This is a genomic window from Paenibacillus kribbensis (assembly GCF_001705305.1).
Taxonomy (GTDB): domain Bacteria; phylum Bacillota; class Bacilli; order Paenibacillales; family Paenibacillaceae; genus Paenibacillus; species Paenibacillus kribbensis_B.
Genome location: NZ_MCBP01000006.1, coordinates 115343 through 173013 on the forward strand (window position 1 = coordinate 115343; position 57671 = coordinate 173013).

33 protein-coding genes and 1 pseudogene (2 of these 34 running past the window's edge) are annotated in these 57671 nt (G+C 46.2%); 8 read left to right on the forward strand and 26 right to left on the reverse strand.

The window, feature by feature from the left end; all coding sequences use genetic code 11:
• On the reverse strand, positions 1 to 100 hold the beginning of the coding sequence (locus BAZ21_RS13370) for a PTS sugar transporter subunit IIC (protein WP_068501260.1). Its footprint begins 1130 nt before the window's first position; 100 of the gene's 1230 nt are visible here — the first part of the coding sequence; the start codon lies at positions 98 to 100; the stop codon falls past the left edge of the window.
• Between the two features lie 14 nt (positions 101 to 114).
• Entirely contained in the window at positions 115 to 423 is a 309-nt protein-coding gene (locus BAZ21_RS13375; RefSeq protein WP_256021032.1) for a PTS sugar transporter subunit IIB, read from the reverse strand.
• 304 nt (positions 424 to 727) lie between these two features.
• Between BAZ21_RS13375 and BAZ21_RS13380 the strand changes: the two genes are divergently transcribed.
• Positions 728 to 2635, forward strand: a complete 1908-nt coding sequence (locus BAZ21_RS13380) for a BglG family transcription antiterminator (protein ID WP_068501268.1) — start codon at positions 728 to 730, stop codon at positions 2633 to 2635.
• 220 nt (positions 2636 to 2855) lie between these two features.
• On the opposite strand, the gene BAZ21_RS13385 is transcribed toward BAZ21_RS13380, so the two are convergent.
• The gene (locus BAZ21_RS13385) at positions 2856 to 4532 is read right to left on the reverse strand and encodes a pyridoxal phosphate-dependent decarboxylase family protein (RefSeq protein WP_068501271.1); all 1677 of its coding nucleotides are present in this window, start codon (positions 4530 to 4532) and stop codon (positions 2856 to 2858) included.
• 246 nt (positions 4533 to 4778) lie between these two features.
• Here BAZ21_RS13385 and BAZ21_RS27925 point away from each other — a divergent pair.
• Positions 4779 to 4905: pseudogene (locus tag BAZ21_RS27925) on the forward strand (helix-turn-helix domain-containing protein); the annotation flags it as partial.
• A gap of 15 nt (positions 4906 to 4920) precedes the next feature.
• Here the strand turns inward: BAZ21_RS27925 and BAZ21_RS13390 are convergent.
• Positions 4921 to 5430 carry an RNA polymerase sigma factor gene (locus BAZ21_RS13390; RefSeq protein WP_068501654.1) on the reverse strand — a complete coding sequence of 170 codons (510 nt, stop codon included), beginning with the start codon at positions 5428 to 5430 and terminating at the stop codon, positions 4921 to 4923.
• A 166-nt stretch (positions 5431 to 5596) separates the two neighbouring features.
• Between BAZ21_RS13390 and BAZ21_RS13395 the strand changes: the two genes are divergently transcribed.
• Entirely contained in the window at positions 5597 to 6460 is an 864-nt protein-coding gene (locus BAZ21_RS13395) for a TetR/AcrR family transcriptional regulator (RefSeq protein WP_068501274.1), read from the forward strand.
• Between the two features lie 122 nt (positions 6461 to 6582).
• Here BAZ21_RS13395 and BAZ21_RS13400 read toward each other — a convergent pair whose 3' ends face one another.
• From BAZ21_RS13400 to BAZ21_RS13480, 17 genes are all read right to left on the reverse strand, one after another.
• Positions 6583 to 6849 carry a metal-sensitive transcriptional regulator gene (locus BAZ21_RS13400; RefSeq protein WP_013310304.1) on the reverse strand — a complete coding sequence of 89 codons (267 nt, stop codon included), beginning with the start codon at positions 6847 to 6849 and terminating at the stop codon, positions 6583 to 6585.
• Between the two features lie 76 nt (positions 6850 to 6925).
• Positions 6926 to 7441 carry a DsrE/DsrF/DrsH-like family protein gene (locus BAZ21_RS13405; RefSeq protein ID WP_373441558.1) on the reverse strand — a complete coding sequence of 172 codons (516 nt, stop codon included), beginning with the start codon at positions 7439 to 7441 and terminating at the stop codon, positions 6926 to 6928.
• Complete coding sequence (locus tag BAZ21_RS13410) at positions 7438 to 8025, reverse strand: sulfurtransferase TusA family protein (protein ID WP_068501277.1); 588 nt, start codon at positions 8023 to 8025, stop codon at positions 7438 to 7440. Before BAZ21_RS13410 ends, BAZ21_RS13405 begins: the two co-directional genes overlap by 4 nt.
• Positions 8026 to 8205: 180 nt before the next feature.
• Positions 8206 to 8733, reverse strand: a complete 528-nt coding sequence (locus tag BAZ21_RS13415; RefSeq protein WP_068501282.1) for a TetR/AcrR family transcriptional regulator — start codon at positions 8731 to 8733, stop codon at positions 8206 to 8208.
• Positions 8734 to 8878: 145 nt separating this feature from the next.
• On the reverse strand, positions 8879 to 9505 hold the full coding sequence (locus BAZ21_RS13420) for an HXXEE domain-containing protein (protein WP_068501287.1): 627 nt from the start codon (positions 9503 to 9505) through the stop codon (positions 8879 to 8881).
• Between the two features lie 18 nt (positions 9506 to 9523).
• The gene (locus BAZ21_RS13425) at positions 9524 to 10114 is read right to left on the reverse strand and encodes a TetR/AcrR family transcriptional regulator (protein ID WP_068501290.1); all 591 of its coding nucleotides are present in this window, start codon (positions 10112 to 10114) and stop codon (positions 9524 to 9526) included.
• A 228-nt stretch (positions 10115 to 10342) separates the two neighbouring features.
• Complete coding sequence (locus BAZ21_RS13430; protein ID WP_068501293.1) at positions 10343 to 11575, reverse strand: aminopeptidase; 1233 nt, start codon at positions 11573 to 11575, stop codon at positions 10343 to 10345.
• A gap of 45 nt (positions 11576 to 11620) precedes the next feature.
• Positions 11621 to 13210 carry an acyl-CoA synthetase gene (locus BAZ21_RS13435; RefSeq protein ID WP_068501296.1) on the reverse strand — a complete coding sequence of 530 codons (1590 nt, stop codon included), beginning with the start codon at positions 13208 to 13210 and terminating at the stop codon, positions 11621 to 11623.
• A 175-nt stretch (positions 13211 to 13385) separates the two neighbouring features.
• The gene (locus BAZ21_RS13440; protein WP_068501301.1) at positions 13386 to 14489 is read right to left on the reverse strand and encodes a hypothetical protein; all 1104 of its coding nucleotides are present in this window, start codon (positions 14487 to 14489) and stop codon (positions 13386 to 13388) included.
• Positions 14490 to 14661: 172 nt separating this feature from the next.
• Positions 14662 to 15915, reverse strand: a complete 1254-nt coding sequence (locus tag BAZ21_RS13445) for an MFS transporter (protein WP_068501306.1) — start codon at positions 15913 to 15915, stop codon at positions 14662 to 14664.
• Positions 15916 to 15927: 12 nt separating this feature from the next.
• Positions 15928 to 20685, reverse strand: a complete 4758-nt coding sequence (locus tag BAZ21_RS28990; RefSeq protein WP_256021035.1) for a non-ribosomal peptide synthetase — start codon at positions 20683 to 20685, stop codon at positions 15928 to 15930.
• A gap of 64 nt (positions 20686 to 20749) precedes the next feature.
• Complete coding sequence (locus tag BAZ21_RS28995) at positions 20750 to 25408, reverse strand: non-ribosomal peptide synthetase (protein ID WP_068501312.1); 4659 nt, start codon at positions 25406 to 25408, stop codon at positions 20750 to 20752.
• Between the two features lie 24 nt (positions 25409 to 25432).
• The gene (locus BAZ21_RS13460) at positions 25433 to 38107 is read right to left on the reverse strand and encodes a non-ribosomal peptide synthetase (RefSeq protein ID WP_068501316.1); all 12675 of its coding nucleotides are present in this window, start codon (positions 38105 to 38107) and stop codon (positions 25433 to 25435) included.
• Positions 38082 to 39305, reverse strand: coding sequence for an ACP S-malonyltransferase (fabD, locus tag BAZ21_RS13465; RefSeq protein WP_068501319.1), 1224 nt, complete (start codon positions 39303 to 39305; stop codon positions 38082 to 38084). The genes BAZ21_RS13460 and fabD overlap by 26 nt, the downstream gene beginning before the upstream one ends.
• A 659-nt stretch (positions 39306 to 39964) precedes the next feature.
• Complete coding sequence (locus tag BAZ21_RS13470) at positions 39965 to 40513, reverse strand: GNAT family N-acetyltransferase (RefSeq protein WP_068501321.1); 549 nt, start codon at positions 40511 to 40513, stop codon at positions 39965 to 39967.
• 289 nt (positions 40514 to 40802) lie between these two features.
• Positions 40803 to 41306, reverse strand: a complete 504-nt coding sequence (locus tag BAZ21_RS13475; protein WP_039275069.1) for a ferritin — start codon at positions 41304 to 41306, stop codon at positions 40803 to 40805.
• A gap of 245 nt (positions 41307 to 41551) precedes the next feature.
• Complete coding sequence (locus tag BAZ21_RS13480; RefSeq protein WP_068501324.1) at positions 41552 to 44509, reverse strand: glycoside hydrolase family 48 protein; 2958 nt, start codon at positions 44507 to 44509, stop codon at positions 41552 to 41554.
• 324 nt (positions 44510 to 44833) lie between these two features.
• Here BAZ21_RS13480 and BAZ21_RS13485 point away from each other — a divergent pair, with 324 nt between their 5' ends.
• Positions 44834 to 45202, forward strand: a complete 369-nt coding sequence (locus BAZ21_RS13485; RefSeq protein WP_068501326.1) for a DUF423 domain-containing protein — start codon at positions 44834 to 44836, stop codon at positions 45200 to 45202.
• A gap of 79 nt (positions 45203 to 45281) precedes the next feature.
• On the opposite strand, the gene BAZ21_RS13490 is transcribed toward BAZ21_RS13485, so the two are convergent.
• Together BAZ21_RS13490 and BAZ21_RS13495 are read right to left on the reverse strand one after the other, a co-directional pair.
• Entirely contained in the window at positions 45282 to 46136 is an 855-nt protein-coding gene (locus BAZ21_RS13490; protein ID WP_068501329.1) for a sugar phosphate isomerase/epimerase family protein, read from the reverse strand.
• 18 nt (positions 46137 to 46154) lie between these two features.
• Complete coding sequence (locus tag BAZ21_RS13495; RefSeq protein WP_068501331.1) at positions 46155 to 46889, reverse strand: thioesterase II family protein; 735 nt, start codon at positions 46887 to 46889, stop codon at positions 46155 to 46157.
• 221 nt (positions 46890 to 47110) lie between these two features.
• On the opposite strand from BAZ21_RS13495, the gene BAZ21_RS13500 reads away from it, so the two are divergent.
• The 3 genes from BAZ21_RS13500 to BAZ21_RS13510 all read left to right on the forward strand — a co-directional run bounded on the left by BAZ21_RS13500 (position 47111) and on the right by BAZ21_RS13510 (position 51452).
• Positions 47111 to 49558 (forward strand): GH36-type glycosyl hydrolase domain-containing protein, encoded by a 2448-nt coding sequence (locus tag BAZ21_RS13500; protein ID WP_068501661.1) that lies wholly within the window; start codon positions 47111 to 47113, stop codon positions 49556 to 49558.
• 84 nt (positions 49559 to 49642) lie between these two features.
• Positions 49643 to 50764, forward strand: coding sequence for a GGDEF domain-containing protein (locus BAZ21_RS13505; RefSeq protein ID WP_068501333.1), 1122 nt, complete (start codon positions 49643 to 49645; stop codon positions 50762 to 50764).
• Positions 50765 to 50933: 169 nt separating this feature from the next.
• Positions 50934 to 51452, forward strand: coding sequence for an NAD(P)H-dependent oxidoreductase (locus tag BAZ21_RS13510; RefSeq protein ID WP_068501337.1), 519 nt, complete (start codon positions 50934 to 50936; stop codon positions 51450 to 51452).
• Positions 51453 to 51560: 108 nt separating this feature from the next.
• Here BAZ21_RS13510 and ectB read toward each other — a convergent pair whose 3' ends face one another.
• The gene (gene ectB, locus BAZ21_RS13515; RefSeq protein ID WP_068501340.1) at positions 51561 to 52823 is read right to left on the reverse strand and encodes a diaminobutyrate--2-oxoglutarate transaminase; all 1263 of its coding nucleotides are present in this window, start codon (positions 52821 to 52823) and stop codon (positions 51561 to 51563) included.
• 550 nt (positions 52824 to 53373) lie between these two features.
• Here ectB and BAZ21_RS13520 point away from each other — a divergent pair.
• A complete protein-coding gene (locus BAZ21_RS13520; protein WP_068501343.1) occupies positions 53374 to 54066 on the forward strand; it encodes a response regulator transcription factor in 693 nt (230 codons plus the stop codon).
• Between the two features lie 5 nt (positions 54067 to 54071).
• On the opposite strand, the gene BAZ21_RS13525 is transcribed toward BAZ21_RS13520, so the two are convergent.
• Positions 54072 to 56495 carry a response regulator gene (locus tag BAZ21_RS13525; RefSeq protein ID WP_068501345.1) on the reverse strand — a complete coding sequence of 808 codons (2424 nt, stop codon included), beginning with the start codon at positions 56493 to 56495 and terminating at the stop codon, positions 54072 to 54074.
• 145 nt (positions 56496 to 56640) lie between these two features.
• Positions 56641 to 57671: the 3' portion of a methyl-accepting chemotaxis protein gene (locus BAZ21_RS13530; protein WP_068501349.1), read on the reverse strand. It continues 967 nt past the right edge of the window; the window shows 1031 of its 1998 coding nt (coding positions 968-1998); the start codon falls outside the window, past its right edge — the gene reads right to left on this strand; its stop codon occupies positions 56641 to 56643.

The following is a 57671-nucleotide window of genomic DNA, read 5'->3' on the forward strand; positions in this document are numbered from 1 at the left end:
GCATGACAGAATCCTTAAGTGTTATGACCCATACATTGTTATTGACTTTATTCATCTTTGGAGAGAAGTCGTTTTTCAGCCATTCTATTAATTTGTTCATTTTTGTTATCCCCTTTAACTGTTCAACTCACTCAGCAGATCATCTAAAGCGGCTTCCCCGTCTAAAGTGGAATAATAAGAAGGCTTCATTAAGAGAACTTTGACATGGACATCTTTGGTAAGCTCTTCGATTTCATCAACGATATAAGCCAAGTGGGGACCGACCAACAAAGCATCGATATCATGGATATAATTTTCAATTTCCGCTTCCCCTCTGGCTTTGATATCCATATTCAAGTTTCTCTTTTTAGCGGCCTTGCGAATATTGGCAGCCATAAAACCGGAACTTGCTCCGGACCCGCAAACTAACAACACATTTAACATTTCGCTTGAATTTGCCATGGTAATCCTCCTTACTTTTTTCTGTGACTGTACATCGATAGAAGTTTTTCTTTAGATTAAAGAAAGAATAAGTTTTCAGCGAAGCTGAAGCTTTCTTTAATCGCAGGAAAAATTTCCGCTAAACGCAGTCTATCTTCTGTGACTGTACATCGATAGAAGTTTTTCTTATAATTTTGGAATGATAGCGCTATCTTTGTTACAACCAAACTATAATACAAATCTTAAAACAGGCTCAAATAAAAAACTGCACCCCTATGGTGCAACATTTTAAAGCGAGGGATCCTAAATGAAAACGCAGTATATTGATCTAATTCAATATTTAACTGAAAGCAACAATGATTGGATTTCATCGAAAAGCCTGGCGGACAAATGCGACGTGTCCAAACGCACCATCAAATCTTATATAAGTGAGATCAATGCTATTCACCACGGGTTAATCCTATCGTCGAATAAAGGTTATAAGGTCAATACCGATCAAGTAAACAGGTTTCTAACCAGTGAACAAAAAGCAATCCCGCAAACCCAATCCGAAAGAATGGCTTATCTTCTGAAAAAACTGGTGCAAACCAATGAGCCCATTTATATTTACGATTTAAGCGACGCTCTGTTTATCAGCGAGTCAACGCTTAGACTTGATCTGAAGCTGATCAAAGAAAAGCTTGCCAAAAATAACTTGGAATTGCAGTTGAGCAAGGATCATATTGGGTTGCAAGGAAGAGAAAAAGATAAGCGCAAGCTAATGAGTAGTATTTTGTACGAAGAGGCCAACGGAAGTTTTATTGATATCGATAAAATCAAAGGATTTTATAAAGAGCTAAATATCGATTACATTCGGGAAGTCGTCGTTGAAACCTTTTCTGCCCATCATTTTTTTACCAATGATTATTATTTAACCAATGTGATCATCCACATCACCATTGCATTAGACAGAATGAAACATGATTTTCAGTTTTTAAATAAGACCGTGAATTATAACGTCGACAACACCGCATATTTAATCGCCAAAGAAATCGCCTTTAAATTAGAATCGTATTTTCATGTAACCTATCCGGAAGAAGAAATCACCGATTTGGCGATCTTAATTTCGTGTAATGCGACCAATGTTAACTTTACGCAAATTGAAGTAAGCGACCTGGAAAATATCGCAGGGAAAGACTGTATTGATCTGGTCAGTGAAATAGCCATTGACTTGGATAAATATTACTATATCAGTATTGCCGATTCTGAGTTTATTACGCGTTTTACACTGCATGTAAAAAACCTTTTGATGAGATTAAAAAATCATCATTCAACGAAAAATCCATTAACACATACGATAAAAAGAGAATGCCCGCTCATTTATGATTGCGCTGTTCATGCTTCACATGTGATTAAAGAAAAAACCGGTTATATCATTAGCGATGATGAAATTGCTTATTTAGCTTTTCACCTGGGGTATGCCATTGAATTGCAACGGCAATCGAACGTAAAAATTTCGTGTACGGTACTGTTTCCGCTTTACTACAATATGAATGTGCAAATCATCAATAAATTACAGCAGTATTTTGGCGATGATATTTCGATTCATTCGATTGTAACCGATGAGAGCGATTTGAATTATGTAACAAGTGATTTTATTATTTCTTCTGCCCAATTGCATAAGATTCCGGAAGTACCCTATGTCGTGATTACCCCATTTTTTATAGAAAGTGATCGGGAAAAAGTATCGAACAAAATATTTGAATTAAAAGAGCAAAAAAAGAAAAATCAATTTAAGAACCATTTAAAATCTTTTTTAGACGAAAGACATTTTTACAACTCCACAGCATTGTCCGAGAAAGAAGATATTTTACGTTTTATCTGTCAAATTATGAATCGGGATGGTTATACGGACGAAGATTTTTTGGGCAAAATTATGGAACGGGAAACCATGTCCTCTACTGCTTTCGGACACGTTGCCATCCCTCATGCGATAAAAATGGAATCTCACAAAACAGGCATGTTCATTTATTTAAATCCGAATGGGATCAAATGGGATTCTTCGGTCGTGAAAATTGTATTGTTACTCACCGTCAGCGGAGAGGATCGAAAAATATTCCGCGACATATTCGATGCATTGGCCACCATATTAACAGACGATAAAAATGTTAATCTATTGTCTTCTGCTCATAACTTCGACGATTTTATAAATAAATTAATCACTTGCTGGGAATAAAACTATCTATTTGCCGCTGTGATGCTTTATTCGTAATGGAGTTATTTGCTTTTCATTCTAACAATGTAAATATATGTCTATTCATATTAAAAGGAATCTTATGCCCAACATGATTTTTGAGGAGATATGTCCGATCAGCAATCGTTCCATCTTTTTCTTCATTACAAGATTCATCTCCTGGATTGTTATTTCACTGATCGTAAGTTCATTGCTAGTAAGTTCATGAATAATGAGCTTGTTTATTCATTGATACACGAAACTGCTCACATACTTGGGTTATGCATTCCTTCAAATAATGCACGATCTCCGGTACATGCTCCGGTTGGGTATGAGGCGAAATGACAAAAAATTTACTGACATAGAGCGGAATTTGCTGGCCTTCAACGGTCTTGACCAGCAGATGTTTCTTTGTATCCCCGAAGAACATCCGATCGCGATGTTTGCCCAATTTCTCAAACAGCCGTTCATTCAATTGATTGTTCCGCTCGATATCCTCCCAAGAACTGCTTCCGCTTATTTCTTCGGCAAACCGCGGGCCATCTGGTGGATAAATGCGGATCAGTGTTGATATTCCCGGATTGTCCGGGTTGGCAATATCGGCCTCCGGAATTTCCGCAACAAGCCGTTCACGAAATTGCAAATTCACCTCCAGAAATTGGGCGAGAAGACGCTGGTAGCCCTCTACCCCAAAGGCCAACAGCGAACTGTACATGCTGATGGAGCTGGCCATGCGAGAACACTCCAACGTATAGCCGGTGTGATACTCCCCGTAGCCGCGATGTCCGACATAAGGGGTTTCGTCCGCATCAAGCTCTAGAAGGCCAAGATCCGCTGCATTTTTGAGCAGAAACAGGCTTGAGACATAAGGTGATTGTCCAAGTTTTTGAAAATCGAAGCACATGGAGTCAGCCAGAGAAAGATGTCTCATCTTCTCCTGAATAGAAGTCAGCATCCCGATGACGCCCGGGCTGAATTGGTGCGTGTTCTTTTCCAGGTCGTAATCGTTGAAGACGGCAAAAAAGCCGCCTAGAGCCGAATCTGCATGGATATGCGGGCACGGCAGCCCGAATCGCTCCGAAAATTCCTCCGCAACGGTACGGATTTGGAGGATATCGTCAATACCCATGGCATCTGTTGTCCCTGTTGTTGCCACTATATACACAGGCACACCTCCGCCTACAGCGACCGCCGCTATTTTACATCTCAAATCAGCCACATCCATAGAACTGTCGGATAAAGCTTTTACTTTGATGAGGTGATCACTGCCGATCCCGGACGCTTCCATCGACTTGAACAGGCTGTAATGAGCCAATTCCGAGCAAAAGGCATACAAGTTGTCCGGAACCCCGTGCTTTAGCGCATTCGGGTCATATTTGGCAATGGCAATCCGCAATCCGGAAAATATGGCGCCCTGACCTCCCCAGGTGGTATAGCCCCCACTTGTCCCGGCATCATAGCCTACCAGCTTGGACATCATCGCCATTACTCTGACCTCGGCCTCGGCTCCGGCAGGCCCGTAAACATCCCAAAGATTGTTGCCGTTCACCAGCATCGCGGACAACATGCCCAATATTCCGGGAATGGAGGCCATTGGCAGTATATTCGTAAAAAAGTACTTTGTATGGTAAGGATGTCCGTGCAGCAACTGCAATAGCTCTGCGTTCACCTCCTTCAGAGGAGCACCTTCATAGGGAATCTGACTTTGTGCAACCAATTGACCGTAAAAATCCCCATCCCGCCGTTTCTCTCCTTTGAGATTGACAGCCTCGGGGTTCTTCAACTCATCTACGCCGCTAATCATTTGCTCGATCAATTTCATTATCCGTTTTCGTTGTAACAAATTTCCATCCTCGCTTGGAAACCAATCTCTAACATCCGATTTACTGTGCATTTCCATCTGAATCCTCTCCCCATTGTTCTGATTGTGTAGAATCCTCTTTGAATCTTGGAGTTGAAGAAATCCCTGTTTGCAGAAGTCTCGATAGACGGGCAGCTTGCCCAGAGGATTTTATTGCCTTACATTTCTAAATTATACAATAAAATAATAGAGATGAATAGGTATTTGTTCCATCATATGTAATAATTAATAGGACTAATGTAAGTATTCCCGGCATTACATCGGTCAATTAATAAGTCTACTATAACAAGTGACTCTATTAAAGAAATCGCCGCAGCACTTGGCTTCCAAGATCCCTATTATTTTTCAAGATTGTTCAAAAAAAATAATCGGCTGTTCTCCTACCAACTACCGCAACCAGTTGGAGGGGTAATTGGGCTTTAGCATCCTAGTTATTTTCATTAATCCATTCTGCTAATCGTTCTCGTGCTTTGCGCAGTCGTATTTTAACTTCAGCTTCCTCAATATGAAGTACATAGGCAATTTGTTTGATCGAACAATTTTGAAAATAAAAAAGGTGAATTACGATCCGAAAATCCTTCTCCAGTTGATTGACTGCATCTCGCAAATTCAGTCTTTGAACGCTTGCAACGTGAATAGTTTCTTTGAAATCATTGCGTGATTCTACAATTGCATCCGTTGTTCCCCTGCCGTGCATAAGTTGATTACATTCGTCAATCAAGATACGGATTACTTGTGTTTTGAAATGCTCTGGTTCTCGAAAAGTATTAATGATTGTATAGACTTGAAGGATCGTGTTTTGAAAAGCAATCATAAAATCTTCGTCATGGCTGACAATACACTTTGCCAAACCGTACAGTTCAATCTCCAGTCTCCGGTATAACTGAATAAACGACTCACGATTACCTCGCTGCGCATTGATAAATTCCTGTTCCATGTTATACACGATGATTGTCCTCTTCTTTCTTCATAAGGTGGTTCCTTGAAGTGTATAGAAAAAATGTACTTATGTATATTTTTTTGTACTTAAGTTTATTTATTTTAATGTTATAATAAAGCGATATAAAATGACTGTCAATTTGTTTTATAGGGGAACAAGAAACATGACCAAAAAAGAGCATATCATTGAAGCTGCAAAGTCCTTATTCCGTAACATCGGTTATCATCATACTTCTATCCAGGATATATTGGAGAAGTCGGGTGTCTCGAAAGGCACTTTTTATAATTATTTTTCTTCTAAATCTCAACTGATACTTAGTATTATTCAAAATGTCGACGGAAAAGTAGAAGAGCAGCAAAAACAGTTACTGGCAGAGGGCGATTCTCATAGCAAGGAAATTTTATATTCTCAGTTGGGACTAAAGCACACTATTTATAGCCGTGAAAATATCCTGGAGCTGTACAATATTTCGATGGCCGAGAATGACGAAGCATTAAGGAAATATATGGAAACAAGCCACTATAAAGAGTTAAACTGGTTAGCCAGACGTTTAATTGAGGTTTATGGTGTTGCAATTGAAGCCAGCGCTATGGATTTATCCACTCATTTTATTGGAGGAATCGGATACCAGTTCAGATACTCGAGGCAAATGAATTTTAATACGAATAGTTCTGATATACTGGCTTACAATATACTTCGGTTAGAAAAAAATATAGAAGTAACCAAGCACCATCAACAGGTTCTTTTTCCGTTTAATATTCAAAAGAACGATGAAGATCAAGAGGTAGTTGTAGGGCATATTAGAAAGCTATTAAGTGCTGAAGATACGGATCGGGCTTCTGAAGAACAAGAGTTAGTCGACTTTATTCTGGACGAATGTCAAAACTCGCGTATTAGATGGAGCATTTGCGAAGGGGTGGCCAGACAACTTAACATTCTCTTCTCCTCTTCAAATAAAGATCGGAATTACAATGAGCTTTTTAATATCATTTATAAACAAGCAAGAAAAAATAGATCTATTCCATAGTTGCTTAGCAAACAATTACAGTGCAGAGGCGAAAAAAAAACGAAAGTATGGAATCCATACTTTCGTTATCGTCATATAATGTATTGCTTAAATGCTTTAAAGAACTCTACACTTTTAAATAATTAGCGGCTTTTCACAAGCAGTTGGATCGCTTCTTTAACCAGCTTATCCGTATCTCCTCCAGCCTCTTGCTCTTCCAATATACAACGCTGCAGATTCTCTGCCACAATTTGCGCAATTGCTTTATCTGATGCGTTGCGTACCGCAGATAGCTGGCTGACTACATCCTTGCATGATTTTCCTTCATCCATCAAACGAAGTACCCCACGCACCTGTCCTTCAATCCTTCTCAAGCGTGTTTTCAGTTCATCACTGTAATTGTAATCCATAAGTATGCACTCCTTTTTTTGATTTACCACATACATGTATAGGTATATTATAAACCAAAAAAATATATAGCACACCCTAGATAAATAGATTTACCTTCCCTTGTGAAGCCTCCCCCAAGTAGGCGCCTACTCCGGCATATTCCAAACCGTCGATTAGCTCTGCTTGCTGCAGTCCTAAGAGATCCATTGTCATGGTACAGGCTATGAGTTTGATCCCCTGCTCTCGCGCCAGCTCTATAAGCTGTGGAAGGGATAGCGCATTGTGCTTTTTCATGACATGCTTAATCATCTGTGGACCGAGTCCTGCAAAATTCATTTTGGACAGTGCAAGCTTTTGCGGGCCGCGGGGCATCATCCAGCCAAAGGCTTTTTCAAGAAATCCCTTTTTCGTTCGTACAAGTTCATCCTTACGTAGCATGTTTAGACCCCAAAACGTAAAAAAGATGGTTACTTCATGGTCATATGCTGCTGCCCCATTCGCAATAATGAATGCTGCAATCGCCTTATCCAACTCCCCACTGAATAATACGATCGTTGTTTTGGGTTGGACATACTCCTGATTCATTACAACATTTCCTGCTGCTGTAATCATATGGATTGGCTCCCCTCAGTCTCTCCTCCCCATTCGGATATGCCTAAAAGCACAGATTTGACGTTTTTAGCGCCTTTGCCTGTCAATAACTGGCAAGCTCTTTCACTGCGAGCCCCAGCTTGGCAAATCACTGCGATTTCCTCATCCAGGTTCAGCTCGTCGAGCCTGTTTTCCAGTTCTCCGAGAGGGATGGATTTTGATCCAGGAATATGTTTAAGTGCAAATTCTGAGGGTTCCCGAACATCCATCAGTAATATGTTCTCCTTTCCAGATAATTTCGTCTGCAGCTCTGTGTGGCTCATCGTTAGAGGAACTATTTGTTCTACCTTCACTTCAGCAGGATTCGCTTTGCGCAGATAATGATGCATTACATCCCCATTATGATGTGTGCCTAAATATTGATGCCCGGTGCTCTGAGCCCAGCTCTGAAAATCCGCTAATGAACCCTTGTCAGTCGCTTGAACTTCCATAACCTGGCCTGCATTAAGCTCATTCATAGCCCGTTTTGTTTTTACAATAGGCATGGGACAAGCTAACCCTTTGCAATTGAGAATATAGTCTGCTTGAATGTTATTGGATGACATTGTTTATACCTCCACTTGTTTTTTTGAATGGGTATTGATTCAAATTGTTATATACATATACCCCTATATGTATAAAGATAACGAAGCTTGCTTCCATTGTCAACCTGTTTGGCGCTTTATACTCACAAGCAAAAGAAAAAAGCCGCGCAAAGGCGGCAACTCTTATTGCATAAACAAAAATTAATCGTCTATTTTCATCAGTTCCGGCAGATCCAGAGACATTGAGATATTACAGAGCATCCCTCTGGCAAGAAAGAGCATTGTTCTTTGCGATGCATGTTCAATACCAGCATGTCGAAAAGCATCGTACACGGTCGATTGAATTTCACGGAATCCCTGCTGCATCACGCTCACAACCACATCCTCCCCGATTGTCTGCGCCTGCATTTGTAAAAGTATTTCATTGCGGTATTCCACCATAATGTGCGAATAAGCCGCAATCAACTCCTGCTCTAGCTGTTCAGACGGGGACGAATGAATGACCTGTTGGAAAGATTCTAGAATGCGTGCAAAGGAAACCTTCAGGGCTTCGACAAGCAATGCTTCCTTGGTAGCAAAAAAACGGAAAACATACGGCTGGGAAATGCTGGCCCGTTCTGCCACTTTGGCTGTTGTAGCCCGATAGTAGCCCATCTCCGCAAACACTTCAATAGCAGCGGATATGATTTCATTTTGACGATTTATTGATACTGATGTAGTTTTTGCCATGACATCTTCATCCTTTTATTTATCACAGGTTTTGATAAGTGATTAATCAATTACTGATACCAGTATAAACAGCATGCCATAAAAATGCAACGGATTGTAAAAAGCCGCTTCCCTAATTGTAACGGAAACGACTCCCTTGCAGACACTATTTACGATCATAAGCTCCTAATTGTTGTTTAGAAAAAGAGTAAGGAGAGTCCTTCTTTTTCAACCATATATTCCCTTTAATAATAAAAACATATACAGCAAGGATAAAGTAGATCGTTCCCAATACCCAGTCCATTCCGGTTGACATGTCGCGCTTCACAACATCATGAATATACCAAATTCCGACTGGAACGTGGATGAGGAGCGCTGTGAACAAGCCAGGATTATATAAGGTTTTTGCTTTGATATTGACAACAATGCCGTGCCAGACGACCTGGAAGAATCCCATAAAAACTGGTGCAAGTCCAAGCCAGATTACTTGTGGTAAACATACAGGGAGCAAATAAAATATATAGGCAATCGCCACATTAATAATCATGGCTGAATGGGTGTTTAAAGGATAATGATCCGGTGCTTCACTTTTAAACATAGTGCTATTAAATAAACCGGGGAAATATCCAGGCCAGCGGTACTCCTCAAATTGATGAAACAGTATAGCTACAAAGCTTAGCCAGAGTATCCCCGTTATATCTGAGAGGATAGTCCTGTTCATAAGTAAGCCAATACATACAATCACACCGACTACAGCCCCCGCATCTTGCCAATATCTTCTCAGAAAATGCATAGTAGTCACTCCAGTCATTTATTGTTTATCAAAATATCTTTCAAACAGCAGGTTTAATTGTTCCTCTATTGACGGTACTTTCGCTACTGCTCCGGATTCAAGAATCGGGCTCATCAGCGCAGGCAGAAAAATCGCTCCGAATATTTGCAGCATCATCGCTAACAATTGTTCTGGTCGTTGTTCACCTGTCAGCTCCTTAATCGTACTCTGAACCTTTGGAAATCCCATCATACTTAAAAACCTTCCGTATTCCTGCTGAGATGTAAAGGGGGTGCTGCCCATAGCAATAATTCGCGATAGAAGCTCCGGATATTGGCGAATGACCTGCAAATAATCATACAAAAATTGTTTCAGTCTATCTTGAGGTGGTATCACTGTATTGTCCAAAATAGAAAATGTGTGCTGAAAGCCACTTAATATGACTTCAATAGCTTCACTCAGCAGATTTTCCTTGGAACCAAAATAATAATTAACTAGAGAAATATTAGTGGCCGATAGGTCAGCAATTTTTCTGATGGTAACCGCCTCGAAGCCTTCCTTTTTAATGACTTCCAGCGCAGCCTGTAATATTTTTTCTTTGGTTTGCTGTTTTTTGTCTGCCTGATTCATGCTTCTCCTCCTCTTATTTAGTCCGATGAGAGCGGATGAAAGGAACTGAATTTCTTAATCAAACATTATATAAAACAATAATTAAAACAACGTTTTAAACAATGTTTTAATTAAGTTTAGCACTTTAGATTTCGCTATGCAAGGGACAGTTTGACATTTGGGATATAGAAAAACCCGCAAAACGAATTGGATCGTTTGCGGGTTATTTGAATGGAGATTGAAAAAAAGCTAGATGGCCCAATTTCCTTTGCGAAACACAGCTTCTTTACTTCCGTCTTGCAGCTCGCCATCAATATCCAACTCGGCTGAACCGATCATAAAATCAACATGAGTCAGGCTGACATTGGCACCGTTCTTCAGCAATTCCTCCCGGCTCATTTGTGTTCCTTTTTCCATATTAAAAGGATACGCACTACCCAGAGCCAAGTGACAGGAGGCATTTTCGTCTATACCTGTATTGTAAAAAATACGATTGAGATTGGAAATCGGTGAATCGTGCGGAACCAGTGCAACTTCACCCAAATAGCTTGCCCCTTCATCCGTAGCGAGCAAATGAGTCAGATGCTGCTCTCCAGATTCCGCTGTATACTCGGTGACTTTGCCGTCCTTAAAGGTAAATGTAATACGATCCACCAGCTGCCCGTTCAGATTTAGCGGCATGGTGCTGGTGACATGACCGTTCACACCTGTACGCTTAGGCATCGTGAACACTTCCTCTGTGGGCATATTTGCCACAAAATAATCTCCACGTTCGTTCTCACCACCACCACTGCGCCAAATATGCCCATCGGCTAGTTCAATTTTCAAATCTGTTCCGGGTGCGCGGTAGTGCAGGCTTTTATACTTTTTATGATTCAGCTTGTTTTGCAGCTGTTCGAGATTCTTCAAGTGCTCCTGCCAATTTTGAACAGGATCAGAGCCGTCTACACGGTTCATTTGGAAAATCGTATCCCACATGACACGAATGCGATCCTCTTCTGCCACATCGGCAAACACTTTATCGGCCCAAGCCTTTGTTGGCGCTTTAATCAGACACCAGCTAATTTTATGATTCCGGGTATAATGGGAAAAGCCTTCTCTCACCGTGATTGCCGCCTTCGTCGCACGCGAAACCTTTTGCGGATCAATGCCTTGATACAGATCGGGATTCGGTACCTTAATGGTTAGCGTCGCTCCACCCTCTTCGGCGAGTTTTTCCATCATTTCCGCCTTCCAGGCCGGGTAATAATCAAAGCAGGTATCGTCACCATGTTCAAAACGACTGCGCGTAATGTGATCATCCTCAAACTCAACTTGCACGTATTTGGCGCCTGCTTCATAGGCTTTGCTGACAATCAAGCGCGTAAAATCAATAGTTTCCAGCGGTGCTGTAACCAAAAATACCTGTCCGGGCTGAATATTGACGCCTACTCTCACGACAAGCTCTGCATATTGCTCCAGCAATGTTTCAAATGTACTCATTTTTCCACGCTCCTGTTCCGTTTCATCGAATTTAAATCCTTATCATTACAGTATGGCTTGCTTCTCCAATTCACGCAGCGCCACTCTTCGAATTTTGCCCGAGCTGGTTTTGGGAAGCTCCTGAATAAACTCTATTTTTCGTGGATACTTATAAGGTGCAGTCCATTCTTTAACATGCTGCTGCAGCGCCTTGACCAGCTCAGGTGATCCTTCTATTCCAGCTTTAAGTACAATGTAGGCCTTAACGACATGCCCACGTATTGGGTCAGGACTTGCTACGACAGCACATTCCTGTACGGAGTCATGCTTCATAAGCGCTTCTTCTACTTCAAAAGGGCCAATAGTATAACCGGAGCTGATAATGATATCATCACCGCGTCCTTCAAACCAGAAATATCCATCCTCGTCTTTACGCGCCCGATCTCCTGTCACAAAATAGTCACCCTGGATACTCATTGCTTTTCGTTCCGGATCAAGGTAATACGTATGGAATAATGCCGGAAGATCAGCACGTACTGCAATATCACCGACTTGACCCGGCGGCAGCGGAATGCCATCCTCGTCTATGACCTCAACAAGTCCTGGGGCAATGGATTTACCCATCGAGCCTGTACGCAGAGGTACGTCCTTCAAGTTACCAATAATTAATGTGCTCTCCGTCTGCCCATAACCGTCACGAATCGTAATGTTGAACTGCTCCTGAAACTTGTTAATGACCTCCTGATTGAGAGGTTCTCCTGCGGAAACTGCGCTGCGCAATTGGGACAGATTGTACTGATCCATGCCATCCGTCTTGGCCATAATCCGATATTCCGTAGGCGTGCAGCATAATACCTGAATCCCATACTCCTGCAGGAGCTGTAAATAGCGACCCGGACGAAACGGACCATTGTATATGAATCCGGTCGCTCCATTCCCCAGTACGGATAAAAACGGACTCCAAATCCATTTTTGCCATCCCGGTGCTGCTGTAGCCCATACTACATCTGAAGCTTGGATATCCAGCCATGGGGATGTTATACGCAGATGAGCATACCCCCAGCCATGGCTATGTACGACACCTTTAGGATTCCCTGTAGTACCCGAGGTATAGGCCAGGATCGCCATGTCATCCCGATGTGTCTTCACAGCTTCAAAAGTATCGTCCTGCCCGCTCATCAGTTCATCCAGAACAAGCCAGCCGGGTGCAGATGCCGTGTTGTCACGGGAAACCATGATCCGATAATCCAGGGCAGGCAAATCATCAGTTATTTTGTCCACTTCCCCGGTTACACCGGTCCAGGCAATGATCCCTCGCGCTTGTGAATGGCGAAGACGATACGCAATATCCTTAGCCCGCAGCATCTCCGAAGAAGGAATAACGGCAAGTCCCAGCTTCAAGCACGCCAGATAAATCACATACGCAATAATACGCCGTGGTACTACGACCAGGACTCTGTCTCCTTTGTTAAATCCCAGACTTGTGAGTCCACCGGCCAGTCGATTGGCCTTTTTCAACAGCTCTCCGTAGGTGATCTCCTCGTATTCTCCAGTTTCGCTCAACCACTTGAGTGCTGTTTTATCAGCATCATGGTGTTCCATTTCCGAAGTCATATTGTAATATTCAGGCGCAAGCCATTGCTTCTGATCTGCCAAATTGTATCTTCCCCTTTATACATAAAATGAGAGCCATGATCTTATTGTAGTATAGCACGTCTTAGTACCAGGTTCTAATACCAGAATCATTTTTTGGGTGAAAGATAAAGTCTCTAGAAGCGAACGACAAAAAAAGAGCCTCGTTTCAGACTCTTTTTCTTACCTGCTATAGAGCTTACAACTGGAGCTCCGCTACTGTAGATGCGGCTTCTTGTCCATTCACAAGCAGTACAATACGGTGTGCGCCCGGGTAATGGCGACGGGTCGTCAGGTCTGCAAAATGGTGTGTCCGCACACCTGTAAGACGGGTTCCTCCGGGAACGGTTTTGTCGGAAAGCAGAAATAATTTACGCGAGACTTGTCCTCTCGCCTTTACAAAGTCGATACCGTATTCGATGCGGACTCGCACCGGGTCACCTTGCCGAAGTTGAAGCGCATAGCTCAGCTCACAGCTATCACCGAGCTTTAACACAGCCGGATCGGCAGTAAAAGACGCTTCGGTGACTAAGGGTGATCCGTTCGTTTCTTCGGCATAACCGAACAGTGCCATCACCTCGGGGCTGGACTTACGGATTAAAGTCCGGCAGCCATGACGGACAATCCAGTCCGTATCAGGATGTGTGCCTTTCCACCGCTTAGCCGTTGCTATAACCGTATCGGGGTGGTCCTTGGCGATATCGTTCAGATTGTTGGCTACACTTTTACGTACATACAGTGACGGATCGGCTTTCAACAATTCCAGCACGGCCAATACCGGTGCAGGATCGCGTTTAAACATGGGCAGCGCCTGCCCCCAGGGTAATCTTGGACGACAGCCTTCGCTGGCAAGACGGCGGACGTGCTCGCTGTGGTGTCCTGCCCAGGCTGTCATCTGGCGCATCATCCGTTCCGGTTCACGCAACAGGAAAGATCTCACGGCAAACTCCGCAGATGACTTCTGTGTGAAGCGTTCCAGTGCCTCCATGGAAAGTGTCCAATGCTCCTCCCCCTGTCCATACACCTCCACAAAGTCCGGGAAGAATAAGTACGGAAAACCGCTGCAATGCTCGTCTATAGCAAAAAGGACAGCCAAGGCTTCTTCATAACGACTTGGCAAGAACGTTCCCAATGTTAGTGAAATCCGTCGCATCCGGGCTTTTAGCTCCAGCTCATTCCACGTCTCGTCCATAACTTGAAGGATAAATCCTTGGGTATCAAACGAGCTATAAGCAGTTTGTACTCTTTCACCGAAAAGGCGAAGAAAATCCTCTGTGTATATATTTTTTAAAGGGTCAGCCATCTCGTATCTCCTCTTGTATCCGAATGTAACGATAGATTTATACCTTCGTCTATGATAACCATAAACGGCGCTCCAACACCAGCACCAAAATAATCAGCCTCAACGCGGCGAAGCCAGACATACTAAAAATGCCAGGCCCTGTGATGAGGACCTGACATTTTACATGCGTGGCTTATGAATTGTGGGAAGGGGCTACTGCTCCAATCTCTCCTGATGGAATCTCAAACTGGCGAATATCCTTGACCAGGAACATAACCAATCCGCACAATGCAGTAATCAGTCCGCTGAAAAATAGGACCTCACTCAAAGCAAACCGTAAAGTTAACGCCCCTCCAATCAAGGCCCCTAATGGCAGAGCCGCGCTCGACAAGGTGTTTAGAAAGGCTGTAACACGTCCCAGTAACGGCAGTGGTGTAATAATTTGAATCAAAGACGTTTGCAGTACATTGATGATGCCTGTAAAAACGCCTAATAACAGAGCTGCCAGCAGCTTCATCCACATCTCCGGCACAATGGAAAACACATAGATTGCCAGCCCCATAGCCACCCAGGAAACCGCAATGGTAATGCCGTTCTTTTTCAATACACTGACCAGAAAGGAACCGATAAAAATACCGATAAAATAGGCTACATAGAGCAAGCTGTAATAGATCGGTGAGCCATAGGATACAGCGATGGAAGGCATGGCAATTACCAAGATCGCCATCGAAAAGTTCGTCAGAGCAAAGAACGGAAGCATAATTCTCAGGAAGGTGTGCCGTTTTACAAAAAGATACCCTTCTTTCAACTCCTTCAGATAGTACCCCAGCTTCAGTGAACCCCTCCCGTTAGTGTCTTCCACCGCAGGAGCATCGATTTGCTTGTTGAGCCTGACGTACACAAAGCCTGACAGAAACAGCATCGCGCTGGCTAGAAAAAACGTATTTTTCATCCCCATTGCGATGATGAGCGAGGCTCCGGCCAGATATCCGGCGATATTAATAACCTGATCCGTCGACGAAATCATGGAATTCGCCCGGACAATCAAATCCGGCGAGCCTACCAGTTGCGGCAGCATTTTACTGTTGGCCGGATAAAACAGTGTGGAGAAGCAGGATGCAATAAACACAATAACAAGGATAGCGACCAGATTAACCATTCCATCCTGAATGAGAAACGGGACGGCCAAAATAAGCAAAGCCTGCGTAAACAAGGCGATGCTGGCCAACAAAGGCGGTGAATAACGGTCCACTAAAGGACCCACGAGAAAGCTGAAAATCGACGCCGCAGATACGGCTGTATACGTAAAGCTGGTCATCGCCACCGATTGCGTTGATTGCTGTACAAAATACAGCAGGACGATGGAATAAATGCTGTCCGCGATATTGGCAGAAGTACGGGAAGCAAAGAAACGGATAAAACGACTATCCTTAAACAATTGATTCACATCTTCATCTCCTTACTGCGAAATGGTCAAAGCGTTTAAAAGCCTGTCACTAGCAGTCTGGAAGATTTGATGGATATACTGTCGGTCCTCTTCATACGGAAGGATCAGAGAAATCTCCAGAACTTTGTCGACATGCTGTATCTCGAAAAAAATGGCTTCATTGACGCTCAATTTTTCTCCATCTGCATCCATTTGGTCAAAAAGTGCCGAGTCTTCTCTGCTCTCCCCCAAATAATTGAAAACGACAGGCAATTGTTCAAGCCCCTTTTTCAAGATACGGCTGGAATCGGGATAAGCCTCCTCCATATCTGCGTTGATCATTAGATTAAAAAAATTCAAATGATGGCGTGCAGCCGAGTCCAATTGTGCAAGGATGCCCTTTTCACGAGCTACGATGTCGTCTTCCTGAAGTACAACGGGAATATGATCAATACATTCGCCCACCGTTCCAAAATAGTTCTGATCACCATACTGTCTTCCGTAATTTGTCATCCATAGCGGAACCTCGGAAATATGAAAATAGGTGCTGAAAAATTGGTAAGCCATCTGTAGTGAAAGACTCCACATGTTCGCAGATTGCCCCGGCTCTGGAGTGTGGCTTACATCCAATCTCCAATGATACTTGGTAGATACTGCATGGTTACGATTTTGCGTTAGGGCCTGAATAAGATCGTTATTTTCGCCAAACACCTGAAGCCTGAATTGCTGGTTCATTTGCTGATCACTGATGCCTTGAGGGCCTTGACGGATATGCTCCACATAATCCCGATAATGATTGGCTTCTATTTGCTGTGGTGCCTGCTGGGGATGGTGATATTCGTCAAGAAGCTGTCTCCGCAAAATGCCACCGCTGGTAGCATCAAAAATAATATGTGAGCATGGCAGCAGAAGCAGTTGCTCCCGCAAGTTTAAGCGAATCAGGACAATACGATATTGTAAAGCATGTGTCTGCTCATACGGTTCCTCATAAAGCTGCGGTATCATGTAAGAAAGGAGCCTCTGCTGCATATATACCGGATATCCCGAAAGATCCACCATAGGCAAGCTGATATGCTCTGGTGCTGGTTTAAGCCCCCAGGTCCACGTTTCATCTGACTTCACAATGACACTTCGCAGCAACTCATGACGATGAATTAGTCGTAGAATAGCGGCGGTCAATCGTGGGATGTTCAAATAGCTGTCCAACCGGATAGACATGCCTGACCCGACAGGATGCTGCAAATGATAGAGCTGTACAGGAGCAAGCGGGTATTGTCCAATCGTGTCCGGAGCCAGTATATGGGTACTCCATTCCGTATTTAAGTCAGCAATATTGTCCTCCAATTCTTCTGCCCGATGTTGGATGAAGGCTTCTTGTTCAGGGTTTGTCGGCTCGAAGTCATCTGTCACGGGAATTCCGCAAACCCGATAGGGCTCGTCTATGCCCCATGGAATAATATAATGGGGATGCAGCTCGGGGTGTATGCGGGATTGAATAAATTCTGTAATGTCCTGAACCTGTTCTGCATGGAAAGGCTCTAGTTGCAGGAACAGATAGTCTTGTTGAGCACCAGACACGGTTCGAAGCAAGGCATGAGCACCAAAGGCCTCTCCGATAATCCGCCCGGCCTCCTGAGAGTCGGCTATAAGTTTGCTTGTTTCCTCTGCCCCCTCTTCCCCGCGTTGCAGAAGATCGTACAAGCTACGAATCGTCTGATATTGAAGCAATTGATGTATATCCAACGGGATGTTCAATTCCTGTGCTTGGGATACCAGCTGGATGGCTTTTAAAGAGTGCCCTCCAAGCTCGAAAAAGCTGTCGTCAATACCGACCTTTTCGACTCCAAGCACCGTTTGCCACAGGTTCGCCAGTTGCTGCTCTACTTCATTTCTGGGGGCCGTGTATTCTAGCTGGGAACTACTGATCGATTCCGGCTTAGGAAGCGCTTGCCGATCAATCTTTCCATTCGTGTTCAAAGGAAGCGACGGCAGAAATACATATTGGGCAGGAATCATGTAGTCTGGCAATTGCCCCGCCAAATGGGCTTTCATCTCACTTATAGTCAGAACTGCATCGGTTGCAATGTAAGCACAGAGTGTTTTTTGACCATCATTCGTAGCTCTTACGGCAACATGTACTCCATGAATGGCATCATGTCTCATGAGCCTGGTTTCTATTTCCCCAAGCTCGATTCGATAGCCGCGGATTTTAACCTGTTGGTCGATTCGTCCGAGATACTCCAGATTACCGTCTGGCAGCCATCTGCCCAGATCACCTGTCCGGTACATCCTTTCACCGGGAATGAACGGATTAAGGACAAATTTTTCCCGAGTCAGCTCATCTCTGTTCAGATATCCGCGCGCCAGACCATCGCCACCCACACAAATTTCTCCTTGAGCCCCGATAGGCAGCAATCTGTTTGAAGAATCCAATATATAGGCAGTGGAATTTCCGATTGGCCGCCCGATCGGAATGTTACTATACTCCTTTTCAATCGGAAAACAGCACGAGAATGTGGTATTCTCTGTCGGGCCATAGCCATTAATGATCGTCAAGCCAGGACATTTCTCTCTAACGTGAGCGATGATTGCAGGTGAAAGCACATCTCCCCCTACTAGCAAGTATTTGAGAGGGGAAAATAGTTCAGGCTTTTGCTGAGCAAGTTGATTGAACAATGGTGATGTCAGCCACATCGTCGTAATGTGATTTTGCTCGAGAGCAGTACCCAGCTTCACAGCATTTAAAATGATGGTTTCCGGCACGATATACAAACGTAGACCATTGAGCAAAGCTCCCCAAATTTCAAAGGTACAGGCATCAAATACTAAAGCTCCGGTCATTAGAATGCGGTCGTTCTCAGCGAATTGTACGTAATTTGTATTTTTGACCAGTCGTATGACATTTCGATGCTCAATCATGACTCCCTTAGGACGACCCGTGGAGCCGGAGGTGTACATCACATACGCCAAATGATCTGCTGTTGCTGATCGATTGGAACTGGTGAAGACGTCGGTATCATAAGAGTCGATATCACCTAAATCCAGCACAGTGCCGGAAAATTCGAATCCAGTTGTTTGGCCCCCACTGCCTGATAATGTAAGTAAAATATCGCTGCGGCTATCCTGGAGCATAAATGTAATACGGTCTTGCGGGTAGGAGGGATCTATCGGCAAATAAGCTGCTCCAGCTTTTAAAATACCTAGCACCCCAATAATCATTTCGGGTGATCGTTCGGTCAGGATAGCTACAATGGTATCTGGCTGAACGCCCAGCTTCCGCAGCTTGGAGGCCAACTGATTAGCCTTTATATTTAATTCCCTGTAGGTCAGCTCTCGATTTTCAAATGCAATGGCCACCGCTTCCGGTGTCTTTTCTGCCTGTTCCTCAAAACAGTGATGGATTGTATGCTCAGCAGGGTACAATGTCCGGGTATCATTAAAATCGAACAAGAGCCACTGTCTCTCCTCTGTCGTCAGAAAATCCAGGTCCTTAACGGATATATCCGGGTTAAGAAGGACCTGCTCCATGGCTTGGCTGAGATGGCTGGCGATAAGCTGGATCATGTTTGAGTCATAGGTTAGCTCGTTATAGCTAAATCTGATTTCAAGCTTGCGCCCAGGCACGACAACAATGTTCAGATCGTAGTTGGTTTGCTCGATTTCCTCCACTTCCGAGATGCGAATCGTTTTTGATTCTTCCTCAAGACTCATGAGATCCTCGGAAATCGGATAATTTTCAAATGCGACAATATGACCAATCAGATTTTGCTTTAATGAGGTGTGAGACTGGATATCAGCTAGTGACAGATAGGAATACCGATTGGACTCCATCATGGAATCCTGCACAGACGCCAGTAAATCCGAAAACCGTTGTTCCGGGGTGCTGATGATTCGTACCGGAATCGTATTGATGAACAAACCGACCATATTTTCTATACCAGGTACTTCATCCGGTCTGCCAGATACAACTGAACCCAGAATGACATCGTTACTGTTATTGTATGTTTGTAGTAAAATGCCCCAAAGGGTTTGAAATACGGTGCTAACGGTGACACGGTACTGCTTGGCAATATGCTCTAAGCCTTGGGTCAGGCGTTCTTCCCATACGCTTGTAAATTGTTTTGCCTTATAGGAGGAATCAAACGACCGCGTATAGCCGGGAACGACGGTTTCATTTTCAACATTAAGCAAATATCGTTGCCAGTACGCGGCCGCTTCCTCCTTGTCTTGTCTCTCCAGCCACTGGATAAAGCTGCTGAATGGAAAAACTGGCCCTAGCTTTAAAGACGTGTTGTCCCGAAGGGAAATGTAGATGTCGAAGAAATCCTGGGCTACTGTACCCATACACCAGCCATCCATCACAATATGAGGAAAGCTCCAAATAAGCTTGGAGTCTTCCTTTGTCCATTGAATTAAAGCCAGTCGAATCGGAACCTCTTTTTCCAGATCAAAGCCTGTTTGTCGATCGTTTTTTAGAAAAGATTCCAGAAGAGATTTTTTTTCTTCGTCCGGCTGTCCGCTCCAATTCTGAACATGGATGGGAGTGGCCTCCCGTTGTTCCAGAACGACCTGAAGAGGCCGTTCGGTTTCCTTATACATAAAGACGGTGCGGAAAATATCGTATCGGTCGACCAGCTTTTGCAAGCTTTGCTGTATTAGGCTGGCGTCCAAAATGTCTTGAATGGTGATGACGGTCTGTTCAAAATAAGCCTCCGACTTTTGATCCAATATGGAATGAAACAGCATCCCCTCTTGCATTGGCGAAAGCGGATAGAGGTCTTTAATTTTCACCTGAGCCAAAATTCACCTCTCCTTTACCGTACGAATGTTTAATTTCATGTTGGTTTGTTCATCTTTATTTGAGATTGTTCAACAGCTTGTCGGCCAAACGACTTGCCATATGTTCAAACTCTCCGATGGATAATTGCCCGTATGTGAAATCAGTCGGACTTTGCTCGGTTGTTTCCTTTGCGCAGCAATGGCGAATGAGCCCCAGCAAATGCTTTTTATATCCCGTAGTCAACCGCTCCACCGTAGATGGTTCATATTCACGCCCGCTATAGTCAAATACAAGATGAAATTTTCCATCCATTACCATACCATTGATATCAAAGGTAAATGTTCTTTCGGCATGAGGACTAACTTCAGCACCGACAAACGAAGAAAGCGTCGAAATTCGCAAAGGTGCATCTGCTCCAGCCTTCCCATCAAGTTGCCCCAAGTAGTTAAAGCTGATTTCAGGGACCTTGGCTAAAAAAAGTGTCTTCGTGCCCTGTTGGTTCCTTGGGGACAAATAGCGTAAAATCCCGTATCCTACGCCCTTGTTGGGCAACCGCCGCAGCTTGTCTTTAACCACCTTGATCTGATGGGCCAAGTCTTCCGGCTTGCTCACGTCTATCACAAACGGATACTCGGACGTAAACCAGCCGACTGTGCGGGAAACATCTATGTCTTTGATGAACTCCTCCCTGCCGTGCCCTTCCAAATAAACCGCAATTTCAGCATGTCCGCTCCATTCATGAAAAGCTAACCCTAGCGCCGTCAGTAAAATATCATTAATTTCGGTATTGTAGGCATGGTGCACGTGTTTCAACAGGTTTTCGGTTTCTTCCTGGCTGAGTGTCACTTCGGATTGGCGTACGTCACGGATGAGGCTAACCGAAACCTCATGATCTTTTGGCAGAGGGTGTATCTCACGAGCTTCTACCGCATTCCAATAGTTTATTTCCTGACGCGCCTGTGCGCTTTGCGCGTACTCGGACAAACGTATTGCCCATTCCTTGTAGGAATCGGTCTTGGCGGGGAGCTGTAGCTTTTCACCGTTAGCTAACTGTTGGTAAGTTGTTTCCAAGTCTTCCAGCAGGATTCTCCATGACACACCGTCTACGACAAGATGATGAATGACGATTAATAAATGATCGGCTTCCTGTAGCCGGAATAAAGCCAAACGCACAAGCGGGCCGTTGCGCAAATCAAAACGGCTCTGTAACGCGTCAGCAAGCTGCGCAATTTCTTCCTCAGGCTGGTCAGCATGTGAAAAATCGTAGCTTTCCAATGTGAAGCGTTCACCTTCGGCTGTGTCTCTGTTATAGGCGACAGGTTCTTTTTCACGCTCATCAAAGGTCATACGCAAGGCATCATGGTGCGTGGTCAGCTTATCCATGGCGATTCTCAGCCAGGTCTCGTTCCATCTTTCGGCGTTCTGGAGCATGACAGCCTGATTATAATGGTGACGTTCTGTTCGATGATGCTCAAAAAATTCCCATTGGATCGGTGTCAGCTCCACTACACCTTGTACTTCCCCCTGCGGGATGGTCCGGGTTACTTCTTTAATATAAGGAGCGATCAAATCAATCTGCGGATGACGGAACAAATCCTTCATATCCATTTTGAGGCCCTTCGCATTCAACCGGACCATAATTTGTAGTGCCTTGATCGAATCCCCGCCAAGGTCGAAAAAGTTGTTGCGCAGGCCAATCGGCTTAACGCCAATGACTTCCTCCCAGATGGAAGCGAGTGTCTGCTCCAGCTCGCTTTGCGGCGCTTCATACTCGACGTCGGTCAACGCAAAATCTTCGGGTTCTGGAAGCGCACGTCGATCAATTTTACCGTTATGGGTCAAAGGCAATTGATCCAGCACAATCATATGCGCAGGCACCATATAGCTTGGCAACTGCTTGTCAAGCTCTGTCCGCAAGAAGGATTTGTCGGTTGTACCTGCTACGTAGGCGCACAAATACTTTTGTCCGGTCTTATCCGTTCTATCCGTGACCACCGCTTGGCGTACCTCATCCAATTGGAGTAAGGCCGACTCAATTTCACCAAGCTCGATCCGGTAACCACGAATTTTCACCTGAAAATCAACCCGGCCGAGAAAATCAATGTTGCCATCTGGCAGCCAGCGAGCCAGATCTCCGGTGCGGTACAGACGCTCTCCGTTCACAAAAGGATTCGGTACAAATTTCTCCGTCGTCAGGTCAGGACGGTTCAAATAACCGCGGGCCACAGAAGCACCGCCCAAGCACAACTCCCCGGCTACGCCGATAGGGAGCGGCCGCAAAGCCTCATCCACGATATATACTTTATGATTTGGCAGTGCTTTTCCAATCGGGACGATACCTGATGGAGGCAGACGTTCAACTGTTTCTTCATAAAAGCTGGAATCAATAGCCGCTTCGGTTACACCGTAGGTATTTATGATGCGCATCGTATCGCCGAAGCGATTCAAAAGCGTCCGATAGTTTTCAATGCCAAAGCTGTCCGCGCCTGTAGTAAGCAACTTCATGGCACTGACATCTGTACCGTGTTCATATACGTAGGCCATAAGTAGCGTCAACAAAGCTGGCGGAACTTCAAACGTCGTAATTTCGTGCTGTTCGAGAACCTGGGCCAAAGCTGGAGGATCGTTGCGCACATCCTGCGGGCAAATGACCATGGTGCCTCCGTTCAAGAATGTCTTGGCCAGATCACCGGCAAAGACATCGAACGACATACTGGCAATCTGAAGGAGCTTAACTGGAAACTCTTTTAACTGGTGAGCTTCTCTATAGCCCCACGCCGTATTTACGTAATGGCGATGCTCGATCATCACGCCTTTCGCGTTGCCCGTCGTTCCCGATGTGTAAATGACGTAGGCCAAAGCCTCAGGATCATGGATAGGCACGTAGATAGGCGCTTGTTGGTGAGAATGCTCCGCTTGTGAAGCTTGTTGAAGTGAAGCTTGTTGAAGTAACGCTGGCAAGTCCAGCACTTCACCCGCAAAATCCACATCGGCCAATAGTCCAGTCAGGGAAAACTGCGTGAGCATAATCGTAGCCATACTGTCCTGAAGCATGTAAGCAATTCTCTCTTTCGGGTAGGTGGGATCGACAGGTACGTAGGCAGCTCCCGCCTTCATAATCCCTAACACAGCGATAATCATGTCTGCTGAACGCTCAAGCATCACGGCGACGAGATGTTCACGCTTAACCCCACGGTTTTGTAATGCTTGAGCAAGCAGATTGGCCTGCTCATTCAACTCATGATAGGTCAGTGCGGTATCTTCGTAGATGACAGCGGTCTGTTCCGGGATACGTTCTGCCTGCGCCTCAAATATTCCATGAAACGTTCCGGCAGGATAGTCGGCAATCGGTCCGCTCCATACATTGATTAGCTCCGCCTCTTCTGTAGCGGTCAGCAAACGAATGTCCCGCAGCAGGAGTTCTGGTATACGTGCAATCTGAACGAGTGTATGCTCCAAATGTCCAGCTAACCGTGTCATCGCTTCATCGCTGTAGACATAGTTGTTGTAGGACAGCATAAAGCTCAGCGCTTTTCCGTCCTCCACTTCGATGTTGAAGTGGTAAGGTGTTTCTTCGGACAGCTGAGCGTCCTCCACGACGAATCCAAGCCGTTCCTTCAGATCAGGCCGGCCAACCATATCCTCCAGCGGGTAGTTTTCAAATACAACAAAATGATCCATGAGTTGCTGCTTGAGCGCTGACTGGGACTGTATTTCAGCGAGTGAAAAATAGTCATATGCCCGTGATTGAACCGCACTGCGCTGCACTTCACGAAGCAGACCTGAGAATGGCTGATCTGCATTCAATTTGATCCGTACCGGTATGGTGTTAATGAAAAGTCCCAACATCTGTTCAACACCTTCAAGTTCCGGTGGTCGACCGGAAACAACAGTGCCGAAGACGACGTCTTCACTTTGGTTGTATCCTCCAAGCACCACTCCCCATGCAGTCAGAAACAGACTGCTAAGGGTTGTTCCGTTGCGTTCAGCCACCGTCCGCAATTGACGGGTTGTTTCATCCGTAAGTGTTATTTTATGCTCATGCAGCAAGTACCCGGTATCTGCCTGGAGCGGATCGGCTACAGGCAGAGTTGGCAGCACGGCTGGCTGATCATAGCCGTTCAGGATGGACCGCCAGTATTCCTTCGCCGCCTCCTTATCCTGCTTATCCAGCCAGCGGGCATAGCCAGTGTAGGGCTGCGGTGTTGGCAGTTGTACGGTCTTACCCGCTTTCAGTGCTTCATAAGCCGCGAACAGCTCGTCCATCACGATGCCGAGGCACCAGCCGTCCATAATAATATGATGAAAGCTTAAAAGCAGCGTATATGCGTTCGTTTGGGTTTGAAGCACAGTCAGACGAATGAGCAAATCCTTGCTCAGATCGTAACGATGGTTCCGGTCCGCGTCTGCGTAGCTGCGAATGGCTTCAGCTTGCTCCGCCTCGGGAATATTCATCAAATTCTCGTAACGAAGCGTTGGATTTCGCTCCTTAAACACGATGAGCCGCGAGCGGGAGGCACTTTTATGATAAATATTCGAACGAAGCGTTTCGTGACGCTGTACCAGGGTCTGAAAGCTCTTTTGCAGAGCCTCCAGGTTCAGTTCACCCCGGATGGTCATTCGTACTTGCTCATAGTACGCCTGTGATTCCGGCTCTATCACTGTATGAAAGAGCATCCCCTCCTGCAAAGGCGTTAAATTGGCCACTTTTTCGATTTCAAGCCTTTTACTCATCGGATTTCCCCCTCGGGCGAATAATTATAGGCTTTCATAAAAATGCTTCATCTCTTCGAACTCTTCCAGATCCAGATCCTCTGCCCCTACGTCTGTTGGTGTCAGTTCCTGACCGGACTGTTCCAGGCAATGACGAATGGTGTTCAACAGGTGTGTTTCAAAGCTAGAGAAAAGTTGTTTGACCGTGCGCTCTTCATATGCATTTCTGTCATAGGATATACGAATACTTAATTTTCCGTCTTCCAAGCGGCTATCCATATAAAGAGCATAAGATGAACCACTAACCGCATCCTTGGTACCTGACCCAATTTCAGCTTGCAGCGGCGATGTTGAGAAATAAACCGATTCCGGGTGTAGGGAGTCTATATAACGGAAACCGATTTCCGGATGACGGGAACGTTTGGAATTCGTTGGATTGCTCACTTCGGTCAAATATTTTAATACACCGTAGCCCAGTCCCTGGTTGGGAACCTGTCGAATGGTCTCCTTCACACGCTTGAGCAACAGCGCTATATCATCCGCAGATTTGATGTCCAGTACAACTGGATACACGGACGTAAATTGCCCCATCGTTCTGGAGATATCCAGCGAATTTGTTTCACCCGGCTCTCGGCCAGGGTTCTCCACGTAGAGTGCAATCCGTTCTTGCCCTGACCATTCGGACACTGTTTGACCCAGCACAGAGAGCAGTACTTCCTCCGGCACGGTATTGTAGGCATGGTTGACCTGTGTCATCAGATGCCGGGTTTCGGCTGTTGATAATTGCAGTTGGAGCCGATGTGTTTGTCTCTCCGATCCAGAATCCGTAATGACTTCATGGTCTTTGGGAAGCGTTCCCCACTCGGACAACTCTATCTTGTTCCAATAGTCCTGCTCCTTGAGCAGCTTTTTGCTATTTGCATAATGCTCAAGATGCTCTGCCCACGTTTGGTAAGCGTTCGTTTTGTCCGGCAAGACAATCGCTTCCCCATCCAGAGCTTGTCCGTAGCCTGTTGCCAAATCTTCGAGCAAAATATTCCATGAGATGGCATCAGCCACTAGCGGGTCTACGGCAAGGAAAAGATGATCGCCGCTATCCAGACGGAAAAGCCCTGCCCGAACTCGTGGTCCTTCAAACAGCCGCAGGCTGCTTTGGATGCGTTGGCATTCAGCTTCCAATTGGCCGCGTGCTTCGCTTTCCGTTCCCGTAAGCGACAGCACCTCCAGCGTGATTAGCTCCTCATTCAGTCCTTTGTGAGCTTGCGTGACCGTCCCGTCAGCCTGTTGTAATAAGCCAAGGCGCAGAGCATCGTGGTGTTCTACGATTTTCTTCAATGCGGCTCGCAATGGCTGCTCGTCAAAGCCCGACTTTGCTAACAGCAGTACCGACATTGCGGCAGGAAGTGCCACGGATGCTGGATGCCGTTCGAACCAATCGATTAGATGTCGTTGTATCGGTGTCAGTGGCGCCTCTCCATCTACCGTGCCTTGCGCAATCGGACGGGACAGTGTTTCTGTATAGCCGCTCAGAATTTCAATGGACGGATGCTCCAGTACGTGTCGGATATCCAGTGAATATCCGTGAAGACGCATGCGTGCAATGACCTGAACTGCTTTGATGGAATCGCCTCCGAGCAGGAAGAAGTTATCCTGAATGCCCACCTGATCACGTCCCAAAACATCTTGCCACACGGCGCCCAAAACTTCTTCCACATCATTTCGCGGCGCTACATAGGCCACATCCGGTCGGTATAGCTTTTCAGGCTCCGGCAATGCTTTTCGGTCGGTTTTTCCGTTCGGTGTCAACGGTATCCGATCCAGAAACACGAAGTAAGACGGAACCGAATAATACGGAAGCAACTTGGCGGCATGTTCATGAATGACCGTTAAGCTTGGTGTTTCTTCTGTATGCAATACAAGGTAGGCACACAAGACGGATTCTTGCTCTTTGTTTTGATTTACAATGACGACTGCCTCTTGAATTGCAGAATGGCTCATCAAAGCATTTTCAACCTCACCCAGCTCGATCCGGAATCCCCGTACTTTCACCTGATAGTCGATTCGGCCGATAAACTCCAGATTTCCATCTGCTTTCCAGCGAGCGAGGTCACCCGTTCTGTACATTCGTGTTCCTGTTGAAAATGGATTATCCACAAATTTTTCCACCGTCAACTCCTCGCGGTTCCAATAGCCACGGGCCAGCCCTTCCCCTGCAATGCATAGCTCGCCCGGTATACCGATTGGCTGTAATCTGTCCTGCGCATCCAGGACATAAATGTGCGTATTCGCAATGGGGCGTCCAATGTCAATCTGTTTGGCATGAGTAAGTTCCTGCACTGCCGACCAAACCGTCGTTTCCGTAGGTCCGTACATGTTATAAATGCGGGGACCGTTCAAATTCTGCAATGCCTCCAGCAGCCTGGGCGGAAGTGCTTCTCCCCCAACCATAATTTCCTGTACACCTTGCAGCGCACGGGAGCCTTCCTCATGACTCAACAGCATGTGCAGCCGGGATGGCGTCATTTGCAGCATGTCAATATGATGTGCAGTAATCAGCTCTCCAAGTGTCTGAGGATCAACCTGATGATGGCGGTCGCCTAGCACGACGGTCATTCCGCCCAGCAGCGGCAGAATCGTTTCCAAAACGAAAATATCGAACGAAATGGTGGTTAGCGATAAAATCGTTTTGTTCCCTGCAAAGTCGATCACTTCACGCATTCCTGTAATAAAGTTCAGCACCGAGCGATGCTGGAGCATAACTCCTTTCGGATTTCCGGTTGAGCCAGAAGTATAGATGACGTAAGCCAGATGCTCCGGCTGAGCAGTGGCTTCCAGATTGGTCCTTTCCCCTTGATATACTTCCTCATCTTCGATAAACAAGGTTTTGTCGCTATAATGATGTTCTCCTACCAGATCGCGACTGGTCAGGAGTACGGCAGCCTCACTGTCACTCAGCATATATTCAATACGGGCTGACGGATATTCAGGGTCGATAGGCACATAAGCGCCACCCGCTTTTAGCACGGCGAGCAGACCGATAATCATTTCCGCCGAACGCTGCACCATCAGACCGACTAGCTTATCGGGTCCTACACCATGCACTTGAAGTACCCGTGCCAGTGAGTTCGCGCGTTCGTTCAACTCCCGGTAGGTCAGACGCTGCTTTCCGAACACCAATGCTATATGATCCGGCGTCTGTAGGACTTGTTTTTCAAACTGCCCGTGAAGTGTCTCATGGTACGGGAAAGGTACGACGGTATCATTAAATCCGGTTAGCAGCAATTGCTTCTCTTCATCAGATACGATCGTAATATCGGCCAACCGCACCCTGACATCCTGCGTTACCGTTTCCAAAATTCGCACATAATGCTCTGCCAGCCGTCGGATGGTCTCCGGTTTAAACAGCTTTGTGCCATACTCCAAAGTGAAGGACAAACGTTCTTTCTCCTCGGTCACATGCAATGAAAAATCTACCTTGGATATACCCGCGTTGAATTCTTCTGGTTTAAAACGAATGCCTCCTGTTTCCAAAACATCCGTGCCGACATTTTGCAAACTGAATATCGTATCGAATACCGGGTTTCGACTTACGTCGCGTACCAGTTCCAGCTTGTCTACAAGCTCATCAAACGGATATTCCTGATGCTCCAGTGCCAGCAGCGAGTTCTTCTTAACCTCCTGCAAAAAGGATTGGAACGTTAAAGAAGCTTGCGGCTGATTGCGAAGAACCAGCGTATTGACGAACATGCCAATCATCGCTTGCGTATCCACATGCCGTCTTCCGGCAACAGGTGTACCCACGATAATGTCCTCTTGGCCAGAATATTTGCCCAGCAGGACATTATAAGCCGCCAAAAGTACCATAAAGATCGTCGATTCGGTATCTTGGGCCAATTTGTAGAGTCTGCTCGTAAGTTTGGATTCCAAGGTGACGGTCAAGCTGTCACCTTCAAAGCTTTGTGCTTGTGGACGTGAAAAGTCCGTAGGCATATTTAGTACAGGAAGCTCGCCATTCAAGGTCTGGAGCCAATATGATTCATGCGCTTGCAATGCGTCGTCAGTGATCTGCTGCTTCTGCCAGGCAACAAAGTCTTTGTAATGAAGCTGAATGTTCGCAAGCTGTCTACCCTGATACCGTTGAATAATTTCATCCAGCAGCACGGCCATGGAAAAACCATCGGATACGATGTGATGCATATCCACTAGCAGATTGAAGCCACCTTCGATAAATTCGTACAGTTCGGCGCGGAATAAAGGAGCTGTTCCCAGATGAAAAGGCTGAACAAACAAGGTCCGAACCTGTTTTGCTTCTTCCTTGGAAATCCGGGTATACGGAATGTCGAATGGAATCGTGTCCCGAACTTTTTGTACCACTTCCCCATCTTCCAGATCGAAATACGTCCGAAAGGATTCATGACGCAAAATAACTTCCCTAACGGCTTCAATGAAGCGGGGAACCTCCAGATCTCCCTCTATGAAAAGCTGACCGGGTACATGATAGGCCGTTCCGGCTCCCAGCTGTTCAAGCACATACATTCTCTTTTGGGAAGAAGATACCGGATAGAAGGCTTGCGATTTCACTGATACAATCGGTTTGTAGGTCTTCTTTGTTCCACTCGCAATATATGTAGCCAGATCACCAATCGTTTGCAGCTCAAAAATGTGGCTAAGTGGAATGTGTACACCCAATTCCTTGTTGACTCTCGACAGAATGACCGTCGCTTTTAGTGAATCACCACCCAGTTGAAAAAAGTTATCGTCATCGCTGATATCCGTTACATTCAGAACATCCATCCAAATGTTCACGAGCTGATCTTCTACGACGTGGTTCTTAGAAACGGCGTCTGTTTTAGTGAATACGCTTGCTTGTCCCCGCTCTGGCAAAGCCTGTAGATCAGGCTGACCATCCAACAGAAGAGGAATATGATCCATAGGAATCCAAAAACGGGGCTGCGTATAATCTGGAAGAATTTCGATTGCAGCCTTTTTTAGTGCTCCTTCTTCCCAAGGCTTCGATGCGTTTGCGACCACATAGGCGGTTATATATGAGACTTTTCCAGCTTCGTCCGTTTGTGGTGTAATGACGCAGGACTCCAATTGGAAAATCTGCAGCAGGTGTTTCTCCAGTTGCTCTAGATTAACCTGGTGTCCGCGAATGTGGATGCTCCGATTCAAATTTCCAATATGCCGCAGCTTGCCATCGTTCTCCACGTAAACCCATTCCCGGGTCGTTCCCAACAAACCTGCTGCTGAGGCTTGATACACCTCCCCTGCTGTCCCAACAGGTGCCAAATGCTTATAGGCATCAAGGACGCAAAGATAGTTTCCGTTGGCATCGGTATTTGCTGCCCATACAGCTCGAAGCTGTTCGTTCTCCGGCGCACGGAGTAAAGACAGCGCGGAAACACGAGCCCCTTCTTCCTCTACAAGGGAATGCAGCAGATTCAGGAAATATCCTGACCAGGCTTCGAGCATGTTTTGCTGAAAAAGATCCGAATTGTAGTCGAAATCAAGACGCAATTGCTTCTGCGTCTCTGTCACGTTCAAAAACAACTCGTATTTGCTGAATGACACCTCATTCTCAACGAGTTCTGCTTCCAGTCCATGGAATTGAAAACGCGGAATCGGTCGATCCATATTGAACACCGCGTTAATGACAGGCAAATGCCTCAGCCCCAACTGAGCGAGTCCGGCAAAGCTGTACTTTTGAATGCTGTCCAGTTCATTCATGCGCTTTTTGACCGTTTGGACATGCTCCGTAAAAGTAGCATCAGGACGCACTTCGCTGATCATCGGAAGCAAGTTGACACAGTTGCCGATCAAAGAGAAGGCGTCCATATGGGATTGTCCTGCGGTGGGAACCCCCACCGTTACTTCCTGCTGCCCTGTCAGGCGATGCAGAAAAATCTGAAAGGCGGATAGCAGCGTTACAAAAAGGCTGCTGCCCAGCTTTATGCTGGCGGATCTCAATTGTTTAACAAGCGGCGCTTCGAGCATTACGGTATGTCTGCTTCCTCTGGAAGACGGAATCTGTATTCCCCTCACCGGAGATGGCAGGTGGAGGACAGGCTGCTGTTTATCCAGCATCGCCGACCAAAAAGCCAGTGCCTCTTCTTTCCCTGCTTTCAACTGGTCCTGCTGCCAAATAACGTAATTCCGAAAAGGTACTGGTTCTGGAAGGCTGTAGTCAGCTTGTCGGACAAGCGCAGAATAGATCTGCTCCAGTTCCTGAATGAATACACCAATCGACCAGCCATCCGCGATAAAATGATGAAACGTAAAGACACTCAGATGCTCTTCATCCGATATTTTCAGCAGATGAATCCGGAATAACGGCTCGCCTGGCGTCATGGCAAACGGGGTTTCGCTGTCCTTGATCATCCATGCCAGGATATGTTGTTCCTGTTCATCCGGGTGGTGACTGGTAAAATCATGAAGCGGGACTTCCGCTTTCATCACAGGAGCGATCACCTGAGTTTCCCCATCGCCGCTCATAAAGGTATGTAAGGCTTCATGACGGTTTACAACGGTCTGGACAGCCTGGTTGAACGCCTGCTGCTGAAGTGGGCCACGAAACCGCAACAAGGCGGTTTCGTGTAAGGATTGAGAGTCACTTCGATCTGAAACAGAGGCGAACCAAAGCTGCTTTTGCTCTGGAGTTAACGCAATCACAGTTTCTGCTGCTTCAGCCTCTGGAGGTACGGTTACAGGTTGCTTGCCCGGCCCCGGGCCGTTTCCATTCGGGGGCGGGTCCGGTAAAAATCCCCCTTTGCGCAGCTCGTTCACGCTATCCTTGACCGCTTGTACGATTCGCGCAATATCTTCTTCGGTATGGGCCGTGGACAAGAAGCAGTTTCGTCCCTCCCAGATATAGATGCCTTTGTCCAGCATGTGATAAAAGAACAATTCCAGATCGCCTTTGAGCACGAAGCGGAATAGGGAGCCATAGTGAACGACCTTCATAGGTACGTGTTCGTCAGTGAAATAGCTGTTCAGCTCCGCTGCTAACGCCGAGGTACGGCTGTTTAAGCGATTTTGCAGTTGCTCGCCATTTTTCTCCAAATGGTCCAGCACCGCTAAGGATGCAGCCATGGCCAGCGGATGATGGCAGAAGGTTCCTGCCACAAAGGTTCGCTGCTGCTCATGCTGCGGATAGGAATCGTCCCCGAAGCTCCACGTGCCTCCGTCGATCCCGTTCATAAAGGCGGCTTTTCCGGCTACGATGCCGATGGGCAGCCCGCCGCCAATGATTTTACCGTAGGTCACGAGGTCGGCTTGCACCCCAAACCACGCTTGGGCTCCCCCGGGCTGAATCCGGAAGCCTGTGATGACTTCATCAAAAATGAAGGCAGTACCCGACTGCTCCGTTATCTGGCGAATTTCCTGCAAAAAGGCTTTAGGCTGAAAATCTGGTCGGCGGCTTTGCACCGGCTCCACTATAACCGCGGCCAGTTCATGCGCATGGGTGCGGATATAATCCAGGGAATCGTCCGTCCCATAATGAAGCACGACGACATCGTCCACCATATGCTGCAAGATACCTGGAGCCAGAGGTGTCGAATGCTCCTTGTTATCACCGGCGCTCCCCAGTGCCAGCACCCCGTCGAATGTACCGTGATACGAGCCAGCAAAAAGAACGACCTTAGCTCGTCCAGTGGCAGCACGTGCCAAACGGAGCGCGACCATGACAGCCTCCGTGCCGGAATTATACAGGGCAATCCGTTCCACGCCGGTCATTTTGCATATTCGCTCGGCGACTTGCCCAGCCATGTTGGACATGGGGCCGACACACATGCCGTTCTTCAGCTCTTCCTCAATTTTTACACGAATAAAGGCCGGATTGTGTCCGAACAGATTCACACCAAAGCCCATCGTCAAGTCGACATATTCATTGCCGTCCAGATCCCAAATTTTTGAACCGTCTGCACGCTGGGATACAATTTGGTACACCATTTCCTTCAAAACAGGCCGGAAACCAGCCACATTGCGGTTATTGGCGTATACAGAGCGATACTGCTGGGTGTACTGTTTGGTGCTACGCGTACGGGCCGTGTAGCGCTCAATCAGCTCTTGCAGGTGTTGTTCCTGACGGAGCGAAAGCAATTCACGTGCTTTAACATCCAGCTTTTTATAAGGCGTATACGGCTTGGCTTCATTGCCTGTCTGCTTGGCAACAGCCTTTACGGATGGAGCCGATGCTAATGCAGCCGCGACTTTCTGCTTGGATTCAGTACGGATGATCTGTGCGCTTTCGCTACTTGCCGTTGGCAAAACGCCCGTTTCCGGGCTAAATGGCTCGGAAGCTATTACGGATGCAGATGGCTGATGTCGGAGAACATCGAGCTGCTGTGACATCAGATGCAGCTGTTGCTCCAAAATTCGCTCTACAGCTGCAGGAGCTGTAGCGATTGGGAGACTTTGAGCCCGTGTATGCCCAGCCGAATCTATGGCATACACGGATGCGGCAACCGGAACGGCGGAGTCATGAGACGGTTGGGTTAACGGGAAAGCTGCATGAACAACCTGGTTCAGCGTTTTTTCTGGACGATTTTCCACAGATTGAACCGGGGTTTCAGCAGAAGTGGAAATGCTCACCCGCTCGGCTACGTAGCTGGCCAACAGCTCCAGCGTGGTCAGCGATTCGAAAAATTCGTTCATTGGAACGTCCAGTCCGAAGGTATCCTTGATACTGTGGCGAACCTGGGACAAATTAATGGAATCCAGCCCAAGCTCCAGAAAATGTGTTTGTGGCTCCAGTTCCTCCAGGCTGAGCTGGGACACGTTACCGATCATTTTCGCTAACTTTTGAAGAATAGATGATATGTGCTGATCGGCAGCAGATGCCGACGCTGAATATTCGTTCCCCATCATTCCAGACTCCTTTACTGTTGAGTTTTCATGAACTGGTGCCTTCCGCTCCGTTCGAACCTGTTCGGGCACGTTAATCCAGCATCTTTTCCGTTCGAATGGATACGTAGGCAGAGAAACCTTTTTGTAGTGCTTACCTGCATATAGGGCATTCCAATCGATCTGTGCTCCTTGCACGTACTTGGCACCCAGTTGCTCCAGTGATTGCAAAGTGTCCAAGCTTCCAGCGACCCTCTCTGCGCCACCTGTGCTATCCGCTTTCCCGGTGTATACACCTTCGACGACTCTGCCTTGTTCGTGCAACTGAAGCACCTTCGCTTTCAACGCATCCGCCCCTGCGGCAGTCACAGCAACCCGGTGATTCAGGTGACTTCTGCCTGTGTTAGCCGTATAGCATACATCCTGCATCACGAGTTCTTCCGCGCGTCCGAACCGTTCTGCGTACCGCCCGATCAGCTCTCGCAAAGCGGACTCACTCCGCGCTGACAAGGTCAGCAGCAGCGGTGATGATCTATTATTGCTGTCCGTTGAGGCTTGGTCTGATTCCGTCTTCGCTATATATTCCTCCAACACCACATGGCAGTTTGTCCCGCTGAATCCAAAGGAGCTCAGCCCGCTTCTTCTCGGGAAACCGTTCGTCTTCCATTCCCTCAGCCTCGTATTGGCATATACCGGGGATTCCTCAAAATGAATCTTTTGGTTTGGTGTGCGAAAATGAACGAGCGGCGCAATCTGTTGGTGCTTCATGGACAGTACGGATTTGATCAAGCCCGCAATCCCGGCGGCTTCGTATAAATGACCGATATTCGTTTTGACCGTGCTGATCGCCACAAACTGCTTACGCTGTGTATGCTTGCGGAAAGCCTTGGTGATGCCGTCAATCTCAACCGGATCGCCCAGCTTGGTTCCGGTGCCATGCGCTTCGATATAGCTGATCGTTTCAGGATCAATCCGTGCAGCGCGCCACGCCTGCGAAATCACTTCTGCCTGAGCCAGCGCATTCGGCGCGGAAATACCAATCGTGCTGCCGTCCTGATTGATGGCACTTCCCTTGATCACGGCTAAAATGTTGTCACCGTCTTGTTCCGCTTTGCGCAGCGGCTTCAGGAAAACGGCTCCAACTCCTTCACCCCAGCCCGTTCCGTCCGACTGGTCGTCGAAGGCGCGTGCCCGATCATCGGAGGATTCCATGCCAATACCTGCTTTCAGCGGCAGCAAAATCGTCTTCACTCCACCTGCCAAGGCCATGTCGCAGTCTCCATTAAGGATGGACTTGCAGGCCAAATGCACTGCCACGAGTGAGGAAGAACATGCTGTATCAACGGTTAGCGCTGGGCCTTTTAGATCGAGCAAATATGCAATCCGGCTGGAAATAATGGACGATAAATTACCAATGGCAAAGTTCGGCAGCGCGCCCGGTTCCACCTCGGACAACAAACGCTCATATTCGAAGCTGGTTTTGGAAAAACCGACATACACGCCAACCTTTTGGCCTGCCAGTTGCTTACCTCCATACCCCGCATCCTCAATCGTGCTCCACGCGGTTTGTAGAAATAGCCGTTGATTGGGGTCCATTAGCGAGGCTTCCCGCGGAGTCAGCTTAAAGAAGGAATAATCGAACTTGTCTACTTCGTCCAGATATCCACCTTCCGCGATTTGCACATTCCGTCCTTCCGTATTCAGACGGGAAATGAAAGCTTCGGCATCTTTTCTTCTTTCGTCGCTGTACGGGCCGATATTGTCAGCCCCTGATGCCACATTCGCCCAAAACTGCTCCAGTGTTTCCGCTTGAGGAAATTTGCCAGACATGCCAATGATGGCAATATCCCGGTCATTCGCTTCCTTCTTGCCCTCAGACTGTGCTGTTGCAGCCGTTTCACTGCTTAGGTCCTGACTGGAGATATACGCAGCCAGCTTGGCGATAGTCGGATAGGAAAAGAAGTCCGTCACCTCCATATGAATCCCTAATTGATCCTCCAACTGGTCCACAATTTGAACGAGCTGCAAGGAAGTCGCTCCGATATCAAAGTAGCTATCGTCCGTCCCAATCAATTTTACATTTAAAATATCCTGGCAGATTCCAATCAGCTTCTGTTCTATCTCTCCTTGAGGCAAAACTGCACGCTCAGCTGCTTGCACGGTTTGAGTGGCCTCGGCCAGAGTTGTCAGTATCTCATTAAATTCGCCCTGTTCATAACTCTGGGCTAATTTGAAGCGCTGAACTTTCCCGCTGGTTGTTTTAGGGATACGCCGGATCGGAACCACATCCTGAATATGCCAACCTCCCCGGTAATTCAGATGGCTTTTCAGCTTTTGGACAAGCGGTACAAAATGCTCTATCTTTTTCGTGTGCATCACAAAGGCAACAATACGATCCTGCCTGGTTTGCGCATCATGTACACCGCACACAGCTACTTTCCCGAGATCCACGCCATCCAGTTCCTCGGCAATCCGCTCGATGTCATGCGGGTAGACATTCTGTCCGTTCACGAAAATGATATCCTTGGCTCTACCGGTAATAGTCAGGCGGCCGTTCCGCATAAAACCTAAATCTCCGGTGATAAGCCAACCATCCTCTGTTTTGACCTTCGCGGTAGCCTCTGGATTGTTATAGTATCCGGCTGTCACATTCTTGCCGCGGATCTGTGTGTGTCCAATCACCCCATCTTCGAGCACCTGATTTTGTTCATCGCAAATGCGGACAGAGATACTGGCCAACGGATACCCCAAATCCACAAAAGTAAGACACCGCTTGTCGGACTTGTCCACTTCTTCGATGGGTTCACCTACGTGTAACTGCTGCCGATTCAAATGAATAGGGATAAAGGTATCTTTGTCCATATATGGAGAGGAAACACCCACACTCGCCTCTGCCAATCCGTAGACAGGGAGCATCGCATTTTTATTCAAACCGTGAACACTCATGGCATCCATAAACACATGACAAAGCTCCACAGATACGGGCTCAGCTCCATTTAAGATCATACGAACACTTGATAAATCCCAGTTAGACGCTGTTTCAGGTTTATACTGATCGAGAAAAAATTTATATCCAAAATTGGGAGAGCATATTTGAGTCACCCTATGCTCCGATACTTTTTTTAGCCATAAAGACGGACGTCTGATAAAAAGTGACGTCGGCATAATCAGCTGCTTGGCATTAGCGATCACACAGGTTAAATGAAATGCGATCAATCCCAGGTCATGCGTAAGCGGCATCCAGCCCAAATAAGCATCCTTGGAGCTCATGCCCGTTTGATTTGCGATATCCCGAATATTGTAAACCAAATTTTCATGCGTCAGCATGACTCCTTTGGGATCACCTGTAGAACCTGAGGAAAATTGGATAAAAGCTAAATCCTCCGGTTTGGATATATGGACTACACCTTTGCTCTGACTGGAATAATCAAATGTATGGCTTGAAAAAGTCGCTTTTTTAACAGGCTCAAAGGAATCCAGCAGTTCATGTTGGTGCGAGTATTTTTCCAGCTGCTCCAATACCTTGTCATCTGCAATCATATAAGGGCGGGAGAGTGTGTTCCAGATTTTAAACAATTTCATTTTATGCTCATCATTATTCCCTATGCTTACAGGAACAGGAACGATTCCACCGAGTAGGCAACCCCAAAATACATTCACAAAAGTATGATTGTCGTCGATCTGCATGATCAGCTCATCACCAGGTTGTATCCCTTTTTCCTGTAATTCATAAAGTACCTGTGATGCTTGCTCCAGAAGTTTACTGTAGGATACATATTCCTCTTGTTTATCACCAGTAATAAAGGTGATTCCGTTCTCATCCCGGCTTGCGCGGTCTTGAATGATTTCAATTAAAGTTTGAAACTGCTCCATCCTGATCCCTCCTCAATTGCTCCAGCATTACTTTCTGCTCTCCTTCGGAGACCTGTTTGGTTTGCAACACCAGGCGAATACACTCCAGTATTTCCTGTCTCTGCTCAGCAGCAGGAGATGGGCTGCTGCCTGATTCTGAGTTTCGCAATAATTCTTCCAGTCTCCGAACAGGTAAAATAACACCCTTTCGATACTCATCTTCATTCCAATTGGCATTGGGGGTAGACACCGCCAGTGACAGGGAACAGGCAATCCAATTACGGATCGAGAACCGGCGTTCCAGTTCAACGCGATCCAGGTCTCTGTCCAGAGACAGCACTTCGATGGTAGTATTTATTTCCTTCGCCAAATTTTTCAGCACCGTTCGTGGACCTAACTCGATGCCTTGTTTCACGCCATGATTCACCATATACTGCATGGTTTGAATCCATCGAACCGGTTGAGTCATTTGCAAAATCAATCCTTGACGGATGCTATCAAGATTGGGGTATGGCTGAGCGGTCACATTGGAGATCACGGGCCACTTCGCCTCATTTAAAGTGTATTTTTGCAGCTCTGCAGTCAGTCTGTCTGCAGCATGCTGCATAAGCGGACTATGAAAAGGACCGCTGACCTGCAAGTGCGTAATTTGGGCACCCCGCTGTTCTAACTCGCCAGCTACCACAGCGACAGAGGTGTGATGACCTGAAACGACATACTGATTAGGTGAATTGTAACAGGCAATGACAGCAGGCTGATCGACTGTGGAGTGCAGACGACAGAATTCTTCCACGGCGCCTGGCTCAGCTCCTCGAACGGCAATCATGCTGCCCAGTCTTGCCACTGCGGCTTCTTCCATGAAGCGTCCCCGCTCTTGGACCAGTCGTAAAGCGTCGCCAAAGGCTAGAACACCGCTACTTACCAGAGCTGAATATTCACCCAGGCTATGACCTGCTGAAAATTCAGGGATCATCCCGATTTCATGCATATAACGCCGAAATGCAATGACGCTGATCGTAAGAAGTGCGGGCTGAGTATAGAATGTTCTGGATAGCTGAGTAATCGGACCTGCCATGCATAAAGCTTTCAGATCATATCCCAAAATATCAGCAGCCTCTTCAAACAAGCGATCCGCTTCTGTAAAACCGCTATGCCATGCCGTTCCCATTCCTACATACTGAGACCCTTGTCCCGGAAAAACCAAAGCCATGCGATTCATACCAAACCCCTTTCCTCCCCACAAAGATGTGGCAAAACAAAAATGTTTTTACGATTCAGGTGTTAATGTACATATGTATGAAGACAACAGCTGTAGAGATAGATATAGCAAAAAGCAACAAAACCGATTGTCAAAAAACAGTAATCGACATGTAAAAGTGAATTGGTTATGAAGTTTCCATTCGTGGTGTGATTAAGATCAAAAGTCAGGTGTGTGAGTAGACTTGGAAGTGTAAAAACCTTGAGGTATACTGGAATTTCAGGCTATTGGAACCTGAAATTCAGCATCATAGATGAATGTGATGAGAAATTGCTGAGGTCATACAGGATGTTTTTCGATAAGTAAGTATTAAATGAGAAATATTTTATTTATATAATAGATATGGACTCGAAAAATGTCAATATCTTTTTAAATTCCTTTAATAAGAAAAAAATGCGATATATAAATGTTTTTGTTTCAATATAAACATAAAAGTAAATTAAAGTATGTCGATATAATGTATACATATATTATACACACAAACAATGCCCTCTTTTGTCTAAAAATCAGGCATTGTTTGTAATTTTTAATGAATTTTTGTGAAAATTTCTGTGTAGTAAAGTGTAAGAAACGGATTTTGTGTTAAGAAAGGCGTACCGTGTCGTTCCCGCTGATCGGTTCTAATTACGATTAGACGTCTCGGCTTCATTTTTCTCACGAATGTAGGTATCAAATAATTCAGGATTCACCACTTTACGCAGTAAATGCATCACTCCATCCCCTGTTCCGTGATCAAAAGCATGGATACGTTCATATCCCCAGCGCTCGTACATGGATAGCAGATATGGATGTTTCTCCGCTGTCGCCAGTGTCACCGCAGGGGCACCTACCTGATCACGAATAATCGCCTGTTCTACCCAGTTCAGTAGTTTCCTCCCGTATCCTTTGCCCTGTGCAGCCGGGTCTACGGCGAACCACATCACAAATGGTAAGTCTGTTATAAAATCAAGGCCTCTATTTTTCAGATGGCTAACCGTAGCCTGTATGGAGCCATCCACTTCCAGCACATAGCAATCATTATTTTTAATGTTTTCCTGAATGAGGGGAACGTCTGCCTGAGCGGCAGGCCACTGAAGCCCCAACTGCCGAATCGTTTCGTATGCCTCGTACGTCACATACTGCAATCTTTCGGCGTCCTCCTGTTGTGCCAGACGATAGATTTCACTCATATTAGCCCGCCTCCCTATGTTGTCGTGCAGAATGTGCTAAGCCACTTAAAACAATTATTCCTATCTATTTAATCAGATATAAAGAATAGTATTACTGTAGCACGCATACTATCGCAGCGACTAATTAATTTTTTCTATAGCTACATTTAAAATAACAATGACCTTGCGAAAGATTGAAATGACACGAACATCACCCAACACAAAAAAGCCCGAAAAACGGGCTTTCCTGCCTTCTCATCTATACAATACCAGCCTTATTACTGGCATTCAGACGAAACAGCATCATCTGTTATTCCGCAGGAGCTGTAAAACTGCGTTTTGCAAACTCACTGTCCAGCATGTAAAATGCGTTGCTGTCTCGTTCAATCCGTTTGAGCTTCTGGATCACGCTGTCGAACAGGGCTTCCTCTTCAACTTGCTCATCAATAAACCATTTCAGGAAATGGATCGTGGCATGTTCACGTGCGTCCAGAGCCAAGTCAGCCAGATGATAAAATTTCTGTGTGTTTTGCTGCTCATGCTTGTAGCCGTGCTCAAATACGTCCAGCATGGAATCGTAGCTATTTTTAGGCTCGGGTAATGCTGCCAAAGTAGCTCGTCCTCTGCGGTCATTAATATATTTGTACAGCTTCATCGCATGAAATCGTTCCTCCTCTGCCTGTACCAGAAAGAAGTTTGCGAATCCATCCAGACTTTCACTGGAGCAATAAGCAGCCATCGCCAGATACACATGAGCGGAATAAAATTCAAAGTTCATTTGCTCATTCAGAGCCTGTGCCAAATTGTCATTCATGTCTCAGGTCACCTCGGTCATTTATGTGATATGTAGCGTACTTAGTGTAACACAAGAGCGCCTACGGTAATACACGATGTTGTAGAAAAGACAGGGAAAGTAACGGTCCATTCGCCCCAAGCCCATAACCGACCCAAAAATAGAAACCAGCAAGTCTCCAATCCTCCGGAGACTTGCTGGTTTTCGTTTTCACAGCTCTGTGATGAAAAAGGCAGGAGCCTCTTCACAGAACGATGATGCTACTATTAAGGTTGCAAGCCCCAAACGAGCTTGTCATTGACATACAAAGGAGCTTTCTCCCATTCTGTATAAGACGATTTGGTTGGATCATAGGAGAAATCGTCGCTTTCGTTATAATTGCTCCAATCTGTTTTGTTCACACGCGTTTGGATTTCTCCAGTATCCTGTCCTGGTGCCAGACTTCCAGCACCGGGGCCAAAGGAGACTTCCATGTAATAATCCGCACCGGCCACAGGCGTGTCCAGCTTCACAAACTGGGCCTTTACGTTGCCGTTGCCCATCTGTGCATAGTCACAATGGAATTCCTGTGCTTTATCGCCATCTATCGTGTAATAATACCGCAGCTTGACATTTTGCAAATCAACAGCTTCCTCGCCCTTGTTTACAATACGGAAGCTTGAACGAATGTGATTGTCGCCTGCATTGGTATCGCCCACACGGTACAGTGCAACCAAATCTCCTGTAGCTGGTACAGGCGCTGCACTTGGTGTGACGCTAACCTCTTGGGAATCCTCGCTGGTACCCAAGGAACTCGTTGCACTGGTTACATAATAATAAGCTGTATCATTCACTACATTTGTATCCTTGTATGTTACATCCGTTACAGTTGCTACCGTCTCATAAGGTCCGCCGCTTGTAGTGGAACGTTTGAGTGTGTAGCTCTCTGCGCCAGTCGCTTTGCTCCAAGTCAGTGTAACTTCAGCATCGCCACCGGTTGCCTTCAGATTCTTCGGAGCCTTAGGAGCCGTTGGCTCAGCGATTCCGCCGCCATTAATCAGTCGATCATATTCAGCGTAAGCTGTTGCCATATCAACTTGGGACCAGAAGCGGTGATAAGTGAATTCAGGCGCGCCATTATCCCATTTCTTTGTTTCTTTGTTCCATGAGTTTTCATATTTATCCTTGACATAGGACCACATAGGGTCCTTCACAATGTTAGGACGGATATCTGCATAGCTGGAATACGTACCGTTGCCGCCCTTGGAAGGATCGGAAGGTACTGTATCTTTGCCAGGAATGGTGTTGCCTTGTCCTGTTTTACCGCTCCAGCCGTTCGGAATGTAGGTTTCCTTGGTAAAGTAGCGATAGTAGTCTTCACGTGCTTCCTTCGTTGTAATACCAATGCCGTCATTATAACCCCATGCGGCATCCAGCAAGGATTTGGACAGATCCTTCGCTTCTTTGCCCAATTCGGTGTAGTCTCCGCTTTCGGCCTTGGTTCCGGCAGCAAAGAAAGTGAGTGCCTTCACATAGCTACCCAATACCCCGGTATCTTGTCCCGGATTTTTGGTTACTACATGCAGACCACTGTTGCCTTTATGATTTGCAAAGCCGTTCCATTTATCCGGCTGTCCGCTCCATTCGAGGTTGCCTGGCAACCAGAATTCGCCTTGAGCTTCTTTGGTGGCAACTTTTACATTTTTGCCGCCCATAATACGTTTGCCTTGTGCATCCAGATAGTAGCCTTGTGCGTCAGTCACAGGGCGTTCATTGGCGAATGCATAGTCTTTGGACCATTTAACCCATTTTTCCGTAGCTTGCTTGGCCATCTTGAACTGCTCGGAAGAGGTGTCGCCTTTTTGCGCTAAAATGTAATACAGCTCCGCAACACGCTCCATAGGCCAAGCCTGCATGCCGAACCAGTTGTTGGACGGCGGATCATGATACACAGGAGCATCATCATAAGCCATGCCATAGAAAGTGCTTCTGCCAGCAGGATATGCTTTATAGGCACCATCCCAGCTGTTCGTCGCTCCGCCTGCAATTGCCCCTTCATCGGATTGCAGCCAAGTGTAGAACTCCAGCTGGCGTTGCAGCGAGGTGCCCCAATCCTGTCCTGCAGTTGGCGAATTTGGAACCAAACCGCCATCCTTGTCGGATAATGCGTATGCTGCTACCACGTTTTGATAACCTTGGTGCATATGGCTTGCGCCGATCCGCCATGCCCAGTTGCCGCCTTGGCCGAGACCGCCGCCCCATGCTGTATACCATGCCATCAGATATTGGCTTGCATCTTTGCCGGAACCGGAAGTTGGGTTTCCGTTGGCAGCACTACCGACTTTTTGGAAATACTTATCGTACATTCCGTAGCGCAAGTAGTCGCCCATTTTCTTTGCTTTATTCAAATAGACTTCGTTGTCATATCCCAGCTCTTTAGCCCAATACATTGCCTGAACCGCACGAGCATCCGCATCGGTGGCATTCGTATAACGCCATTGTGGAGCAGGATTTTGATCTTCCTTGGTGAAAAGACTCATGAAGCCTTGGTTAGCTTTGCCGAACTTCTGATTGTCTTGCGACGGATGCGGGATGGCTTCCCAAACCGATTCCTGTCCACCGCGCTGGAACGTATTAATATAAGTAGCAGTATGCGACGGATTCAACAGATTGCCAAAGCCATACCAGTTGTCCACGTCCAGCAGCCAGTGCATCAGATAAGTTTGATTGTTGCCATAAGTCGATTTCAGCTCTGAATCCAGCGGGTCCTTACCACCGGCATACTGACCGGTCAGACGGCTCGGATACACGTCTGGCTGCGAATACTCCGCTGCATAGGTGGCAGGGCTGTTTGGATTGTAGTTGCCCATCGTAGGCTGAGCCTCTTTACCAGGGATAATATATTTCTCCATGTTATCCCAAGCGGATTCCAGATTGCCCCAGTCTCCGGTGTAATGCCCATACAGCACTTCGAGCCACATCCAGTAGCTGTACGCTTCTGAGGTCGTAAGATGACCATAATCCGGGGCTTCACTCATCAGCGTTTCTACTGAATGATAAGGAATCCCTTCCTTTGAAAAATAACCGCTAGCCGGATCCTTCAACTGCTTGTACATTTGAAGAAAACGTGTCGCCTCTGATGAGACTGCCGAAGCTGTTACCGATTTTACGGCCGATGCCCCGGCAGGGCTGGCTTGAGCTAAGCCCATAGTTAGCGGAAGCACCAAAACGGCCGACATGACCATTGTGAAAGACTTCCTAAATGCAGATTTCTTGCGTATCACTACTACATCCATCCTCTCCAAAAATAGGTCTTGACATTACACAAAGCTTTGTTTCAAAAAAACGACAACACAAAAAAACAGCATATCACCACACTTTCCCGTATAAAAAAAGTAGAGGACACGCTGCCGATCATTCAAATGCTTCTCATTGGCCCTATGGAAAAAATATACCACAAACGCCATCAAATGAGAGTTGAAAAAATTAATATCTTTTGGTTAATATCCATGAAAATTGACGAATTCACACGAAATATGTAGTATTTCACAGAAGGGAGGAAATGAAATTTGCAAACATTGCTGATTATTGGCTGTATGATGATGTTTTTAGCAGTAGCTCTCGGAGCCTTCGGGGCTCATGCTTTGAAAAAGAGACTTTCCGCAGACATGATGAGCATATTCCAGACCGGAATCCAATACCACATTGCACACGGGCTGGGTCTGCTTCTGCTAGGTGCGGTGGCAGAGAATCTCGATCATTCTTCCCTGATCCTGGCCGCAGGCTGGGTTATGCTCGCGGGAATCCTTCTGTTCTCGGGCAGCCTGTACGCGCTTAGCTTGTCCGGTATCAAAAAGCTTGGAGCGATCACCCCGTTTGGCGGACTGGCTTTTTTGGCAAGCTGGGTGCTTGTCATCGTGGCGGTTGTGCAAGGCTAAGCCCTGCCCAACACAAGAGACTTGGAAAAGCAGGCGCTTCCAAGTCTCTTGAACAGTTCTCGTAATATGAAAGAGAGGATTACTTCGTCTGTACTTCCTGCGCTTTTTGAGCCGTTAACCGATGGCCCTCGATATAGCGTTTGGATTCGGCCATTTGATGCTCCTGCGCTGCTTCCATAATGATGTGAACCCCCGGCTTATACTGCTCCAGCAGTTCCATGTAGAGGCCATAGTTCATGTCACCAAATCCCGGCGGTACCGTCTCGATCTCACCTGATGATGATAACTGACGGTCTTTGGCATGCGCTGCGATAATGCGAGGCCCCAGCAGTCGGAAAGCTTCGCGAATAACCTCATCCTGCTGTGCCAGATTTTCCGTTCTCAGCAGATTCCCCGGATCAATGACAACACCAATCTGGGATGAAGGTACTTCCTCCAGCAAGGTTGCCAGTTCTGCAGCTGTTCCGACCAAATGATCGTTAGCGGCTTCCAATCCTACGAATACGCCCCATTTTTCCGCTTCATCCGCCAGTTCACGCACTACTTCCTTCACAACTCTCCAGTCCCGTTCCGTATACGCGCTGCCATCCTCATTGCGCCCGACTTCAGCTGCAACGATGGGTGCTCCCAACAGACTTGCGTATCGGATCAGCTCTTTGAAGCGCTCTACATTTTCACGCAACAATTCCTCATCCTGTACAAAAAAATGCAAATAGCACCCGAGCACCGATATGGATACTCCATGCTTGCGAAACTCCTCTGCGATAGACAATGCCAATCCTGGGCTGAACTTGCCCGGCTTATTAAAATCCACATCACTGATCGCTCTCCATGGAGCCAGCTGAACATGGGTGAAGCCCGCTGCTCCTACCTTGGCAGCCAGCTCGCGATATGGCAGCTTGCCAAATAAATGGGCCAATACACCTACAGTCATTAAAATCACCTCTTCTTTTTAATGTTGTATTCTGTTTGCCACTGTACTACATTCCAAATTCTCATTGATGATATGTGTAATTCGCTCCATTTCATCATGAATAAAAAAGTGTCCTCCGTCAAAGGTGAACATACGGAATTCCTGATCCGTATGCTGCACCCATGCCTCCACATCCTGCAAGGTCATTGTGTTATCGGCCAGTCCCGCCAAAGCGGTAATAGGACAATGTAAAGGCATGGATTTAGCCGTGTATTTATATGTCTCGACGGCTTTGAAATCCGCTCTCAGCACCGGCATGAAATAGTCATATAATTCTTGATTGTCAAAAATTGCCTCGGAAAGCTGACCATACCGCTGCAAATGTGTCCTGAACTGATCTGCAGGCAGATCATGTGACCACGGGAAATTTCTTGGGACATGCGGTGCTCGTCCACCGGAAACAAACAAATGAGCAGGCTCGCCATATCCGCCAGCCACCAGCTTGTAGCATAACTCGAATGCAATCATTGTCCCCATGCTGTGACCGTATATGGCATAAGGATCACCGGGAGCTATCTCTTGCCCGATTTTATGCAGTAGATCATCGCTTATCTCCTCGATGCTATCCTTTAGCGGTTCCCCGGACCGCATCCCTCTTCCCGCCAGTTCCAGTGGAACAAGCTTAATCTGTGGGAGCAGCAGCTTTTTCCATTTAAAGCTGACGGACGCCGATCCACCTGCATATGGAATGAAAAACAATGTAATAGGTGCCATTTTGCAACCTCCCGCCTTGCTGAATCCTAACTTTTTTTATTTTAGCATAAAAAGGGATATTTACCCATTTCAAATATTTTGCAATTTCAAAAAAATGGTCGAGAAAATCAAGCACCTTTTATTTCAGGAAGGAAATGTCTTCCTATAGGAAGAACAGCTTTATGTTTGAATATAATCAAGTGTTGGGTCTTTATTTTTTAATTCGAGAGGAGTTCTGCGCCATGAAGTACGGTTTTTTTGATGATTCCAATCAGGAATATGTCATCCACACCCCTCAAACCCCCTATCCCTGGATTAATTATTTGGGCAACGAACGATTTTTTGGACTGATCTCCAATACAGGCGGCGGCTATGCATTTTATCGGGATGCTCGCTTGCGTCGCTTAACAAGGTATCGGTACAACAATATTCCTGTCGATAACGGCGGGCGCTATTTTTATATTTATGATGACGGAGATTATTGGACTCCGGGCTGGATGCCGGTCAAACGAAAGCTGGATCAGTATGAATGTCGCCATGGACTTGGTTATACCTCCATTATGGGGGAACGAAACGGTATTCGGGCTACGCAACTGGCTTTTGTGCCGCTATCTTTTGACGGTGAAGTACATCAGGTCAAGCTTCGGAACACCTCACCACAGACTAAAAGGATCAAACTCTTTTCTTTTGTGGAATTTTGCCTGTGGAACGCCTATGACGATATGACCAACTTTCAGCGCAATTTAAGCACAGGCGAGGTCGAAGTACAAGACTCCGTCATTTATCATAAAACGGAATACCGGGAACGCCGCAATCACTATGCTTTTTTCTCTGCAAATCGTCCGCTGGCGGGCTTCGATACGGACCGTGAAGCTTTTCTCGGACTCTATAACGGTCTGGATCAGCCTCAGACGGTCATTGTAGGGCAGACCTTCAACTCTATTGCCAGCGGCTGGTCTCCCATAGGGTCGCACTGTATTGAGGTCATGCTGGAGCCGGGCGAGGAAACAAGCTGTAACTTCGTACTCGGTTATGTGGAAAATCCGGAGGATGAAAAATGGGAGTCCCCCGGCGTCATTAACAAAAAACAGGCACATGCCATGATTGCACAATTTGCAGATGAATCCGATGTAGAACGTGCCTTGGGCGAGCTGAGAGCCTACTGGAATAATCTCCTGTCCAAGTACACTATTCAAACCCACGATGATAAACTGAACCGAATGGTGAACATATGGAACCCGTATCAATGTATGGTCACGTTCAATATGTCACGCTCCGCTTCGTACTTCGAATCCGGTATCGGACGTGGTATGGGCTTCCGGGATTCGAATCAGGATTTGCTCGGCTTCGTTCACCAAATACCGGAGCGTGCACGAGAACGGATTATCGACATCGCCTCTACTCAATTTGAAAACGGCGGAGCTTATCATCAGTATCAGCCTCTGACCAAAAAAGGAAATAACGAGATAGGCGGTGGTTTTAATGACGATTCGTTATGGCTTATTGTCGGTACCGCAGCGTACATCAAAGAAACGGGAGACTTCGACATCCTGAACGAACAAGTACCTTTCGACGGGAATGCAGACCACACCGCTACGCTGTTTGAGCATTTGAAGCATTCATTTTACCATGTTGTAGAAAACCTCGGCCCGCATGGTCTTCCCCTGATTGGCCGGGCTGACTGGAACGATTGTCTAAATCTAAACTGCTTTTCCTCCACACCGGATGAGCCCTATCAGACTACACAAAATTTGGAGGGCCGCGTAGCCGAATCAGTGTTCATTGCCGGACTATTTGTATTTACAGGACCAGATTTTGTTGAGCTTTGCAAGCGCAGAGGTTTGGATAACGAAGCAGCAACAGCTCAAGCACATGTGAATCGTATGCGGACATCCACTCTGGAGCATGGTTTTGACGGGGAATGGTTCTTACGTGCTTACGACCACTATGGACATAAGATAGGCAGTAAGGATTGTGAGGAAGGCCAGATTTTCATTGAACCTCAGGGCTTCTGTGTCATGGCAGGAATCGGCGTCGAGGAAGGTCTTGCTCAAAAGGCTCTCGATTCCACACGTGATCGGCTGGAAACTCCCTATGGCATTGTACTGCAAAATCCGCCTTATTCCCGCTACTACATCAATCTGGGCGAAATCTCGTCTTACCCGCCAGGATACAAAGAAAATGCCGGAATTTTCTGTCACAATAACCCGTGGATCATGATGGCAGAGGCTGTAATCGGGCGTGGAGATCGCGCTTTTGAGCTGTATAGCAAAATTGCTCCAGCCTATCTGGAAGACATCAGCGACATCCATCGTACGGAGCCATATGTATACGCGCAAATGATTGCAGGCAAAGATGCCGTTCGTGAAGGAGAAGCCAAAAATTCCTGGCTGACCGGTACAGCGGCCTGGAACTTTATAGCTATTACTCAATCCATTCTTGGTATTCAGGCGGAATGGGATGGCCTGCGCATTGATCCGTGCATCCCTAAGGCTTGGGATGAATATACAGTCACCCGCGTCTTCCGCGGCGATACCTATGTGATTCATATCATGAATCCACAGCATGTATCCAAGGGTGTAGCTGCTATTACAGTAGACGGTACGGCCCTTACGGGTAATATTCTGCCGGTTGCAGGAGACGGTGCTGTCCATCAAGTAAAAGTGTTACTGGGGCAGACAAGTACTTAACCCTTTAAAAAATTAGCTTCAACTTCATCACATAGTATCTTATAATACGAGAATGGCTAAAGATACATTAAGTGTGGTGACATCATGAACAAGACAAAACAGGATACTCAAACAATGGATTATACTACAAAGCAAGGTCGCTGGGTACGCAAAATGCTATTGCTCTACTGGATGATCATAGCGGTACATTTTATCGTCCAGCTTGGAAGCTATCTATTTCTCGACTATCGTGCTACCCCTTATGAATTTTATGTTGGAACCCTTATTGTTCCCACGCTAATCATGTGCGGTTCCAACTTACTTGCAGAGATGGCTCATCATAAATACAACAGGTTTTCTTTCGTAATCCTGTTTATGGCAAGTACGGTTATTTGCTGGATGATTATTCGTTTAAACTATGATGTCCGGATTATTACGGCATTGTGCTTGTTGCCTATTTTCTCATCCGTCTTGTTTTTCAATCGCCGCCTGATATGGCTTTCCTTTGTTTTACAAGTTGTAGTCTTTTTTTCCTTAGTGGCTATTGACGGTTCCTTCCGTACCTACTTTTCGGACTTTGACATCGTAGCCATTCCGACATTTTTGGTTATGTCCACCTTTATTGCACTCATCATTCAGGCCAGCGGTCGTGATCTGCTAGTGGATTTGTATAAAACACAGCACGCCCAGCAGGAGTTAATGATCAGTAACGCGATTATAAGCAAAATGTCAATGACCGATGGACTGACCAAGCTATACAATCATTTATCGTTTCAAACTTTTTATGAGAAAGCACTTGAATATGCCAAGCAAGGTGCTATCATCCACTTAGCGGTAGTAGATATTGATAATTTCAAGAAAATTAATGACACTTACGGACACCAGTTTGGAGATAAAATTTTGGAAAGTATCTCGCAAATCATTACGGAACAGATTACAGCCAATGACATTCCAGCCCGTTATGGCGGTGAGGAATTTGCTATTCTAATGTTCGAGCATACTTTTGAGGAAGCTTATCAGATTGTCGAGTGCATCCGGCGTGAAGTGGAGAAGATGACCTTTGGCGAGAAAATGCAAAGCGTTTCCGTGACCGTAAGCATTGGATTAAAAAGTTATTCGGAAGAAATGAACAAAGATACATTCTTCCAGGGAGCCGATGACTATCTGTATCAAGCCAAGCGTACTGGAAAAAATAAGATTGTTGCTGAGCTTAACCATATCGCTTAATGTAAAAAACACTTCATTTGATGAGACTCCGGCATGAGCTTGCCGGAGTTTTTTATGTAGAGTTTAAAAATTTAAGGAGTTGACAATCCTATTAGTTGAAACTAAAATAGTTACATGTGTATTGGTAATTTACTTACAAAAAATTAGTTTAAAGGAGCTGTTTTTCATCATGTCAACACTCGTTATTGTCGTCCACCCTAATCTTGCGGAGTCTCGCATTAACAAAAGATGGGTGCAAGAACTCAAGCTGCAATCCGGCGTGACGATTCACAACTTGTATGAAGTATACCCGGATGAGCAAATTAACGTCGCTCAGGAGCAGGAGCTGTTAGAGCAGCATGACCGCATCGTTCTGCAATTCCCTTTGTACTGGTACAGCACTCCTTCCCTGCTGAAAAAATGGCAGGATAAGGTTTTAACCTACGGTTGGGCTTATGGAAGTGAAGGCGGCAAGCTGCAGGGCAAAGAGCTGTTGATCGCCTTGTCTGCTGCCAGCGTTGAGGAAAATTATCAACATGACGGACGGAATAGATATACGATTGAAGAGTTGTTGAGACCTCTGGAAGCTACAGGCCATATGGTTGGTACCAAGCTGTTGCCTTATTTCGTGCAATATGATGCCGCGGGACTGACCGATGAGCAGTTGGAGCAATCTGCACAAAAATACGCACAAACGGTTATTTCTTAATCTTTACGCTAAAATCCCCTTGGACGGCAGCTGTCATTTTCTGCTTCATAGCAGACGGCAGCTCCAGCCAAGGGGATTTACTAATTGCTTTACAAAGGTTATAAAAATTTATAAAGTAACCAAGGTACTGGACACCTGAGCCATACTTTCTTTAATGATGTCGCAGCCTTTGCGCAAGTTTTCCAAACTTATTGTTAACGCAGGCATAATTTTAATGACTGTATCGTTACGTCCAGCCCGTTCAATGATAAGGCCATTTTTAAAGCAGAGAGCAGCTACCTCTTTGGCGAATGCTTCTCCCAGATGAGACACATCAATTCCCCAGATCAGACCCAAACCGCGGATTGCAATAAGAGGGTCGATGGTTTGAATATGTTCACGCAAAAATTGCTGGACAAATGCCTCTTTTTCCTTCACCTCTGCTTCCAGCCCTACCGTATCCCTAAACTCCAGTGCTGCCTTGGCAGCGACAAAGGCAAGCTGATTTCCACGGAAGGTGCCATTGTGCTCACCCGGACTCCATATGTCCAATTCCGGCTTGAGCAGCAAAAGAGACATCGGCAGTCCGTATCCGCTGATCGACTTGGACAAGATAACCATATCAGGAACGATCCCCGCCCGTTCAAACGAGAAAAACGAGCCAACCCGGCCGCAGCCGACCTGTATATCGTCAACAATCAGCAAAATATCATGGTCATCGCACAACTGCCGCAAATCACGCAGCCATTCAGTATCTGCAATGTTAATACCACCCTCAGCCTGTACCGTTTCGAGAATGATGGCAGCTGGCTTTTCTACCCCGGAATGGGTATCCGTTAAAAGCTGCTCCATATACAAAATAGTATCCATTCCATTAAACTTACTGTTAAAAGGAATAAAGGTGACGTTATCCAGAGATACACCGGCGCTCTCTCTCATGGAGTTGTTACTGGTAACTGACAAACTGCCCAGCGACATGCCGTGGAACGCGCCCATAAAAGCAAAAATTCCATTTCTTTTTTTGACCTTGCGTGCAAGCTTCAGTGCTGCCTCCACCGCATTGGTTCCCGTTGGTCCGCAAAATTGCAACTTATAATTCAAGCCCTTAGGCTGGAGAATACGCTCGGAAAAGGACTCCATAAACTCTTGCTTGGCCGTCGTGTACATATCCAGACCGTGCATGATCCGATCGGAGGTTAAATAATCCAAAATCCGATTTTTCATAAAATCGTTGTTATGCCCGTAGTTCAGAGCCCCTGCCCCGGCAAAAAAGTCGATATATCCCTCTCCTGCCTCTGTGTACAGCACATCGTTTTTTGCTTTGTTGAAAACAACCGGAAAGCTTCTGCAATAGGATCTTACATTGGACTCCAGTGCTTCGAATGTGTTCATTGATTTCTCGTCCTCCCGCTGACCTGATTTGGAAAAATACAAGCATGGAAAGCAAAAAATGTAAATATGTAATCTAAAATGAGGTGACAATCTGAATCGCAATCGGGCTGCCACACCAAAGAATGCATGAGTACGATCATGAAAATGAATTGAGTACGAAAAATGATATATAGATTAGCATGCCTGAGAGTAGAGTACATTCAGAAGATGAGTGGTGGGGTTCTCTAAGGGGCCTATCAGTGGGTGTCACTCCTATGTAATAAAATACCATAATTTTTTTTGAAGTCAATGCATGTTTCTGATGTGATTTGTTAATTTTTTGTAATGGAATGACAAAGTCTTGCTGTTTATTGTTAGAATAGTTCGAAAATTGTCGTATAATGGTTTTAAATCTCAAAAATATTGCATTTTCATATCAAATAGATATAAATCCGAGTTTTTTGATCATAGGTTTGCCGCAATCTAGCTGATCTTTTGACAGACTGACCAAAGGAGTTTACTCTATCAGAAAGAACGTGTCAAATTTAAAAATAGATAAGGAAACATCAATATGTCTAATGTTTTAATTATTGAAGATGATAATATGCTTGGCGACACACTTTCCCTTTATTTGACAGGTGAGGGTTATAACGTAACCAGAGTGGCACAAGCGGCTGAGGGGATTGCCCAGCTTGATATCGTACAGCCTGATATTATTTTGCTGGATCTGTTGCTTCCAGACCTGGACGGCATAAATCCCTGCCCACTGATACGCAAGCATACGGATGTGCCAATCATCGTGATTTCTTCAGAAAACAACATTTCAGAGCGCATTCGTACACTTACGTTGGGAGCAGACGATTATATTTGCAAGCCTTTTAGTATGCAGGAGTTAAAAGCACGAATCGAGGCTCTTTTCCGACGTATTGAAATTACACGGTTACAGGGAAGAGGCCTTGCGCCTGAAGCCGAGTCTGAAACAGACATTGTTTTGGATCTGGCGCGAAGAATGATTACCGTTAATGGGCAGATTGTGGAGATGACATTTTCGGAATTTGAGCTTATGAAGCTTTTTTATTTGAATCGGGGAATTGTATTCAGCCGATATGCCTTGATTCAAGCTCTCCGTGGCACAGACTCCTTTATTAATGAGAGGGCTGTAGACGTACATATCAACCATTTGCGCAGAAAAATCGAAAAAGACCCTAAAAAGCCAAAATTGATCAGGACCATATGGGGAATTGGCTATAAATTTATGCAGTAGCACGATCAGCTCCAGGGAACCGATAACTTGATTTGGTTCATCTCCTCTTGAACTAATCTCAATTGCTCTCGCCAGTCTGGATACAGCTCCTCCGCTGAGGTTTCATGGCTACGCTTCAATCCTTTTTCCAGCTCGATGACCTTTGCCAGCAGCCTGTATGCGCACAGGTTCCCTGCTCCTCCCTTAAGCGAGTGGATTAATCGGAGAGCGGCAGATAACTGCCCGTTGTCCATTTTCCACATCACTCTTTGATCGAGATGCTGGTATTCCTGAATCCATTTGTAAAGGGCAAATTGAAAAATATATACCTTTCCATCCATGCCAGCTATCGCCTGTTCCGCGTGAACACCTTGTAATTCTTGCAGCCACGCTAAATGAATCCAGCTGTTTAACATTCTTACAGCATTCAGTTCATGGACAGGCTTGAGCAGCACAGCATTAATACCTGAACGAAGACAAACCTCCTGTTCATGCTGCCCGGCATCGGCTGTAAAGGCGATAATGGGCAGTCTGTTAAAAGCTTTCTTTCTGCGAATATGTCTGGCCGTCTCAAAGCCATCCATCTCCGGCATATGCAGATCAAGCATTACCATATCCCAAGGACGCTGCTCCAGTGACTCTAACAGTTCTTTTCCGTTTGCAACCATGGTTACTTCAAAACCACGTTCTTCCAGAAACTCGGTAATCACCACCTGGTTAATCTCATTGTCCTCCGCTATAAGAATTTGAAACTTCTGTACTGACACTACCTTTTCTTTTTCCAGCCCCCTGCGGATAACCTCCAACAGAGCGTTCCGAGTCACGGGCTTGGACAAAAAGACATCCACCCTGCTATCCTCGTTCCCGGCTGCCATCCCTTCCATCTCGAACACGGTTGTAAGTCCGATGACCTGAGTCATCTGTTTATCCAGTAATTGAAGCCATGATCTCCGTGTCTCCGGCTTCCTAAAGCCATCTATACTCATATCGACCATAACCAAATCAAATAGTTCACCATTTTCAAAAACCGCCACACACTCCTGAAAGGATGAAATGATGTATGTTTTTAATCCTAAGCCCTGCAATAATTCGTTCAGGCTATATCTCAACAGCTCGTGCTGCACAATAATTAAGACTTTGCCGTTTATTTGGTTTTCTACCAGGGTGTCTTCCGAATGTAGTTCCCCGATATCCAGCTCGACATTGAAGTAAAATCGACTATATTCTCCCAATCGGCTTTCCACTTCTATATTTCCGCCCATCGCTTCAGCCAAATGCTTGCTAATAGCCAACCCCAGCCCCGAGCCCCCATGTCGATGGCTGGTTGATGGTTTCGCTTGGGTAAAAGGGATAAACAGCTTGTCCACACTCTCCTCGGAAATACCTATGCCTGTATCCTCCACCATAAAGGACAACGCTACCCGCCCGTTCTGCTGACTTAGCATTGTTACCTGTAACAATACATGCCCCTGATCCGTGAACTTGACGGCATTGGCCAGAAGGTTTAAAAGCACCTGCTCCATTCGAAATGGATCACCTTTAACACTTTTGGGTAAATTGGGAGCCGTTATAAAAACAACCTCTATTTTTTTGTGCTCCAGTAAAGTACCTACTGTATCTGCAAGATACCGAAGCATTCTTTCCGGCTCAAAATCAATCCTTTCCAATTCCAGACTGCCTGCTTCCATTTTGGAAAAATCCAGTACGTTATTGAACATGGACGAAAGAGTACGCGAAGAGGCGAGGAGTTTGTGGAGGTAGTCTTTTTGAACGGCCGTCAGTTCTGTCTTGTTCAACAGCTTCAACAGACCCATGATTCCACTCAGCGGTGTGCGAATTTCGTGACTCATATGAGCCAAAAAAACGCTTTTGGCATGGTTAGCCTCGTCCATCTCCTTTCTTTTCTGCTCAGAGGCTTTATACTCCGTAATATCCATTGCATGCCCGATGACATGCTTGGTGATCCCGTTCTCCCTGACCGGATGTAATGTAATTAAAGCCGAGTATTTCCACAACTCCAGCTCAAATACCGTCCGGTCACCGAACCATGCCTGTTTGTAATATTCACTAAGCTGCTCCAGCGTTTCAGAGGATAGCTCAAAAATGTCCCCGAGCCGCTCTACATGCTCCCTTCGATTGTAGTTGACTTGCATATCCAGACCCATCCGCTCCAGCAACCCTCCTTCAAGCAGCCTATAATAAAATTCGTCGCCGCTTTTCTCCAGCTTGAATGTAAAGCCGGGTTGAACCCGAAGTAGACTTAGAAGATCTCGATTTTGATCCCGTAAACGTTGTTCAGAAGTCATCCACACTCTATCACTTATACCGAAATATAGAAACAGAATTCCGGCCAATCTATAAATAACACGCGTGATCGTTTGCCGGATGAGCTGAGAAGCCAAAACAATTAATAATAGCACGATAGCATATAGCACCAAGTCTCGAACCAAATGATCTCCCTCCTGTAATCTTCCCTACTTTGTAAGCTATATTGAACATATAAAAAAACTCAGGACAGATTCCTTATGCCATAAGGCTTAAAGAACTGTCCCGAGCATTCATTGTACTATAGATTCCATACGGTTCAAGTTCGTTTTAATATTTGAAACGACTGATCATCGACTTCAACTCAGCAGCCATTGTGGATAGCATCTGAGCAGAAGCAGATATTTCCTCCATGGAAGCCAGCTGTTCCTGCGAGGAAGCGGCGACTTCCTCTGATGTAGCAGCATTACCGGTTGCAATCGTCGCCAGCTCGTTGGCTGTCGCTGCAATCTCCTGCACACTGGCTGATATCTGTTGTGCAATCCCGGCGACCTCCTCCACCTGAGGTGTTGTCTCTCGAATGCCCTCCATCGCATGTCCCAGCTTGACAATAGTCTCCTTGGAAATCTGCAGCCCATCCTGTACCTCAGTCGTAACTTGGTTCATCGTCTGCACCGTGGCTTCCGTTTCATGCTGAATTTCGGTAATCAATGTGGCAATCTGTGTAGCAGATGCCTGCGATTGCTCTGCCAGCTTGCGCACCTCATCAGCAACGATGGCAAAGCCCTTGCCATGATCACCTGCTCTGGCCGCCTCAATGGCTGCATTCAGGGCCAGCAGGTTCGTCTGATTGGATATATCGCCGATAACCTGCGTAATTTCGCCGATTTCCTGAGACCGGGCTTGCAAGGTTTGAATCATCTGGTTAGATCGCTCTACCGACTGGTGAATGGAATTCATCTGTTCTCCCGTCTGCTCAACGGACTTTCGTCCTTCCTCTGCTTGCAATGAGGATCGTCTGGCCAAATCTGCTACCGAAACTGAGCGTTCCGCGATTTGTGTAACCCCTTGTGCAATTTCATCCAACGCCACCGTATTATTTTCCAGACCTGTAGTCTGCTTTTCCGCTCCGCTAGCAATTTCCTGAACGGCCTGAGACACCTGCTCACTTGCAGCACTGGTTTGTTCTGCGCTTACCGTTAGCTCGTTCGAGGATCTGGCGACATGATCTGCACTATCCCCTACGTTCTGAATGACAGATCGCAAGTTATCCTGCATATTTCTGAAAGCCAGTCCCAATTGTCCAATCTCATCCTCACTCTTCACTTGAATGTCCTGCGTCAGGTCCCCCGCGCTCACAT

What these genes read in the sequence shown, in the direction of transcription:
- BAZ21_RS13375 (WP_256021032.1), bottom strand. Translation starts at nt 423, where the DNA reads ATGTTAAATGTGTTGTTAGTTTGCGGGTCCGGAGCAAGTTCCGGTTTT.
- BAZ21_RS13380 (WP_068501268.1), top strand. Translation starts at nt 728, where the DNA reads ATGAAAACGCAGTATATTGATCTAATTCAATATTTAACTGAAAGCAAC.
- BAZ21_RS13385 (WP_068501271.1), bottom strand. Translation starts at nt 4,532, where the DNA reads ATGGAAATGCACAGTAAATCGGATGTTAGAGATTGGTTTCCAAGCGAG.
- BAZ21_RS13390 (WP_068501654.1), bottom strand. Translation starts at nt 5,430, where the DNA reads ATGGAACAGGAATTTATCAATGCGCAGCGAGGTAATCGTGAGTCGTTT.
- BAZ21_RS13395 (WP_068501274.1), top strand. Translation starts at nt 5,597, where the DNA reads ATGACCAAAAAAGAGCATATCATTGAAGCTGCAAAGTCCTTATTCCGT.
- BAZ21_RS13400 (WP_013310304.1), bottom strand. Translation starts at nt 6,849, where the DNA reads ATGGATTACAATTACAGTGATGAACTGAAAACACGCTTGAGAAGGATT.
- BAZ21_RS13405 (WP_373441558.1), bottom strand. Translation starts at nt 7,441, where the DNA reads ATGATTACAGCAGCAGGAAATGTTGTAATGAATCAGGAGTATGTCCAA.
- BAZ21_RS13410 (WP_068501277.1), bottom strand. Translation starts at nt 8,025, where the DNA reads ATGTCATCCAATAACATTCAAGCAGACTATATTCTCAATTGCAAAGGG.
- BAZ21_RS13415 (WP_068501282.1), bottom strand. Translation starts at nt 8,733, where the DNA reads ATGGCAAAAACTACATCAGTATCAATAAATCGTCAAAATGAAATCATA.
- BAZ21_RS13420 (WP_068501287.1), bottom strand. Translation starts at nt 9,505, where the DNA reads ATGCATTTTCTGAGAAGATATTGGCAAGATGCGGGGGCTGTAGTCGGT.
- BAZ21_RS13425 (WP_068501290.1), bottom strand. Translation starts at nt 10,114, where the DNA reads ATGAATCAGGCAGACAAAAAACAGCAAACCAAAGAAAAAATATTACAG.
- BAZ21_RS13430 (WP_068501293.1), bottom strand. Translation starts at nt 11,575, where the DNA reads ATGAGTACATTTGAAACATTGCTGGAGCAATATGCAGAGCTTGTCGTG.
- BAZ21_RS13440 (WP_068501301.1), bottom strand. Translation starts at nt 14,489, where the DNA reads ATGGCTGACCCTTTAAAAAATATATACACAGAGGATTTTCTTCGCCTT.
- BAZ21_RS28995 (WP_068501312.1), bottom strand. Translation starts at nt 25,408, where the DNA reads ATGAGTAAAAGGCTTGAAATCGAAAAAGTGGCCAATTTAACGCCTTTG.
- BAZ21_RS13460 (WP_068501316.1), bottom strand. Translation starts at nt 38,107, where the DNA reads ATGGAGCAGTTTCAAACTTTAATTGAAATCATTCAAGACCGCGCAAGC.
- fabD (WP_068501319.1), bottom strand. Translation starts at nt 39,305, where the DNA reads ATGAATCGCATGGCTTTGGTTTTTCCGGGACAAGGGTCTCAGTATGTA.
- BAZ21_RS13470 (WP_068501321.1), bottom strand. Translation starts at nt 40,513, where the DNA reads ATGAGTGAAATCTATCGTCTGGCACAACAGGAGGACGCCGAAAGATTG.
- BAZ21_RS13475 (WP_039275069.1), bottom strand. Translation starts at nt 41,306, where the DNA reads ATGAATGACAATTTGGCACAGGCTCTGAATGAGCAAATGAACTTTGAA.
- BAZ21_RS13480 (WP_068501324.1), bottom strand. Translation starts at nt 44,509, where the DNA reads ATGGTCATGTCGGCCGTTTTGGTGCTTCCGCTAACTATGGGCTTAGCT.
- BAZ21_RS13490 (WP_068501329.1), bottom strand. Translation starts at nt 46,136, where the DNA reads ATGACTGTAGGTGTATTGGCCCATTTATTTGGCAAGCTGCCATATCGC.
- BAZ21_RS13495 (WP_068501331.1), bottom strand. Translation starts at nt 46,889, where the DNA reads ATGGCACCTATTACATTGTTTTTCATTCCATATGCAGGTGGATCGGCG.
- BAZ21_RS13500 (WP_068501661.1), top strand. Translation starts at nt 47,111, where the DNA reads ATGAAGTACGGTTTTTTTGATGATTCCAATCAGGAATATGTCATCCAC.
- BAZ21_RS13505 (WP_068501333.1), top strand. Translation starts at nt 49,643, where the DNA reads ATGAACAAGACAAAACAGGATACTCAAACAATGGATTATACTACAAAG.
- BAZ21_RS13510 (WP_068501337.1), top strand. Translation starts at nt 50,934, where the DNA reads ATGTCAACACTCGTTATTGTCGTCCACCCTAATCTTGCGGAGTCTCGC.
- ectB (WP_068501340.1), bottom strand. Translation starts at nt 52,823, where the DNA reads ATGAACACATTCGAAGCACTGGAGTCCAATGTAAGATCCTATTGCAGA.
- BAZ21_RS13520 (WP_068501343.1), top strand. Translation starts at nt 53,374, where the DNA reads ATGTCTAATGTTTTAATTATTGAAGATGATAATATGCTTGGCGACACA.